A 55210-nucleotide genomic window follows, 5' to 3' on the forward strand; every position below is an offset into this window, starting at 1 on the left:
ATCAACGAGCGGAACGGAGACGCCCGAGCCGGAATAGCGGCCACACAGGGCCGGGAATCCAACGAGCGGTCCCCGTCAGCCCGCCACTATGCCAGTGACAGCCGAAAGATACAGGAATCCAGCCGAGAGCTCCGAGTTTTGCAGCTGGGTTCCAGGTTCGCGGCTTCGCCGCGCCCCGGAACGACGGCGAACTGATCACCCGAAGACAGTCTTACTCGTAAATCTCGATCACCCGGCGGGTGCGCGGATCGACGACGACGCGCTGCTCGTTGACGATCGCGTACGAGTAGGCGTCGTGGCCCCGCACAGTATGCAGCTTGACGCGCGGCGGCAGCGGCTGGCCGACCACGATCCGCTCCTCGACCGCGACCGACGGAACGCGCTCGCGCATCACATAGGTGCGCACCTCGGCCGGGGGCGGCCCCAGCAGCATGTTGGCGGTGCCGCTCACGGCACCCGCCGCGCCGCCCACGATGGCGCCGACCGGCCCACCCGTGGTGGCACCGTGCTCGATGCCGCGCGCCGTGCCGCTCACCGGATCGTTCTGGGCCAGGGCGACACCCGGGCCGAGAACCGCCGCCGCCATCGCGACGGCCAAAACCTGCTTACGCATCGTATGCCTCCTCTATCGGTACGATGCAGGGTGAACGTGAGCCCCCGCAGGTCGTTCCCACGACCCAAGACGGAGAGTCCGACCGTTCCACCGATTCGATGGCGACAGGAGCGCCGAGATGAACTATCCGAAAGGATGTCGCGCGCTCCACGCGGAGGGCCGGCGGAGGTGATCTAAAGCGGAATCCGATCCAACTGGATCGTGTTCCGCTCCAGAAGTCCTTGTATGATCGCATTTTCGACGGCGAACCGGCGTCCACTTCGCCGGAAAATGCTCTGAAACCACGATGACGATCGACACACCTTGCATCAAGGTCTGCACGGTGGACCGCGCCAGCGGACTTTGCGTCGGCTGCGGCCGCAGCCTCGACGAGATCGCCGAATGGGCCGACCTCTCGGCCGCCGCCCGCCGCCGCATCATGGCCGAGCTGCCGGCCCGCCTCGCCCGCCTGTCGGCCCTGCACGACTGACCCGCCGACCGCGGCCCACCTGCGAGACGGGCCGCGCCGGAACGGGCGGGGCCCGGAACGGTCTCCCGCCCGGGCCCCAAACGATCAGCCGGCCTGTAAGCCGGGTTCTGTAGGGCGACGGGCGAGCCCGCCGCGCGACGGCCATTCCTCTGGGACGCCGGTTGCCCGGCGCCTCGAGCGACCTACCCGGACGGCTGGACCCGGACACGATCCGGAGGCTCGCGCCTCCACGCCGTCCCTATTCGGTTTTGCTCCCGGTGGGGTTTGCCGTGCCGCCTCCGTTGCCGGACGCGCGGTGCGCTCTTACCGCACCGTTTCACCCTTGCCGGACGACGCGCGAGGCGCCGCCGGCGGTCTGTTCTCTGTGGCACTGTCCCTGGGGTCGCCCCCGCCGGACCTTATCCGGCACCGCTTGTCCATGGAGCCCGGACTTTCCTCCCCGGCCACCTTTCGGCGCCGGCCGGGGCGGCCGTCCGGCCGACTGACCGGCCAGGAATGGAGAGGCGGGACCGCGACGTCAAGGCCCGCCTCCCCATGCCGGCGAGCGACCGGCCTCAGAGAGACCGGCCGAGAATGCGGGGCGGCGCCAGCTTCTGGCGGACACGGATCGGCGACGGCATGACGTGGGAGGCCCGGAACGCCTCCCGGAAGAACTGGCCGGCCGCGCAGTACCCTGCCTTGGCCAGGGCGGCGAGGCCGAGCGGCCGCTCCGATCGTGGGTCGCGCACCAGGCCCTGGGCGGCGGCATGCGACAGAGGATACCGGGGGTGCATGGCAGATCTCCTCGGAATGAACGAGCCACGCCATGGTATTCCCGAGCGGACCGACGATAATCTGCCGGCTCGGACATCGATCTTGGATGCCCCGGATCGAATTTCGCCAGTTCATGACTGGTCGAAACGAACCGCCATCAAGGAGCTGCCCGGCGCAATGTTGCGTTGCTGGCTCGACGGTGGGCAGACGCCGGTCTCACGACATGCGGGTCGGCCACGAAAAAGGCCCGGCGGGACGTCGTCCCGGCCGGACCTCTCGGCGGAGCGGCGGCCAGCGGGGCAGCGCCGACCGCCCGCCTCCGGCAACACGCCGTCAGGCGTCGCTCAGCACCAACCGCCCGGCGTCCAGGTCTTGATCGGCCGGCGCTCGTTTCGCGCTGCGGGAGGAACATAGTGTGCATCGCCGAAGATGCCGCCCACCATCAGGGCCAGACGGTCGAGGAGGCGGCCCTGCGGCAGGGCCTCGTGGGTGCTCTCGCCGGAGCGGTCGGAACGGGACTTGATGTCGTGGATGGTCATGGCTTTCACATACGGAACAGAGCGAAATCGCTGTGACCCTGATCTATTCAACATTCTGGCAGACATAATCCGCTGGCCAAGAAAACCAGACGTGAATGCAGGGAAACAATGACCGACCAGATCTCCGACATGCGCGCCTTCGTCCAGGTTGTCCAGCGGGGCAGCTTCTCGGCCGCCGCGGACGATCTGGGCCTCACCCCCTCGGCGGTCTCCAAGCTGGTCTCCCGCCTGGAGGACCGGCTGGGGGTCCGCCTGCTGCATCGCACAACACGGCGTCTCGCCCTCACCCCGGAGGGGGAGACCTATCTGGTCCGCGCCCGCGACATCCTGGGCGCTATCGACGACGCCGAGACCGAGGTGGCCCGCGCCAGCACCACGCCGCGTGGCAAGCTGCGGTTGAATACCGGCAGCGCCTTCATGCTGCACGAGCTGGCCCGCGCCCTGCCCGACTTCCTGGCCCGCTACCCGGAGATCGAGATCGACATCACGGTGACCGACCGGGTCGACAACCTGGTGGAGAATGCCGACGTGGCGATCTGCCTCGGACCGATCGCCGACCGCTCGCTGGTCGCCCGCCGCTTCGCCCATACCGAGCGCGGCATCTTCGCGGCCCCCGCCTATCTGGAGCGGCGCGGCGTGCCGCGCACGCCCGAGGACCTCGCCGGCCACGACTGCCTCGTGCTCTCCTCGGTGCCGTCGATCAATTTCTGGCCGTTTCGCGACGGCAACGAGATCCGCACCTTCGAGGCCCAGGGCCGGCTGGTGGTGGACGACGCCGAGGCGGCGTTGCGGCTCGCCATCGGGGGGGCCGGCCTCGTCCATCTCAGCGATCTTCTGGTCGGCAACGCGGTGCGCCGCGGCGAGCTGGTGCCGCTGCTCGTCGATCACCATCTAGTCGAGCCGGTGCCGCTCTCGGCGGTCTACCCGCAGGGCCGCCACCGCATGCTCAAGGTGCGGGTGTTCATCGATTTTCTGGTGGAGCGGTTCGCCGATGCGCCGTGGCGCGCCAAGGCTGGGCACGCCCGGGTGCGCACCCCGGTCGACGACAGCCGGAGCCATGCGGGCTCGGCCTGAGGCCGGAGGTCAGCCGAGCACCGGATCGGCGGTGATCAGCCGGGCCCGTGCGGCGCGCAGCCGCGTCAGCGTGGCGCGGGTCGAGGCGTCGGCGATGCCGTCGATGCGGGCGGGACGGAAATGCCGCTGGAACGCGGCCACCACCGCCGCCATCTCGGCCTCGTACACGCCACCGCGCGGCACCGGGAAGCCGTAGTCGGCCAGCGCCGCCTGCAAGGCCGCGACCTCGTCGCCGCGGTCGCCGGGGGCGAGCACCGGGCCGGGCTCGGCGAGGCCGACGGGCTCCACCCATAGGCCGACACCGCCCGCCGCCAGCCGCCGCCACGGAAAGCCCTCGCCGGGATCGCGCTTGCGGGCCGGCGCGACATCCGAATGGCCGAGCACATGATCGGCCCTGACGCGGCGTCGAAGCACAATGTCGCGAGCCAGCGCGATCACCGCCTCGATCTGCGCGTCGGGATAGGGCGGCGCGCCGAAATCGTGGCCCGGATTGGCGATCTCGATGCCGATCGAGCGGGAGTTGACGTCGCCCTCGCCGCCCCAGCAGGAGGCGCCCGCGTGCCAGGCGCGGCGGGCCTCGGCGACCATCTGCACGACGGTGCCGTCCTCGCGGACGAGATAGTGGGACGAGACCTCGGCGGCCGGATCGCACAGCCGGGCGAGCGCCTCGGCGGTGCTGGGCATGCCCGTGTAATGCAGGACGAGAAGGTCGGGTTCGCGGCCGCCGGCCCGCGGGCCGTGGTTCGGTGACGGACGAAACTCGGAGACGAGGCAGGAATCGGCGGGCGACGCGGTCATGCCGGCATGCTGCCGCCCGCGACGTCCTCGACGCAAGAGCGTGGGCCGCCAGCCAGCCCGCGAAAACGGCCGGCCCGGAGCGGAACTCCGGACCGGCCGATCGACAGGGTCGAATGCCGCGGTCAGCGGTTCGGCGTCCCGGTGGCGGCGCCCGAGCCGGTGCCCATCGAGCCACGCGAGCCGGCATTGTCGCCGGTGGCCGCGCCCGTCGTGGTCGCGCTCGAGCCCATGGCCTTGAACTCGGCCATCTGCTGGAGCTGGTCCTTGGTCATCGACAGGCGGAGCTGGTCGGAGCTCGAATTGTTCTTGCCGCTGTTGGCGGCCACCACCTGGAACGACGAGATCGGCAGCGCCACGTCCTTCTGGCCGATGCCGAGGAAGCCGCCGACGCCGACGATCAGCGCATCCACCTTGCCGGACTTGTCGAACAGCACGTCGCTGACGTCGCCGATCTTGGCGTCGTCGGCACCGATCACGTCGGTGCCCATGAACTTCGAGGCGAGCCACTGGTTCGGGCTCTGCTGGGTGATCGCGGCGCCGGCGCTGGTGCTCGAACCCATGCTGCCGGAGCCGGTGCTCGGGCTGGTGGCGCTCGGGCTGCTGCTACCGGGGCTGGTCGAGGGGTTGGGCGCGGTCGACTGGGCGAGCGCGGTGGTCATCATCAGACCGCTCACGGCCGCGACGGCCACGAGGTTGCGGATCATGTGGAAGCCTCCATCGTCGATGAACGAGTCAGGGCCGTGCAGGCGCCCTGTGCCGGAACAACCCCCGCCTCCGACACCAGTTCCGCCGCGATGGTGCGTAAAACCCTACCCCTCCGGACCCGCCTCGTCGGTGGCACGGGGCCTGCGTACCACCGTCACGGTGCAGGGGGCCTGCGCGACCACCTGGGCCGAGACGCTGCCGAGGTAACGGCGCAGCGGCGACGAGCCGCGGGCCCCCATCACGATATGGTCGACGTGATTGTTGCGGGCGTAGTCGACGATGGCGGCGGCCGGATCGGGCGACTCGAAGACGTGATAGGTGATCCGTTCCGGATCGACCGGCAGCGGCCGCGCCCAGTGCTTCAGCTCGACGAGCCGCTGGAGATGGGGATTGCGGCCCTTGGCGTCTTCCATGGGATCGAGCGCGAGGCGCGAGACCTTGAGCACATTGACGCAGGCGAGCCGGGCATCCGGCACCGTCGCCAGCACGCGCCGCAGCGCCGCCGCGAGCGCGTCGCCGAGATCGTCGGCGGCCGACAGGTCGATCGCCGCCATCACGATGGGCGAGCGGTCGAGCACGCCGGCGACGCTGCGCATGCGCAGCGGCGGCGCGTTGCGCACCTTCAGCCAGCGCGACAGGACGGTCAGCGGGCCGTCACGATCGCGCCGCGCCGCCCGCTCGGTGAGCGCGACGCCGTCCGGATGCTGGAGATCGAAGCGGAGCTGTGCGGCCGACGAGTAGCGCGCATCGGGCTCGATCTCCAGGCAGCGCAAGATGATCTCCTGGAGCCACGGCGGCACCAGCGGGTTCCAGCGGCTCGGCGGATAGGGATCGCGCCACAGCCGCCGCCGCCATTCCGCCTCGCGCTCGGGCTCGCCGAACGGGCGCTCGCCGGTCGCCAGGAAGTACATGGTGACGCCGAGCGAGAAGATGTCGCTGCGCGGATCGCCGCGGAAGCGCCGCACCTGCTCGGGCGCCACATAGGCGCCGGTGCCGACCGGCTCGTCGAACTCCTCGGCGATCAGATCCGGAAGCTGGTCGTGACGCGACAGGCCGAAGTCGATCAGCACGGCGCTCCCATCGTCGCGCAGGATGACGTTGGACGGCTTCACGTCGAGATGGGTGACGTGCTGCCGGTGAATGCTGTGCAGCGCCTCGGCGATCTCGGCACCGATGTGGGCCACCTCGGCGGCCGGCAGCGGCGCCCTGTCGAGCAGCGTCTTCAGCGAGCGGCCCGGCACCAGCTCCATCACGATGTAGGGGCGCTCGAAATCACCGGCGGCGACGAAGCGCGGCACATGCGGACCCGACAGCCGCGACAGGATCATCTGCTCCTGCTCGAAGCCCACGATGGTGAGCGGGTCCTCGCCCCGCCGCAGCAGCGGGATCTTCATGATCAGCGGCAGGGCCTCGCCGTCGTGGGACACCCGCCAGAAGTCCGCCATGCCGCCCGGATCGAGCTGCTGCTCCAACCGGAAGCCGTCGATCACCTGGCCGGCAGCCAGACTCCGCACGTTGATCACCACACCCGCCCCCGCCCGATCGTCCGCTCCGCCGTCTCAGGGCGTCCGCCGGCCTGCCCCGCCGGACCGACGCGAGCGTCCCGGCCGCGTGAACTTCGATCAGTATCCCTCGTAGAGCCGGTAGGCGAGCCCGACCGGCAGCCCCGCCTCCCTGATCTTCCGGGCCGCGGTATCGATGTCGTAAGGCACCCGCACATAGGTCAGCACGTCGGTGGCGTCGTCGAGCACGGCGTAGCAGGCGGCCGGGTTGCGATCGCGCGGCTGGCCGACCGCGCCGATGACGGCGAGCCAGCGCCGCCGCGAGGTGAGCGGAATCTCCACCCGGTCGACCGGATCGAAGCTCGCGAACTTCCCCGTCACCGACATGTGGAACAGGCTCGGCACATGGGTGTGGCCGCAGAACACGATGTGGGCGCGGGTCGCCACCAGGGCGCGGGAGGCCGAATAGAGGTCGGTGATGTACTCCCAGTCGCCGGGGTCGACCGGGCTGGCGTGGACATAGAGGATGCCGCCCTTCTCCACCACCAGCGGCAGCCGGGCCAGGAAGTCGCGATGACGCTGCTCGATGATGCCGCGCGTCCAGGCGATCGCCGCCGCCGCGTCGTCGTTCATGTCGGCCCGCTCGCCCACGGCGGCGGCGTCGTGGTTGCCCAGCACCGCGACGGCGCCGCGCCCCACATATTCCGACACCGTGTCGACGACCCAGCCGGGATCGGCGCCGTAGCCGACGAAGTCGCCGAGGAACACGTAGGCGTCCACCCCGGAGCGCTCGGCGTGCTCCAGGCAGGCTTCGAGCGCCTCGCGATTGGCGTGAATGTCAGTGAACAGGGCTGTGCGCATGGTGGAGTGCCGCCCCCCGGCTGCCGGCAACGCTTCCTTAAGTTTAACCGTTGCTAATCGACGTGTCGCGCACGCTGCGAATGGCCCGTGGACAATGCCGGATTCCATTGACGCCCATATGGTCCCATGGTATCCCAACGTTACCCAAAGTTAATGTGTTCGTCCGTGTGGGCCGCCCGTCCGGGGACCCTCCGGACCGCGTTCGAGGCCAGCGTCAGGCCGGCGTGGAGCCCGCAACCGGATGGACCGCTTCGTCGGACAGGTCACGGCGCGGCTCGACTCCAAGGGACGGGTGTCGGTTCCGGCGACGTTCCGGGCGGTGCTGGCGCGCGACGGCTTCGAGGGGCTGTACTGCTACCCGAGCCTGGACCGGCCGGCGGTCGATGCCGGCGGGCATGCGCTGCTCGCCGAGATCGATGCGCTGATCGCCCGCTTCCCGCCCTACTCGGACGAGCGCGAGGAGTTCCTGGTGGCGCTCTATGGGAGGAGCGAGACCCTGCGGCTGGACGGCGAAGGCCGGGTGGTGCTGACCGAGATGATCAAGGTTCACGCCGGGATCGGCGACATGGTGGCGTTCGTCGGGCTCGGTCACAAGTTTCAGATGTGGGAACCGGAAGCGTTCCGCGCGCATCTTGCCAAGGCCACGGCGACGGTGCGTGCGGCGACGAGGCGGCTGGGTTCCGACCGCGGAACCCCGGGTTCCGGAGCACGGGAATGACGACGGGCCGCGACGCCCGGGGCCACGAGGCCCACGCGGGTGTCGCTGGCGGACCGGCCCGCCACATTCCCGTGCTCGCCCCCGCCGCCCTCGACCTTCTCGACGTCCATGACGGCGGCCTCTACATCGACGGCACCTTCGGGGCCGGCGGCTATACGCGGGCGATCCTGGCGGCGGCGCCGGACGCGCGGGTGATCGCGCTCGATCGCGACCCGACCGCCATCACGGCCGGCTGGGATCTGGTCGATGCCGCCGGCGGCCGCCTCACGCTGATCGAGCAGCAGTTCTCGGCGCTCGATGCGGTCGCCGAGCCCGGCTCGGTCGCCGGCGTCGTGCTCGACATCGGGGTGTCGTCGATGCAGATCGATGACCCCGCGCGCGGCTTCTCGTTCCGGCTCGACGGCCCGCTCGACATGCGGATGGGCAGCGACGGCCCGTCGGCCGCCGATCTCGTCGCCCACGCCTCCGAGCGCGACCTCGCCGACGTCATCTTCCGGCTCGGCGAGGAGCGCCACGCGCGCGCCGTCGCCCGTGCCATCGTCAAGGCCCGCACCGAGGCGCCGATCACCACGACGGCGCGGCTCGCCGCGATCGTCGCCCGCGTGGTGCGCGGCAAGCCGGGGGAGATCCATCCGGCGACTCGCACCTTCCAGGCGCTGCGCATGGCGGTGAACGACGAGCTCGGCGAGCTCGCCGCCGCGCTCGCGGCGGCCGAGCGTGTGCTGGCGCCGGGCGGCCGCCTCGTCGTCGTCTCGTTCCATTCCCTGGAGGACCGGCTGGTGAAGACCTTCCTGGCGACGCGCAGCGGCGCCGGCGGGGTCTCGCGCCATCTCCCGGAGACGGCGCGGCCCGCCCCGAGCTTCACGGTGTTGACCCGACGGCCGGTCGTCGCCGACGACGGCGAGGTGGCGGCCAATCCGCGCGCCCGCTCGGCCAAGCTGCGCGCCGCTGTGCGCACCGCGGCGCCCGCCTGGGGCGACACGCCGCCGGCCACGCCGGAGCTGCCGCCGCTCACCGCCATGCTGCGGGGGGGCTGAGATGCGGCTCCTCAACGTCATCGTCGCGGTGCTGCTCGTCGTGGCGGCCGCCTATGTCTACAAGATCAAGTTCGAGGCGACCGTGGAGGCCGAGCGGGTCGCCAAGCTGCGCACCGAGATCCACCGCGAGCGCGACAAGGCCGCGGCGCTGCGCGCCGAGGCGGCCAAGCTCGAGAACCCCGGCCGCATCCAGGCGCTGGCGCAGCGCCATCTGCCACTGCGGCTGATGGACCCGGCCCAGGTGGATACGTTCGACACCCTGCCGGCCCGGCCGGTGGAGCCGGAGACGCCCGCCGACCCGATCGGCGCGATGCTGGAGATGGCGCTGCCGGCCCCCACTGCCGCCCCGGCCGCCGACGGCGAGCCGGATGCCGGCGTGCTGCCGGCCATCGACGGCGACCCGCCGACCGGCACCGTTCCGGCCACGACGGTTCCGGCCCCGACGGTGTCGCCGCGGAGGCAGCCATGACCGGCGCCCCGCCCCCCGCCGACCCGATCGCCGTGCCGCCGGTGGCCGAGGACGCGACGCCGCGCGAGCCGTGGCATCGGCGGGTGATCCAGAGCCTGCTCTACAGCCGCAACGCCGACCGCAGCCGTAAGACGCGCGCCCGCATCGGCCTGGCGGTGGCCGTCTTCGCCGGCATCTACGCCATCATCGGCGGCCGCCTGGTGCTCTACGCGGTCGCCCCCGACAGCCATGCGGGACGCCGCGGCGGCGGCTCCGACGCGGTCGCCACCGCCCGCCCCGACATTCTCGATCGCAACGGCGAGATCCTGGCCACCGACGTGCGGATGCCGTCGCTGTTCGCCGAGCCGCGCCGGCTGATCGACGCCGACGAGGCGGTGGAGCTGCTGACCGCCGTGATGCCCGACCTCGACACCGGCGAGCTGCGCGACCGGCTCGGCTCGAAGCGCGGCTTCGCCTGGCTGAAGCGCGAGATCTCGCCGCAGCAGCAGCGCGAGGTCCACCGGCTGGGCATTCCGGGCGTCGGCTTCCTCAACGAGAACAAGCGCATCTATCCCAACGGCCGCGAGGTCTCGCACCTCATCGGCCACGTCAACATCGACAACCAGGGCATCGCCGGCCTGGAGAAGTGGCTGGACACGAACGGCCTCGCCGATCTGCACCGCGCCGGCTTCGCGTCTGACCGCCAGCAGGAGCCGCTGCGGCTCGCCGTCGATCTGCGCGTCCAGCATGCCATGCACGACGAGCTCGGCCAGGCGCGCGAGAAGTTCAAGGCCAAGGCGGCGGCCGGCGTGGTGCTCGACGTGCGCACCGGCGAGATCGTCGCCCTCGTGTCGCATCCCGACTACGATCCGAACAATCCCAAGGAGGCGCTCGATCCCAACCGCATGAACCGGCTCACCACCGGCGTGTTCGAGATGGGCTCGACCTTCAAGGCGCTCACCGTGGCGATGACCCTCGACGCCGGCAAGATGTCGCTCGGCTCGTCGGTGGACGCCCGCGGCGCGCTGCACTGGGGCAAGTTCAGGATCAGCGACTACCACGCCCAGAACCGCGTGCTGTCGGTGCCCGAGGTGTTCACCTACTCGTCCAATGTCGGCGCCGCCAAGATGGCGCTGGCGGTCGGTGTCGAGCACCACAAGCAGTGGCTGCGCAAGATGGGGCAGCTCGACCGGCTGCGGACCGAGCTGCCCGAGAGCGCCGAGCCGATCGTGCCGAAGCGCTGGGGCGAGCTGAACACCATCACGATCTCGTTCGGCCACGGCCTGTCGGTGGCGCCGCTCCAGGCCCTGATGGGGCTCGCCGCCACCGTCAACGGCGGCCTGCTGATCCCGCCGACCTTCCTCAAGCGCAGCGAGGAGGAGGCCCGCAGCCTCGCCCGCCGGGTGCTCAAGCCCGAGACCTCGACGGCGATGCGCTACCTGATGCGCCTCAATGCCGAGAAGGGCAGCGCCAGCAAGGCCAACGTCCCCGGCTACTATGTGGGCGGCAAGACCGGCACGGCCGAGAAGGTGGTGGGCGGCCGCTACAGCAAGACCAAGCTGCTGACCGACTTCGTCGCCGTGCTGCCGTCCGACCAGCCGCGCTACATCATCCTGATAATGCTGGACGAGCCGCAGGGCCTGCCGGAGACCCACGGCTACGCCACCGCGGGCTGGAACGCCGCGCCGGTCGCCGCCAAGGTGATCACCCGGGTGGCGCCGCTGCTCGGCCTGGAGCCACGCTTCGACCTGCCGGTCGCCGAGCAGCTCATCCTCGGTCGCGGCAGCCGGCCGGCCGCTGACGTCACCTCCTCGACGACGCGCCGCGAGGCGCGCGCGACGGGTGGGGCGCCCTCGACCGCCGCGCCGCCGAAGCCGCCGGCCGACATCCGGCCGGCCGGAACGACGCCGGCGCGGTGAGCCTGTAGCGTGAGCCTGTAAGCCCGGCTTCAGTGAGGCTCCGTCATGGCCGGGCCGGCACGCAGTGCCGCGACCCGGCCCTCAATCTCACGACGGCTGTCGCATACGAGATCCGGCCGATCCATTCGGCGGTCATTCCGGAAGCCGCGAAGCGGCCGTCCGGAATCCAGCCGAGAGTCAAAAGTCTGCCGCAGGACGACGTGTTTGGCTGGGTTCCGGGTTCGCGGCGCCTGGACGGCGCGAAGCACCGTTCCGGGGGCCGCGCCCCGGAACGACAGAAAACCGATCACCCGGAAACAGTCTCACCGCACGCGGCTGCCGGCCGGTTGCGTCGGGGCGCCGCCGAAGAGAAGCCGGCTCGGATTCTGGTCGATGTTGCGGACCGCCTGCTCCAGGGTGGAGATGGCGCGGCGCCCATCGATGGCGAGACGCTCCCACTCGCGCAGGCCGGTCTGGCTGAAGCGGGCGAGGCCGCTCGACACCGCCGAGACGTTCTTGTCGAGATTGTCGGCGACGCTGCGCACCGCGCGCGCCGCCTGCGCCACCTCGTCGAGCTTGCCTTCGGCACCGTTCACCATCTTCTCCACCCCGGCGAGGATCGAGTCGATGCGCGCCGTGTTGTCGGCGAGCGTCTGGGTGAACGCCTCCATGTTGCGGAGCGTGGTGCGGAACGAGGTCTCGTTGTCGGCGACCAGCGAGTCGAGCCGGCGCAGCACGCTGCGGGCCGCCGAGGTGACATCCTGGGTGGCGGTGAGATCGGCGCGCAGCACCGGCGGATCGAGCACCGCGGCGCTCGCCGAGCCGCCGCGCAGCGCGATCGCCGCGATGCCGGTGAGGCCCTGGAACTCCAGCCCGACCCAAGTGTCGGTGCGCAGAACGACGTCGCGATCGACCGCCATGGCGGCGATCACCTGGCGCGGCGCGTCGGGATCGATGCGCAGGCTGGTCACCTCGCCGACCCGCAGGCCGTTGAAGAACACCGAGGAGCCCGGCCGCAGGCCCGACACCGTGCCCTCGAACACCACCTCGTAACGGGTCCGCGCCGCGGTGCCGCCCGGCGTCGTGAACCAGTAGACGAACGCGAAGGCGCCGACGATCACGGCCAGCGTGAACAGCCCCACCAGGATGTAGTTCGCTCGCGTTTCCATGTTCAGCCGGCCCGCACCTTTCGACATCCCGCCCGGTCGCACCGCGTCCGGGCTCGCACCCCCTGTGGATCGTCTCACAGCGAGGAACCTTCTCACAGCGCAGATCGTCTCACGGCGCCGATCTGATCACACCGCGCCTTCACGACACCGCGCGTACCGCCCGGACGGCCCCGGTGGCAGCTCCGACCCGTGACCGCGTCCCGCGGAAATAGGACCGAATCCACGGATGGTCGGAGGCCAGCATCGTGGCCATCGGTCCCACCGTGATCACCTTGCGGTCGGCCAGCACGGCGACCCGGTCGCACACCGCGTGCAGACTGTCGAGATCGTGGGTTACCATGAAAACCGTCAGCCCCAAAGTCTGCTGTAGGGTCTTGATGAGAAGGTCGAATTCGGCCGCCCCGATGGGGTCGAGACCGGAGGTCGGCTCGTCCAGGAAGACGATTTCGGGATCGAGCGCCAGCGCGCGGGCGAGCGCCACGCGCTTGATCATGCCGCCCGACAGCTCGGCCGGCCGCTTGTGGCAGACGCTGGCGTCGAGCCCCACCATCTCCAGCTTGGCGACCGCCACCTCGTCCATGAGGCGGCGCGACAGGCGCAGGTATTCCCGCATGGGAAACTGCACGTTCTGGATCGCCGAGAGCGACGAGAACAGGGCCCCGTGCTGGAACAGCACGCCCCACCGCCGTTCGAGCGCCCGGCGCGCCCCCATCCCGAGCCGCGCCATGTCCTGGCCGAGCACCCGGATGCTGCCGCCGCGGCGCGGCAGCAGCCCCACGATGGTGCGCATGAGCACCGACTTGCCGGCCCCCGAGGCGCCGACGCAGCCGAGGATCTCGCCGCGTGCCACGTCGAGCGAGGCGCCGTCCAGCACCCGCGTGTCGCCGAACCCGGTGACGAGGTCGCGCACGCTGATGACGGGATCGTCGGGATCGGGGGTCATCGCAGCACGCCTCACATTCCGATCGAGGCGAAGAAGATGGCGAACAGGCCGTCGAGCACGATCACCAGGAAGATCGCCTTGACCACCGAGGCGGTCGTCTTGCGCCCGAGCGACTCGGTCGAGCCCTTGACCTGAAGCCCCTCGACGCTCGCCACGATGCCGATGACCAGCGCCATGAACGGCGCCTTCAGCAGGCCGACCGCGAAATGGTCGAGCGAGATGGCGTCGCGCAGCCGCGCGAGATAGATGTCCGGGCTCATGCCGCCGTAGAGCCAGGCGACCAGGCCGGCGCCGTAGAGCGCCGCCATCGAGCCCACGAAGGTGAGCGCCGGCAGCGCCAGAACGAGCGCCACGAGGCGCGGCAGCACCAGCACCTCGAGCGGATCGAAGCCCATGGTGCGCAAGGCGTCGATCTCCTCGCGCATCTTCATCGAGCCGAGCTCGGCCGTGTAGGCGCTGCCCGATCGCCCCGCCACCATGATGGCGACCATCAGCACCCCGATCTCGCGCAGCACCAGGATGCCGACCATGTCGACGACATAGACCTCGACACCGAAGCGGCGGAAATGGAACAGCCCCTGCTGGGCGATGATGCAGCCGAGCAGGAAGGTGATCAGCACGATGATCGGCACCGCGCGCCAGCCGACCCGATCGAGATGATGCACCATCGAGGTGAGGCGGAAGGTCCACGGCCGCAGCGCGGCACGCGCCGCCACGATCGCCATGGCGCCGAACATCTGGACGATCAGCAGCAGGTCGTGGGCGATCTCGACCACGATGCGGCCGAGCCCGGCGAGCGCGTCGCCGAGCGGCCGGCGGCGGGCCGGGGGCAGCGGTGTCCGGTTGACCTGGCGGGCCTCCTCGACCAGATCGTGCCAGCGCTCCGGCAGGTCGAGCACCGCCGGCTCACGGCCGGCCGCGGTGAGCGTGCGCACCAGCCGCTCCAGCAGCCACGCCCCGAAGGTGTCGAGCCGCTCGACGGCGCCCATGCGAATCTCGACCGCGGCGACGCCGCGGGCGCGCCGCACCGCCTTATCGATCAAGGTCTCCAGCTCGCCGGCGTGGTCGGCCGTCCACGATCCCGCGGCGGCGAGCGCCAGGCGCCCGTCGGTGACGCTGAGATCGAGCAGGCGGTCGGTCATCGGGGGCTCCGGCCGGCGGATCATCCAGGCTGCGCAGATGAGTCGCGGTCGGCCGATACTTGACACCGCATCGCCGCCCTGTCGAGGTCCCACCACCGCCACCCGGTGCCCGCCGTCGCGTTCCGCGGCGCCCGCCCGTCCTGTTCCGCCTGCCGAGCCGCGGCGTCAGCCGCCGACCGAGCCAGCCATGTCCCTGCACGTCTCCGTCGCCACCGAAGCCTGGCCGATCGCCGGCTCCTTCACGATCGCCCGCGGCGCCAAGACCGAGGCGCGCGTGGTGGTGGCGACCGTCTCCGACGGCACCCGCACGGGGCGCGGCGAATGCGTGCCCTATGGCCGCTACGGCGAGACCGTGGAGAGCGTCGCGGCGGCGATCGCGGCGGTCGCGCTCGCCCTCGCCCGGGAGGCCGGCTCGGCCGAGGACGCCGGCCGTGCCGCACTGCAATACCTGATGCCCGCCGGCGCCGCCCGCAACGCGCTCGACTGCGCCCTGATCGATCTCGCCGCCAAGCGCGCCGGCACCCCGGCCCATGCGCTGCTCGGCCTGCCGGCCCCGCAGCCGCTCACCACCGCCTACACGATCTCGCTCGGCCCGCCCGACGCGATGGCGCGGGCGGCCGCCGCGGCGGCGCACCGCCCGCTCCTCAAGGTCAAGCTCGGTGCGCCCGAGGACCGTGCCCGCCTCGCCGCGGTGCGTCGGGCGGCCCCGGCCGCGACCCTGATCGTCGACGCCAACGAGGGGTGGAGCGAGGCCGATCTCGCCGACAATCTCGCGGCCTGCGCCGAGGCCGGGGTGGCGCTGGTCGAGCAGCCGTTGCCGGCCGGCGCCGACGCGGCCCTCGCCCGCCTTCCGCATCCGGTCCCGGTATGCGCCGACGAGAGCGTCCACGATCGTGCGACGCTTTCGGCGCTGCGCGACCGCTACGAGGCGGTGAACATCAAGCTCGACAAGACCGGCGGCCTCACCGAGGCGCTCGCCGTGGCGGCGGAGGCGCGGGCGCTCGGCTTCGAGCTGATGGTCGGCTGCATGGTCTGCACGTCGCTCGCCATCGCGCCCGCGGTGCTGGTCGCCCAGGGGGCCCGCTTCGTCGATCTCGACGGGCCGCTGCTGCTCGTGGCCGACCGGCCACACGGGGTGCGCTTCGCGGGAAGCGTTCTGCACCCCGCTACCACGGTGCTTTGGGGCTGATGTTTTCTCGTTGAGTGTTCAAACCTTGCATTCATACTCTCGGTCACGCCGGCTCGGGGACGGCGCAGCGGGAGGTGGACCATGCGGGGAGCAGCATTGGCATTCGGCGTGGCGGTGTCACTCGGCGTCGCGATGTCGGCGGGGGCCGTCACGCCGGCGGCGGCCGACGTCGTCATCGGCTCGGACCGGGGCGGCATGATCGGCGATTACGTGGCGCGCTACCAGCGCGTCCGGCAGAGCGGCGAGCGGGTGGTGATCGACGGCACCTGCCTGTCGGCCTGCACCCTGGTGCTCGGCATGGTGCCGCGTGATCGCGTCTGCGCGACGCGCAACGCGGCGCTCGGCTTCCACGCCGCCTGGAATCCGGATGCGGCCGGCAACCAGGTGACGAGCCCGGTGGCGACCCGCCTGCTGTGGAGCCTCTATCCGGCCCATGTGCGCCAGTGGATCGCCCGCAACGGCGGCCTGACACACCGGATGCTGATGATGCGCGGCCGCGCCCTCGCCGCCGTGGTGCCGCCCTGCGACGGAGCTCCGCAGCGCGCCATCGTCACCGCCCGCCGGGCGGTCGCAGCACCGGGCCAGGCCCGCGCCTACCGGCGGGCCGCCACCGCGATCACGGTGCCGATCATCGCGGACGCCGCCATGGCCAGGTAGGCGAGGCTGCCGAACGCCTCCACCAGCAGGCCGGCCGCCCCCATGGCGGCCGTGAACACCACCGCCACGACACTGGCATAGTCGCCCTGGGCGGTGGCACCGCGTCGCTCGGCGGCGAGAAACTGCATGGCACCCAGATGGGTGGCGCCGAACGACAGCGCGTGCAGGCATTGCAGCGCCGGCAGCAGTGCGGTCGGCGGATCGAACGCCATCACGCCCCAGCGCAGCAGGGCGCCGCCCGCCCCGAGCGCCAGCATGTCGATCGGCCGCAGCCGGCCGGCGAGCCGGCCCGACACCGCGAACAGGCCGATCTCGGCCACCACGCCGATCCCCCACAGAGCGCCGATTTGAAGCCCGTCGAGACCTCTGGCGGCCCATTGCAGGCTGGCGAAGCCGTACAGCACCGCGTGGCTCGACTGCACCACGCTGCCGATCGCCACCACGGCCACGAAGCTGCGCGATCCCCACAGGCTCCCGCCGGCCGTCGCCGGCGCGGCCACCGCCGACGTCGCCCCGAGCGGGCGCAACAGGCTCGCGGCCAGCGCGGTCGCCAGCATGGCGGCGGTCAGCGCCCAGACGATGTTGCCGGCCCCCAGCCGCTCCAGCAGCAGGCCGCCGCCCACATTGGCGACGATGAAGGTGACCGAGCCCCACAGCCGCACCGGCCCATAGGCGCGGCCGCGCGCCGTGAGGCCACGCAGCGCGAACGCATCGGCGAACGGCAGGATCAGCGCGAAGGCGAGCGAGGCGAGCGCATTGGCGGCGAGGATCGGGACGAACCCATGGCTCGCCTGGAGCAGCAGCATCGAGGCGGCCGTCGCCCAGGTGGCCGCCACCAGCGGCCCCTTCAGCCAGCCGCGCCGGTCCGCCAGCCGGGTGGCGACCGGCACCACCAGGGGGCGGGCCGCCATGCCGGCGGCGAGCACCACGCCGATCTCCGCCGCGTCGAGGCCGCGCGCCTCCAGCCAGACCGGCAGGAACGGCAGATGCAGCCCGGCGAAGACGAAATAGGCGGCATAGAACAGCGCAGTCCTGCGGGCGAAGCCGTCGTCGGTCGCAGCATCGGGGCGATAGGACATCGGGTGGATTGCGCTCCGGGGACGAGTCGGGCAGATGCTTTAGTTCGCGGCCGCCGAAAGGGGAATCGGTTTCGCCTGCGGCTCCGCTCTCGGGCTGGACCGGATGCCCGATCGCCCGGTCGGCGGGTGAGCTTCTCGAGTGGGTCAGCTCCTTGAGCGGGTCAGCTCCTTGAACGGGTCAGCTCCTTGAACGGGTGAGCATGTCCGACGCGCCGTCCGCCACGTCCCCGAGCGCCCCGCCGCCCGCCGGCTCCGGCGCACAGACGTCGATCGACGCCGCCTACGCGGCGATCTGCGACGCCATGATGGAAACCCAGCGGGGCCGCTGGTTCCTGGACGAGCACACCCGCCGCGCCCGCCTCACCGAAGCCGAGGCCCTGGCGGCGGCCCTCGGCCGCGTCGAGGACCGGCTCGCCGCGCTGCCCGAGACCCTGCCGGCCGCCCCGGCCCCGGCCGATCGCACCGACGAGCTTCTGGACGCCCTCGCCCGCATCGAGGCGACGGTCGCCGACCGGCCGGAGCCGCCGGCGGTCGATCTCGCCCCGATCGCCGACACGCTCGCCCGCATCGAGGCGGCGGTGAGCGAGCGGCCTGCCCCGCCGCCGGCGATCGATTCGGACGCCATCGCGACGGCCCTCGCCCGCATCGAGGCGGCCATCGCCGAGCAACCCGAGCCGCCCGCCGTCGATCTCGCCCCGGTCACCGACACGCTCGGGCGAATCGAGGCGGCGGTCACGGCCCGGCCGCAGCCCCCCGCCGTCGATCCCGAGGCGGTCGCCGCCGCCCTCGCCCGCATCGAGGCCGCCATCGCCGAGCAGCCCGCCCCGGCGGTGGGGCCGGAGGACCTCGCACCGCTCGCCCGCATCGAGGAGACTCTCGGGGCGCTGCGCGCCGTGTCGCCGCCGACCGGCTGGACCGACGATCTCGTCGCCGCGCTCGGCCGCATCGAGGCCAATCTCGCCGAGGAGCGGGCGCCGCCCGCCTTGACCGGCCTGCTGGAGGACCTGGTCGCCGCCCTCGCCCGCATCGAGGCGGTGCTGATGCGCGAGCCCGACAGCCAGGAGGCTGCCGCGACCGCCCGCGACGCCCTGATGGCGGCGGTGACGCGCCTGGATGCGCGGCTCGCCGCCGAGATGGCGGCGCTGCGGGAGGCGTCCGACATCGCGGCGCTGCGGACCGACCTGGCCTCGCTCTCCGGCGCGGTCGAGCGGGTCGGCGGCACCGTGACGGCGCTGACGGCGGCCCCGCCGGTGGACGGCCGGGACGAGACGGCAGTGCAGCGGCTACACGCGCGGATGGACGAGCAGGCGCAGCGGCTCGATCTGCTGATCGATGTGTGGGCGCGGACCCAGCCGGCTACGACGCCGGCGCCGGCCGAAGAGCCGGCCCCCGAGGCTACGCCCGCCGCGCCCGCCGCCGAGGCGGCCACCGAGATCATCGAGCCGGAGATCATCGCGCAGACGGCCGCGCCGGAGATCGATCGCGACACCGCCGAGGGCGAGCAGGACGAGCCGCACCAGGACGAGACGCCCCGGGACGAGGCGCACCAGGACGAGCCGCACCGCGACGAGGCGCCCCGGGACGAGGCGCGGTCGCCGTCGCTGGACCAGCTCCTCGACTCGGTCCGCGCGGTGCTCGCCGACGATCCCGCTCCCGCCGCCTCCGCGCCGGTCACGCGAGCAGACGGGAGCACCGCCGACCCGAGCGAGACCGTCACGGATCTCGACTCCCTGCTCGACGCCGTGCGTGCCGTGCTGGCCGACGATCCCGACCCTGCCGGCACCGCCCTCGCGGCGGCGCCGGCGGCGCCCCCGGCCGACGACCCCGCCGCGGCGGCGAGCGACGATCTCGCCGGTCCGGCAGCGGCCGATACCACGGACGCCGTGGCCACGGCCGAGCGGGCGATCCTGGACACCACCGAGGCCGCCGCCGCGGCCCTCGCGGCGATCGGCGTGGCCATGGCGGCGGTGGAGCCGGCCGATGCCGATGCCGTCGTCGACGACGGCGTCGTCGCTGTCGTCGACGACCACGACGAGGCCGATGACGATCTGTTCGCCGCGCCGAGCGAGACGTCGATGGACGCCCCGGCCGAGATGATGGCCGACGCAGCGAGCCCGGCCGCCATGCCGGCGATGCCGCTGGTCCCGATCGGCGAGGTCTTCGCCCTGCCGGAGAGCGAGCCGGAGGCCGAGACCGCACAGGCATCGGACGAGGCGCCCGACGAGATGCCGAACGAGGCACCGGCGAGCGCGGCGCCCCCCGCAGAGGACGCCGGCGAGCCGCCGGCCTCGGCCGAGCCGCCCGTCCCCGCCATGGCGGAGGCCGAGACCTCGACCGACGGCGGCGTTCCGGACGACGAGGAGGCGGTCGCGATCGAGGTGGCGCCGGACACCGGCGATCCTGCGCCCGCCATTCCGGTGGTCGAGTTCGACTTCACCGCCCCGCCGGTTCCGGCCTGGCTGGTGGGCGACGATGCCGAGGCCCGGGAGGCCGCCGCCGAAATCGCCCAGGCCACCGCGCAAGCGACCGAACAAGAGGCGGTCGCCCGCGGGTACGCGCCCGACACGCACGAGCCCGACGCACACGATACGACCGAGCCAGACAGCGATCGTCCGGACGCTTCGGCCCTCGCGGACGGCCCAACCAGCACGGTGTCATCGCTGGACGAGATCGAGCAGCGCATCGCGGCACGGCTGCACCCCGACCCGGTCAGCGCCTATCGATTCTCGATCGGCGACGTGCCGCCGGCGGCGCCGGGCTTCGATGCCGGGTCTCTCGCCGCTGCCCTGTCGGGCTCCGGCTGGGCCATGCTGAGCCGGATCGCGGCCGCCGAGGTGGCGAAGGCCGACGAAGCGCCGGAGCCGCCCCCGGTCCACACAGTGCCGATCGACCCGCTCGCCCCGCTGAAGGGGCTGACCGAGGAAGAGAAGATCGCGCTGTTCAGCTGAGCGCGACCCGCTGCGGGCCGTGCGCCGCGTCCTCATACCGATGGCCGCTGATTCTGACTCGTCATGCCCGGCACTCGGGTCCGGCCTTCGGCCGGCCCGAGCACATGCCTTGTGCCGGCCACGACGGGGTCGCGTGTCCCGGGCGGAGGCGCGATGCGCCGGAGACCCGGGACCCAGAGGCGGCGATTGCGGAGCTTGCGGCTCTGGCTGGGCCCCCGGCTCGCGGCACTGCGCGCCGCGTCCGGGGCACGAGGCCGAGAGTGCTGCCGCTAGTATCCGCCCTCAGCCGATCAGCCGATCAGCCGGGCGAACAGGTCGGCATCGACATTGCCGCCCGACAGCACCACCGCCACCACTTTGCCGGCGACCTCGACGCGGCCGGCCAGCAGCGCCGCGAGCCCGACGGCGCCGCCCGGCTCCACCACCAGCTTCAGCTCGTGGAACGCGAAGGCGACGGCGCGGCCGACCTCCTCGTCGCTCGCGGTGACACCGGCGACGCCGAGACGATGGTTCACCGCGAAGGTGATCTCGCCCGGGGTCGGCGCCAGCAGGGCGTCGCACATCGACCCCGCCGCCTGCGCGTTGCGCTCGCGCCGGCCGCTGGCCAACGAGCGGGCGTGGTCGTCGAAGCCGTCCGGCTCGGCGGTGACGATACGGGCCGCCGGCACCCGCGCCGTGACGGCGAGCGCGATGCCGGCGGTGAGGCCGCCGCCCGAGGCGTTGACCAGCACGATGTCGGGGGCGAGCCCCTGGGCGGCCAGATCCTCGACGATCTCGCGGCCCACGGTGCCCTGCCCGGCGATGATCATCGGGTCGTCGTAGGGCGGCACCAGGGTGGCGCCGCGCGCCGCCGCGATCCCGCCGGCGATCTCCTCGCGGCTCTCGCGCACGCGATCGTACAGCACCACCTCGGCGCCGAGCGCCGCCGTGCGGGCGCGCTTGCTGGCCGGCGCGTCGGCCGGCATCACGATGGTGGCCGGCATGCCGAGCAGCCTGGCGGCAGCGGCGACGCCCTGGGCGTGATTGCCGGACGAGAAGGCGACCACGCCGGCGGCGCGCCGCTCCGGCGGGATCGATGCGAGCTTGTTGTAGGCGCCGCGGAACTTGAACGAGCCGGTGCGCTGGAGCGTCTCGGCCTTGAGGAACACGCGGGCGCCGACGCGATCGTCGAGCACCGGCGAGGTGACCAGCGGCGTGCGCAGCGCGACGCCCGCGAGCCTGGCGGCGGCGGCGTCGACATCGGCGGCGGTGGGCGGGATGACGGTTGCGGCCGCAGCCGCGGGATCGGACGGGGCGCTCATGGAGCGACCCTAGAGCATTTTCTGGCGAAGTGGGACCCGGTTCGCCGGAAAATGCTCTACGCGGCCGCGCGGGCAGCCTCGTCGGCGAGGCGGCGGAAGCGCACCAGCGTGTAGACGCCGAGTGGCTTGATCGGCCGGCGCTCGATGAGCGCGACGGCGCCGTGCCGCTCCGCCCAGGCGGCGAGCCGGGCGAACGGGAACTCCGGCCGCAGGCCGAGCGCCCGCGACGGCCGCGCCAGCAGCCGCTCGATCGCCGCCGTCAGCCCCGTCTCGGAGTAGAGATGATTGACCAGGATGATCTCGCCGCCCGGCCGCACCACACGGGCGCATTCGTCGAGCACGCGCTCGGGATCGGCCACCAGCGTGATGACGAACTGGGCGACCACGCAGTCGAACGCGGCGTCCGCGAAGGCGAGATCGCTCGCGTCCATCACCATCACGGACTCGACGTGCGGAAAGCGGCCGGTGGCGAGCCGCGCCCGCGCCTTGGCCACCATCGGGGCCGACATGTCGATGCCGACCACCGCGGTCGTGTGGTCGTAGTCAGCGAACGACAAGCCGGTGCCGACCCCGACCTCCAGGATGCGGCCGCCGACCCGGCGCGCCGCCGCGGCGGCGGCCCGCCGGCCGCTCTCGAAGATAGGACCGCAGACCACGTCGTAGAGCGGCGCCCAGCGGGCATACGCCTTCTCCATCACGCGGCGGTCGGGGTCCGCATAGGCATCGAGACGCGGCGAACCTGATGGCGACTCAGACATGAAGGACTCCGGACCACCGCTTCGGCGGGACTTCGCATGAAAGGAGGAGTGCCGATCGAGACACGGCACGACGAGACGCGCCGCGACGCAGACGCGCCACGCAGACGCCGGCCGCGGCGAGCGCGACCGGCGCGTGCCGATTAGGCGGCCTGCGCGGCGATCGGCGCCGGCTCGGGCTCGCGGCTGAGCTCGCGGCCCGTCCAGGTGATGATCTCGAACCGCCCGTCGAAATGCTCGGCGACCGCCGTGCAGCTCTCCACCCAGTCGCCGCAGTTGACGTAGTGGACGCCGAAGCGCTCGTGCATCACGGCGTGATGGATGTGGCCGCAGATGACGCCGTCGACCGCGTGGTGCCGCGCCTCGGCGGCCAGCGTCTTCTCGAAGTCGCCGATGTAGTTGACGGCGTTCTTGACCTTCAGCTTGGCCCATTTGGAGAACGACCAGTAGCCGAAGCCGAGCCGCCGCATCATCCCGTTGACCAGACGGTTGATCGTGATGGCGGCGTCGTACGCCTTGTCGCCGAGCAGGGCGAGCCAGCGTGCCTGCGAGATGACGAAATCGAACAGGTCGCCGTGGATCACGAGGAAGCGGCGCCCCGTCGGCGAGATGTGGATGGCGTGCTCCACCACCTCGATGCCGCCGAAATGAGTGCCGTAATAGTCGCGCAGGAACTCGTCGTGATTGCCCGGCACATAGACGATGCGGGCGCCCTTGCGGCCCTTGCGCAGCAGCTTCTGGATCACGTCGTTGTGCGACTGCGGCCAGTACCAGCTCGACTTCAGATGCCAGCCGTCGACGATGTCGCCGACCAGATAGACCGTGTCGGCCTCGTGGCAGCGGAGGAAATCGAGAAGCTTGTCCGCCTGGCAGCCACGGGTACCGAGATGAACGTCTGAAATGAAAAGCGTACGGAATCGCCTCGAATCGCTCTCCGTCACGCGCTGCTCCCGTCAATGATCATCCAACATGGCCGGCGTTCTGACAGACTCCTGTTGCGGTTCGATGACGCACGAGGGGACGCGGCGGCGCCTGTCACGGCACCGTCACGCCGTCGATGTAGTCGCGGGCTATGACACCCGTGGACATCGCCATCACCGTGTGCGGCCTCACCGCCGCCGTTCATGTCGCCAGCGTCGCGATCGCGGCGGTTCGCTGCCGCGCACGGCGTGATCACGTCGCCCCGCCCGCCGACGCGCCGCCGATCACCATCGTGCGGCCGGTCTGCGACATCGAGAACTTCGTCGCGGAGACGCTCGGCTCGACCTTCCGGCTCGACTATCCGGACTACGAGATCGTGCTCTGCGTCGCCTCGCCGGCCGACCCGGTGATCCCGGTGGTGGACGAGCTGATGGCGCGTCACCCGCAGGTGCGGGCGCGGCTGCTCGTCGGCAACGATCCGGTGAGCCGCAACCCCAAGCTCAACAACTGCGTCAAGGGCTGGCAGGCGGCCGCCCACGACTGGATCGCCATCGCGGATTCCAACGTGCTGATGCCGCCCGACTATCTCCAGCGCCTGCTGGCCGCCTGGCAGCCCGCCAGCGGGCGGCAGCCCGCCAGCGGGCGGCAGCCCGCCAGCGGACGCGGGCGCGGCACCGGGCTCGTCTGCGCGCCACCGATCGGCAGCCGGCCCGACGGCTTCTGGGCCGAGGTCGAATGCGCCTTCCTCAACACCTATCAGGCACGCGCCCAGTACGTCGCCGACAGCATCGGGTTCGGCTTCGCCCAGGGCAAGACGCTGTTCTGGCGACGCGACGTGCTGGAGGCCGGCGGCGGCATCAAGGCGCTCGGCGCCGACGTGGCCGAGGACGCCGCCTCGACCAAGCTGGTGCGGGCCGCCGGCCTGCGGGTGCGGCTGGTCGACGGGCCGTTCGAGCAGCCGCTCGGGCGCCGTGGCGCCCGGGAGGTGTGGCGACGCCAGTCGCGGTGGGCGCGGCTGCGGCGCGCCTGCTTCCCGCACTGGTTCCTGCCGGAGATCCTCACCGGCGCACTGGTGCCGACGGTCTCGTTCGCGGTCGCGGTCCACGCGCTCGGCGGTCCGATACTGCCGCTGGTGCTGCTGTTCCTGCTCGCCTGGTACGGCGCCGAGGCGGTGCTCGCCCGCATCGCCGGATGGACGCTGTCGCCGTGGTACCCGGTGCATGCCTTGGTGCGCGACCTGATGCTGCCGGCCCTGTGGCTCGACGGCCTGCTCGGCTCGTCGTTCGAATGGCGCGGCAACGCCATGCGGGTCGAGGCCGACAACCCGGCCGCCTGAGCGACCACTAGCCACCTCCGTCGGGCGATCACCGCCCCGATGGCGGAACCTCCCGCGGACGCGCCGACTTGGCCCCGATGACCAGACCACACGATCATCGGGAGTCGAGCATGCACGACCAACGAATCAAGCGCACCACCCGCACCCTGCTGGCGGCTGTGCTGCTGTCGGGGGCCGCGACGCTCGCCATGGCGCAGAGCGGCGGCGGGGCGGGGGGCGGCGGCGCCGCCGGAGGAGCGGCGGGAGGAGCCGCCGCGGGCGGCGGCTCGGCCGCGACCGGCACCGGCTCGGGCAGCTCGGGGGTGGCGCCGACCGGCACCCCGAATGCCGGCGTCGGCTCGACCGGCTCGGTCTCCACCGGCGGCACGCCGATCGCGCCCGGCCCCGCCCATCCGGGCCAGGGCCTCAACAGCCAGGGCACCGCGACGACGCCGAGCGGCAGAGAAACCACCGGCTCCTCGGTGCCGGGGCCGAACCTGCCGGGCGGGTCCACAGCCCGCGGGGCCGGCACCTCGACACCGTCTCCGAACGGCATGGCCACGCCCGACATCATGAACGGCATGCCCAACAGCGGCGGCACGAGCGGCGGCGGCAGCGGCTCGACACGCTGACACCGACAACGACGGCCGACGAACGGACGGCTGCGGCTGGGCAGACGGGCGCCCGGCTGGTATCGAGGCGAACCCTCGCCTGGATACACGGGAGTTCCGCATGGACCTCGGCATCGCCGGCCGCTCGGCCATCGTCTGCGCGTCGAGCCGCGGGCTCGGGCGCGCCTGCGCCCAGAAGCTCGCCGAGGCGGGCTGCACCGTGGTGATCAACGGGCGCGATCGCGAGCGGCTGACCGCGACCGCGGTCGCCATCGCGGAGAGCACGCGGGCCGCGGTGATTCCGGTTGTGGGCGACGTCGCCACCCCGGAGGGCCAGGCGGCGCTGCTGGAGGCATGCCCGGCCCCGGACATCCTGGTCAACAACAATGCCGGGCCACCCTTCCGGGATTTCCGCTCGCTCGGCCGCGACGACATCCTGGCCGGCGTGGTCGCCAACATGGTGGCGGCGATCGAGCTGACCCAGAAGGTGATCGACGGCATGCGGGCGCGCCGCTTCGGCCGCATCGTCAACATCACGTCGGGCTCGGTGAAGATGCCGCTGCCGGGGCTCGATCTCTCCTCCGGGGCGCGCGCCGGGCTCACCGCCTTCATGGCGGGCGTGGCGCGCAGCGTCGCCGCCGACGGCGTGACCATCAACGGGCTGCTGCCGGGCGTGTTCGCCACCGACCGGCTGGCAGCCATGCTGGCGACGACCGCGCAGACGCGCGGCGTCGACATCGAGGCGGTGGCGGCGGAGCGTCTCGCCGCCGTGCCGGCACGCCGCCTCGGCGATCCCGACGAGTTCGGCGCCGCCTGCGCGTTCCTCTGCTCGGTGCATGCCGGCTACATCACCGGCCAGAACATCCTGATCGACGGCGGCGCCTTCCCGGGCGCGCTTTGAAAGGACCTCCGAGCGAGCGTGATCGCGACGTCATGCCGGCGGAAAGGGCCGCGAGGGTGGGGTGGCCAGCGTGAGCAGGTTGCCGTCGGGATCACGCACCTGCGCCAGCGTCGAGTAGTCGCCCGCGATATCGTCCCCGAGCACGATCCCGAGGCCCTCCAGCCTGCGGCGCTCGGCCGCGACATCGGCGACGTAAAGGAACATCACCCCCCTGCCGGCGATCTCGTCGTCGGTCGACAGCGCCAGGCCACCCTGATCGAAGAGCTCCCACTGGACCAGCGTGTCCATCGGCCGGTTGTCCGGCCTTCGGCCGAGAAGCTTGGTATACCAGTCCTCGGCCGCCGCAAGGTCAGCGGTGAGCAAGGCCGTGTAGACCTTCTGCAGGTGCATGGTTCTTCTCCGGCCGGTCTCGCTGTGAACGTCTGCTCGACCTGGGGGTTCCCGTGACGACGACGGCGGCGCCTTCCCGGCGCGCTTTGATCGCGGCGGCTCCACCCTCTGCCGGAGCGGGCAAAAGAAAACGGGCGCCCGCAGGCGCCCGCTCTTTCTGGAAGGTCGCGACCGGCGGCGCGCCCGCCGGCCGTCTTCGTTATGCGGTCTTTACGCCGCCTTGCCGAGCACGCTCTTGGCGAGATCGCGGAACTCGCCCTTGCTGAGCAGCTTCTTGTTCTTCAGCGAGTACGCCTTGACGGCCTGCAACACCTTCATGGCGTCGTCGTCCGACACCTGCATGCCGAGGTCCTGGAGCCACAGGTTGACCGAGTCGATGCCCGAGCCCTTGCCCATGACGATCTCGGCGGGCGGCTGACCGACCGCGTCCCAGCGGATCGGGAACAGCTCGGTGGCGAGCTGCTCGCCGCAGTTCTTGAACCAGCTCGTGATGATGCCGGACTCGATCTGGTAGAGGCCCGAGCCGACGATCGCCTTGTTGCTCGGCACCTGGACGCCGGCGAGCCGCTGCACCAGGTTGGCGAGGGAGGTGAGCTTGGTGGTGTCGATGCCGACGTCGACGCCGTACATGGTCTTGAGCGCCATGACGACCTCTTCCATCGGGGCGTTGCCGGAGCGCTCGCCGATGCCGAGCACCGTCGTGTGCATCACCTCGACGCCTTCGGCCAGCGCCATGATGGTGTTGGCGACGCCCATGCCGAAGTCCTGGTGGAAATGCGTCTCCAGACGCACGTTCAGGCGCTTCCTGACCTCTCGGGCGAAGTAGCGGGCGGCGTGCGGCGACAGCACCCCGAAGGTGTCGACCAGCGCCACCGCGTCCATGTGGCCTTCCTTGCCGACGCGCTCGATCAGGTCGATGGCCCACTTCAGCTCGGCGCGCGAGAAATCGATCGGGAAGAACACCACCTCGAGCCCGTTCTCGTGCGCGTAACGAGTCGACTCGATGGAAGCCTCGATCGCCTTCTCCATCGGCCACCGATAGGCGAGGTCGACGAGGTGCATGCTCGACGGGATCTCCATCACGACGCCCTTGACGCCGGTGTCGATGGCCCGCTTCACGTCCTCCTTCATGCAGCGCGCGAAGGCGAAGATCTCGGGGCCGAGATTGCGCTTCACGATCTCCTTGATGGCGTCGTTGTCGGAGGGCGAGACGATCGGCATGCCCGCCTCGATGCGGTGCACGCCGGCCTCGGCCAGCGCCTCGGCGATCCGGATCTTCTCGTCCTTGGAGAAGATGACGCCGGTCTGCTGCTCACCGTCGCGAAGCGTGACGTCGTGGATCTTGATCGACTTGGGAAACTTGAGGTCCTTCACAACCTCGTCCGCGTAGTTCCACGGGCTCACGAACCAGTCCTTGGCTTTCCACGGTTCAGTCGCCATCTGGCTGCTCCTTTCGGGCTGAAGGATCGAACGACAATAGTCGGAACTCGGGCCGTCGCCGGACGACGAAGCGAGCCGTGCCGCTCCTGACAGGGTCGGCATTGTACAGGCTCCGAGCCCGAAGACAGGCCCGTGGGCCTTGCTGAAACCTCCGATCTGTCATGCGGTTGACGCCGAACATGGAGCCCCCGCTGGAAACGCATTTCATACCGTCGCGTCGCCGCCGAACGGGCGTTCCCCGGCGGACGGGGCCGGGACGCACATCGCCCGGGGGGCCGGGGCGGACGGCCGACATCGGAGCAGGCAGCACGAGGGGCAGCGGTCGGACCGGCCGCAACGGCCGGTCGCGCCGCATGGTATGTCAAGTCGACCGGCGACGGGAAGGCGCCGCACGCTCGCAACGGCGCGGCCGTCTGCCGCGTCGCAGCATGACGCGGTGGGTCAGGCGCCGCGGGCTTCCAGCACGGCGCGGATCGACACCCGGGACCACGGGGCCACGCGATCGCGGAATCCCGTGTAGGAGTCGTGGACCTTGCGGGCGAGCGTGTTCTGACTTGCGATACCGGCCAGCACGTCGACGGCCTGCACCCGCGCCGCCTCGACGATCTCGGCCGGGAAGCTCTCCAGCTTCACCTTGTGGCGCTCGATCAGCGCGGCGAGCGCCTCGGCGTTCAGCCGCTCCATCTCGGAGAGCGCATAGCCCGCCTCGGTGGCGCAGGCGTGCGCCACGATTGCCTTGAGGTCGGCGTCGAGGCCCTTCCAGGCGGACAGCGAGACCAGGCACTCGCCGGTGCCGTTCGGCTTGTTGAAGCCGGGACCGTAGTAGTGTGGCGCCACCCGGTAGAGGCCGAGCGCGATATCGGTGCCGGGGCCGACGAACTCGGCGCCGTCGAGCACGCCCGATTGCAGGCTGACCAGAATGTCGGCCGGTGCGGTCGTCTGCGGCGTCGCCCCGAGCCGGCGATAGACCTCGCCGCCGAGCCCGAGCGCCCGCACCTTCAGGCCGCGCAGCGCCGACAGGCCGCCGAGCGGCGCCCGGAACCAGCCGCCCATGCACACGCCGGTGTTGCCGCCCATGAACGGCTTGACACCGAACGGCGCATACACCTCGTCCCACAGGGCCTGGCCCCCGCCCGCCTCGACCCAGGCGACGTGCTCGGCCGGCGTCAGCCCGAACGGCACCGTGGTGTAGAACGCCGCCGCCGGCTGCTTGCCCTGCCAGTAGAACGCCGCCGTGTGGCCCATCTCGGCGACGCCGCCGCCGACCGCATCGAGCACCTCGAAGGCGGGCACCAGCTCACCGGCCGCATGCACGGTGATCTGGAGACGGCCGCCCGACAGCGCCGCGATCCGCTCGGCGATGCGCTCGGCCGACATGCCGGGGCCCGGCAGCCGCTTGGGCCACGAGGTCACCATGCGCCAACGCCGTGTCTCGCCGCGCGCCACGTGGGGCGCCGCCAGGGCCGCGAGGCCCACCGCCCCGCCCGCCAGATGCCGTCGGGTGAAGCTCGTCATGTCACGCTCCTGTCTGTTCGGCACGCCGTGCGGCGTCCGCGGTCGACGGCGCCTCACCACCATCGCGAAAAATGATGCAGCGGCCCGTGGCCATGCCCGATGGCGAGCCGATCGGCCGCCGCGATGGCGTCGGCCACATAGGTCTTGGCGGCGCCGACCGCGTCGGCGAGGCCGAGCCCCCGGGCGAGCCCGGCCGCGATCGCCGAGGACAGCGTGCAGCCGGAGCCATGGGTGTTGCGAGTGGCGACGCGCGGCGCCGCGAAGCGGCGCACGCCGTCGGCCGTCACCAGCAGGTCGGTGCTCTCCGGTCCCTCGCCGTGGCCCCCCTTCATCAGCACGGCGCGGGCGCCCCGGGCGATCAGCGCCTCGCCCTGCGCCCGCATGGCGGCCTCGTCGGTGGCCACCGCACAGTCGAGCAACGCCGCCGCCTCGGGCAGGTTCGGGGTGACGAGATCGGCGCGCGGCAGAAGATCGCGCACCAGTGTCGCCACCGCCTCGGGCGCCAGCAGCCGCGCCCCCGAGGTGGCGATCATCACCGGATCGAGCACCACGTTGCGGGCGGTGTGGCGGGCGAGCCCGTCCGCCACCGCCTCGATGGTGGCCGGCACCGACAGCATGCCGATCTTGACGGCGCCGACCGCGAGATCGGAGAACACCGCGTCGATCTGGGCGGTGACGAAGGCGGGCGGCACGTCGTGAATGCCGGTGACGCCGCGGGTGTTCTGCGCGGTCAGCGCGGCGATCACCGACGCGCCGAACACGCCGAGCGCCGAGAAGGTCTTGAGATCGGCCTGGATGCCGGCACCGCCGCTCGAATCGGAACCCGCGATGGTGACCGCGATGGCGGTGCGGCTCGCCTCCGTCATGCCGGCACCCGGCCGGCGAGCGCCTGATCCACCACGCCACGCAGCCGCCGCGCCGCCTGCTCGGGATCGGCGGCGAGCGACAGCGCGGCGATCACCGCGACGCCGTCGCCGCCGGCCCGGATCACCGCGGCCGCATTGGTCTCGTCGATGCCGGCGATCCCCTCGACCGGCAGGCTCGGCGCCCGCCGCCGCAGCACGGCGCGGATCGCCGCGAAGCCCTCCGGCCCCATGGGCGGCGCCGGATTGTGCTTCGACAGGGTGGTGTAGACGCCGCCGACCCCCGCATAGTCGATCAGCCCGACGGGAACGCTCTCGGCCTGCTCGACGGTCTTGATCGAGTGACCCACTATGGCGCCCGGTCCGAGCAGCGCGCGCGCATCCTCGATCGCCATGTCGTCCGGCCCGACATGGACGCCGGCGGCGCCGGCCGCCAGTGCCACGTCGACCCGGTCGTTGATCACCAGCGGCACGCCGAGCGGCGTCAGCACGGCGAGGAGCGCCCGCGCGGTCTCCACCATCGGGCGGGTGTCGCCGCGCTTGTCGCGGAGCTGCACCAGGGTGGCGCCGCCGGCCACCACGGCGCGGGCGAGATCGACGAGGCTGCGGCCGCCGGCCCGCTCCGGGTCCAGGATGGCGTTGAGACGCAGATCGACCGGCATCATTCCACCTTCGCCCGCTCGTGCAGGTCCTTGCTGTCGAGATCCGAGAGCGCGTCGAGGATCGCCACCGCCAGGCTGCCGGGGCCGCTCGACACCACCGCGGCCCGCTCGGCCGCGACGCCCAGCACGACGTGGCCGGCGACGGCCGCCAGCCACGCATCGTCCTCCACCGCCAGGCAGGCGGCGACCAGCGCGGCGCCCGCACAACCCATGGCGGTGATCCGTGCCATCCAGCGGTGGCCGTTGGCGACGCCGGCGAGCCGCCGGCCATCGGTCATGCGGTCGGTGGCGCCGGTGAGCGCCACCACGCTGCCGGCCTCGGCCGCGAAGGCGGCGAGCGCGGCGGTCTCCGGCGGGCCGGCGGGCGCCGCGGCCAGCGACGCGAACTCCGTCTCGTTGAGCCGCACCACCGCCGGGCGGCGGACGAGCAGCCCGGCCGCCACGTCGCGACGCAGCGGCGAGCGGTCGACAAAGACGGGGTCGAGCACCCAGGGCCGAGCGTTCGCCATGGCGGCATCGACCGCGAGATCGATGGCGGCCCGCCGCTCGCCGTCGAGGGTGCCGAGATTGACCAGCAGCGCGTCGGCCGAGCCGACGAAGGCCGCGACCTCCTCGGCCGAATGGGTCATCGAGGGAACCGCACCGGCGGCGAGCAGAACATTGGCAGTGAACGCCTGGGCGACCGTGTTGGTGATGCAGTGGACCCGCGGCCGCCGCTCGCGCAGCCGGGCGAGCACATCGGCGACGCCGTCGAGGACGGCTGCGCCGTCGAGGACGGCTGCGCCGTCGAGGACGGTGCTCCGATCGAGCGAAACGGCATGGTCGACGGGATCGCCGGGTCGCGATCGCATCTCGAGCTCCCTCCGCCGGCATGATCCGGATCAGGTTCGACGGGTTGGCCTGGCGTCGGTTCCGGTGCGGCGGACCTCCGGGTCTGCCTCCGGCCGGCGTTCGCGCCTCTCAGCCCGGCGGCGAGTCCGCCGGACACCCCGCTGAGATTGCGGGACGGACCTTAGAGCATTTTCTCTCCAAGGGAAATCAGCGCGGAATCGGCTCACCACGGCGGCGACCCGGCCGCCCCTGCGCGGGTGCCGTCCGGATCGGCTCCGACGCTTGTCAAAGCGGTGCGGTTTTGCTCGATTGCGGCGACCGTCGCCGGGCGGGCCGGACCACCCAGCCGCGCCGGCACCGGAGAGGCGCCAGGGGAAGGCCATGATTCCGTTCTTCGTGCAGATCAAGTGCAACCTGGGCAAGTCCTACCAGGTCGCCAACGAGCTCGCCGACGCCGAGATCGCGTCCGAGATCTACTCGACCGCCGGCGACTTCGATCTGCTGGTGAAGTTCTACGTCGAGCAGGGCACCGATATCGGCCACTTCGTCAACGAGAAGGTGCAGACCATCCCGGGCATCGTCGACACCCGCACCATCATCACCTTCAAGGCGTTCTGATCCGCCGGCTTGTGCGCGCCGCCGTCAGGCTCCCGCGTCGGGCGGCGGCAGCTTCGGGCGCTCCCGCGCGCGGCGGGCGGCGATCCGCCGCTCGCGCCAGATCACGAACAGGCCGGACAGCACCACCACCACGGCCCCCACATAGGCGTAGACGGTCGGGATCTCGCCGAACGCCGCATAGCCGATCACGAAGGCGAACAGGAGCGCCAGGTAGTCGAACGGCGCCATGATGGAGGCCGGCGCGTAGCGGTAGCTCTCGGTCAGCAAGAGGTGCGAGAGGCCGCCCAGCACGCCGATCGCCACCAGCGCGACGACCTGCGGCAGCGTCGGGGTCTGCCACACGAACGGCAGGATCGCGGACGAGACCACCGTGCAGATCAGCGAGAAGTAGAAGACGATCGACGAGGTCGTCTCGCTGTCGGTGAGGCGGCGGGTCTGGATCACCGCGAGCGCGTTGGTGAAGGCGGCACCGAGCGCGCACATCGCCCCAATGGTGCTCTCGGCCGAGCCGGCCGTGACCAGCCGGCCGAGGTTGAGATACGGCCACAGCATCACCAGCACGCCGGCGAAGCCGACCGTCACGGCCGACCAGCGATAGGCGCGCACCCGCTCGCTCAGCACCAGGGCGGCGAGCGCCACGGTGATCATCGGGCCGGCGAAGCTGATGGCGGTCGCGTCGACCAGCGGCAGCCGCGCCAGCGCCGCAAAGTTGAGGAACATGCCGGCCACGCTGATCGAGCCGCGAGCGAGATGCCCGAGCGGCCGGCGCGTGCGCACCGCCGAGGCGAGCTCGCGCCGCGCCGCGTAGATCAGCACCACCGGGATCAGCGCGAACACGCTGCGGAAGAACACCACCTCGCCGAGCGGCACCCCGGATTCGCCGACATACCGCACCAGCGCCGACATGAACGCGAACAGCAGGACCGACAGGACCTTGATGAGAATGGCGGCGTTCAGGCTCATGGCGGCGGGCAAGGACGAGCGGACGGACGGAGCGGACGACGAGTGACCTGGGGCCACCCTTTGTCGCACGCCCCGGCGAGCCGCGAAACCCGCCGGCGCCGCCGACCACGTGAGACTCGTCGTCGAGACGACGGACTGCCGTCAGCGGCGCTCCGGCCGCGGCGGTCCGTCGACCGGCGGCAGCGACTTGAGGTACTCGGCCATGGCGGCACGGTCCGCCGGAGACAGCTCGCGGGTGTTGCGCACCACCGCCGTCATGGTGCCGCCGACCGAGTCGCCGTCCGGCAGGTCGCCCGTCTCCAGCAGGTACTCGACATCCTTGGCGGACCAGCTCGCCAGGCCCTTGCCGGTGATGTTCGGAACCCACCCCTCGCCTTCCGGATTTGGCCCGCCGGCGAAGCGCTGCGCCGCCACGATGCCGCCGAAGCGATCGCGCGGCGAATGGCATTCGGCACAGTGGCCGGGGCCGTTGACCAGATAGGCGCCGCGGTTCCACGCCGCCGAGCGCGACGGATCGGGCGTGAACGGCTTCCCGTCGAGATTGGCGAGCTTCCACAGCCCGAGGCCGCGACGGAACGAGTACGGAAAGGCCAGCTCGTGGTCGGGCGCCCGGCCGGAGACCGCCGGCAGCGTCTTGATGTAGGCGAACAGGTCGCGCAGGTCGCCGACCGTCATCCGCTGGTAGGACGTGTACGGGAACGCCGGGTAGTAGTGGCGTCCGTCCGGCGACGTGCCGTCCAGCATGGCGGTGACGAACTCCGCCTCGCTCCACCGGCCGATGCCGTCGGCCGGATCCGGCGAGATGTTGGGCACGTGGAAGGTGCCGAACGGCGAGCGCAGCGCCAGGCCGCCGCCGAGGCGGTCACGCTCCTCCTTGGAGGAGGCGTGGCAGGAGGCGCAGCCACCGGCGAAGAACAGCGTGCGGCCATTGTCGAGATTCGGTGTGTGGGGACCGAGCGACGCCGCCGGCACGCGGGCCGGCTCGGTGACCACGAGGAACACCGCGACGCCGGTGCCCAGCACCAGCACCGCGGCGATCAGAACACGGAGGAGCACCGGCACGGCCGGATCAGCTCTTCTTCAGCCGGTAGGTCTCGTGGCAGCCGCCGCAGCTCTTCTGCACCTCCGAGAAGGTGGCCTTGAAGCTGGCCTCGTCCTTCACCTTGCCCTTGGCCTCGGCGGCGTCCTGGCCGAACTTGGCGAGCTTCGCCTGGAAGTCGCTCATGTTCTGCCAGATGCGCGGATCGGCCGCGGTGTCGCCGCCGGTCTGGGTGGTCTCCGGGAACAGCCCCTTCGTCTTGGTGGCGCTGTCCGCATAGGTCTGGAAGATCGTCTGCGCCTTGGCCAGATCGAACGGCATCTCACCGCGGGCCATCTGGGCGCCGATGCGGGCCTGGTCGCCATTGGCCTTCATGGCGGCCTTGCGCTCCGCGATCGGGTCCTGGGCGGCCGCGACCGTCACGCCCGCGAGGAGCACGGCGGCGGCGAGCATCGTACGACTCTGCATGGAGACTCCTTGTCGACTGTTGGGGAGAGGGACGATCCGAACCTCCGCGGGCGGCACGACGCGATGCGTGACGCGGGAGAATCCGGCAAGCTTGCCAGTCCTAGCGATCTTCCACGACATCGGCACCACGGCGTCGACGTGGGTCAGGTCACGATTGCGCGATGGTGCGGTGATGAGGACGGCGGATTTGCGGCACCGGATCACAGCGTGTGCATCCGCTCGCCTTCGCGCAGCGCCGCCCACACCCGCTCGGGCGTCGCCGGCATGTCGATGTGGCGGATGCGGTAGGCGCGCCACAGCGCATCGACGATGGCGTTGACGAGCGCCGGTGACGCCCCGATGGTGCCGGCCTCGCCGGCCCCCTTCACGCCCAGCGGATTGGTGGCGCAGGGCACGTTGCGGGTCTCGAACAGGAACGCCGGCAAGTCGCCGGCGCGCGGCAGCGCGTAGTCCTGGAGCGTGGCGGTGAGAAGCTGGCCGCTGTCGAGATCGAACACCGCGCCCTCCATCAGCGCCTGGCCGATGCCCTGGGCGGCGCCGCCGACGATCTGGCCCTCCAGCAGCAGCGGGTTCAGCGTCATGCCCATGTCGTCGACGATGACGAAGCGGATGATCGCCACCCGCCCGGTGTCCGGATCGATCTCCACCTCGACCACATGGGTGCCGTTCGGATAGGTGGCGACCTTGGGCCGGAACGTGTCGGCGACGGTGAGCCGCGCCGGATCGCGCGACGCCGCCGCGGTGGCGACGTCAGCCAGATCGATGGTCCGATCGGTGCCGGCGATCCGGACGGTGCCGCCGGACAATTCGAGATCGGCGGGCGCCGCCTCGAGCGCGTCGGCCGCCACCTCGCGGATCACCTCGGCGAGCCGGCGCGAGGCGCCGGCCACCGCGACGCCGCCGCACGGGATCGAGCTCGAGCCGCCGGTGCCGCTGCCGGTGGCGATCAGGTCGGTATCGCCCTGCACGACCCGCACGCGGTCGGCCGGCAGGTCGAGATGATCGGCGACGATCTGCGCATAGGCGGTGTGATGGCCCTGCCCGGTCGACTGCGAGCCGATCAGCAGCGTGACGGCGCCGTCGTCGTCGAGCCGCAGCGTCGCGGTCTCCGGCCCGTTGCCGCCGCACGCCTCGATGTAGGTCGAAAGCCCGATGCCGCGCAGCCGGCCGTCGCGCTTCGCGGCCGCGGCCCGCGCCGGAAAGCCGTCCCAGTCGGCGAGCGTCTGGGCGCGGGCGAGATGCGCCGCGAAGTCGCCGGAGTCGTAGGTGCGGCCGGTCGCGGTGCGATACGGCATGGCGGCGGGCGGGATGAAGTTCTTCCGCCGCAGCGCGTCGGGCGCCACGCCGAGATCGCGCGCCGCGGCGTCGACCAGCCGCTCGATGACATAGGATGCTTCCGGCCGCCCGGCGCCCCGATAGGCGTCGACCGGCACCGTGTGGGTGAAGGCGCCGCGCACCCGCGCCCGGATCGTCGGAATCGCATAGACGCCGGGCAGCATGCCGGCGCCGGCGATCGGGATATAGGGCGCGTAGGCCGAGAGATACGCTCCCATGTCGGCGATGGTGTCGACATCGAGGGCGAGGAAGCGGAGATCGGCGTCGAGGGCGAGCCGCGCCGTGGTGACGTTGGCACGGCCGTGGCTGTCACCGAGGAAATGATCGCTGCGATCGGCGACCCAGCTCACCGTGCGGCCGAGCCGCTCGGCCGCCACGGCGGCGAGCGCGTATTCGCGATAGGTGAACAGCTTGGTGCCGAAGCCGCCGCCGACATCGGGCGTCACCACCCGCAGCCGCTCGGGCGGAATGCGCAGCACATGCTCGGCCAGGACGTCGCGCACCGTGTGGGAGCCCTGGCTGCCGAGCGTGAGGGTGATGCGGCCGTCGGCCGGGTCGAATGCCGCCGTGACGGCGCGGGTGTCGAGATAGTTGGCGACGAGGCGCTGGTTGACGAGCCGCAGCGTGACCACATGGGCGGCGGCCGCGAAGGCCGCCTCGGTGGCGGCGGCGTCGCCGGTCGTCGTGTCGAACACGGCATTGCCGGAGGGCAAGTCCGCATGGACGACCGGCGGCGCTCCCTCGGCGAGCGCCGCGACGGCGTCGACCACATGGGGCAGCGCCGTGTAGTCGACCACGATCGCCTCGGCGGCATCGCGCGCCTGGTCGAGCGTGTCGGCCACCACGAAGGCGACGGCGTCGCCGACATGCCGGACCGTGTCGGTGGCGAGGATCGGATAGGCGGGCGCCGCGATCTCGACGCCGCGCGGCCGCGCCAGGCACGGCAGCGGCCCGAGGTCGGCGATGTCGGCGGCGGTGAGGATCAGCCGTACGCCGGGCATCGCGCGGACGGCATCGAGATCGTGCAGGCGGAAGCGGGCGTGCGGATGCGGCGCGCGCAGCACCACGGCCCGCAGCGCATCGGCCGGCACGAGGTCGGAGACATAGCGGCCGGCGCCGCGCAGAAAGGCGTCGTCCTCGGTGCGGACGACCGCCTGGGAGGTGCCGAACTTCATGGCGCTGTTCCGCGCGGCAGGCACGATGAGCGGCCGCCTCCGACACCGATCATGTCAGCAATCTCCGTCCACGCTTCGTCGCTGTCCGAAGCTATGATGGCGAACCGCCGCCGTCCATGGGGCACGAACCGCCGTCGACGGACGCGGCGCGCCAGAACGGCGCGCGCCGCACAGGGATTCGACAGGTTCTCGGCGATATGCGACGCCACGGCCGGCGGCTCGCACCGAGCCGCCGGCCGCGCATGCGTCATTCGGCGGGCTGGCCGTGCGACTCCGGCGGGGGCGCATCCCGGCGGGCGCGCCGCCGGCCCGGCAGGCTGGAGAGCCAGCTTCCGACCACGAAGAAGGCCGGGGTGAACACCAGGCCGAACACGGTGACGCCGATCATGCCGGCGAACACCGCGGTGCCCAGCGCCTGCCGCAGCTCGGCGCCCGCCCCGGTCGCCCACACCAGCGGCACCACGCCGAGGATGAAGGCCAGCGACGTCATCAGGATCGGACGCAGACGCAGCCGTGCCGCCTCCACCGCCGCCGACAGCCGGTCGCGGCCCTGATCCTCGAGCTGCTTGGCGAACTCGACGATCAGGATGGCGTTCTTGGCGGCCAGTCCGATCAGCACCACGAAGCCGACCTGGGTCAGGATGTTGTTGTCCATCCCGCGCAGGATGACGCCCGAGATCGCCGCCACCAGGCACATCGGCACGATCATGATGACGGCGAGCGGCAGCGTCAGGCTCTCGTACTGGGCGGCCAGCACCAGGAACACGAAGACGACGCCGAGCACGAAGGCGAACAGCGCCGTATCGCCGGCCCTGATCTGCTGATAGGCGAGGCTGGTCCATTCGTAGCCGACGCCGGGCGGCAGCGTCTCGGCGGCGAGCTTCTCCATGATGGCGATGGCCTGGCCCTGCGAGTAGCCGGGGGCCGAGTCGCCATCCAGCTCGGCGGCCGGATAGAGGTTGTAGCGCGGCACCCGGTAGGGACCCGAGATGTCGCGCACCGTCGTGAAGGCGCCGAGCGGCACCGTCTCGCCGCGGCCGTTGCGCACCCGCAGCGTCAGCACGTCCTTGGGCTCCAGCCGGTGGCCGGGCTCGGCCTGGGCCTGCACCCGGAAGGTGCGGCCGAACAGGTTGAAGTCGTTGACGTAGGACGACCCGATATAGACCTGGAGGGCGTTGAACACGTCGGCCAGGTTGATGCCGAGAAGCTGCGCCTTGGTGCGGTCGATGTCGAGGAAGAGCTGCGGCGTCGACGTCTCGAACAGCGAGTAGACCTGCTTCAGCCCGGGCGTCTGGGCGGCGCGCCCCATCATGGCGTAGACGGCGCCGAGCAGCGTCTGCGAGCCGACGCCGTCGCGGTCCTGGATCATCATGCGGTAGCCGCCGGCATTGCCGATGCCCTGCACGGGCGGCGGCAGCACCACCACGGTGAACGCATCCTGGATGACGGCGAGCTTGCCGAACAGCGCCCCCTGGATGGCGACCGCCGACTTCGTCGGATCGCCGGCCCGCTTCTCGAACGGCTCCAGGATCAGGAACATGGCGCCGCCGTTCGGGGCGTTGGTGAAGGTGGCGCCCGAGAAGCCGACGATGTTGACCACATGGCCGACGCCCGGCGTGGCGAGGGCGAGCTCGGCGGCGCGCTTCATCACCGCGTCGGTGCGCTGGAGCGAGGAGCCGGGCGGCAACTGCGCCGCGACGATGAGATAGCCGAGGTCCTGCTGCGGGATGAAGCCGCGCGGCGTCGAGCGGAACTCGTTGAGCCCGAAGGCGAGCACGCCGGCGTAGAGCACCAGCATCACCACGGTGAAGCGGACCACCTTGCCGGCGAGCCAGCCATAGCCGTTAGCGACCGCATCGAAGCCGCGGTTGAACAGGCGGAAGAAGCCGTGGATCGGCCGCTCGTACCAGCGGTCGCGGTGTCTCGGATCGTGCGCCTTGAGCAGCAGCGCGCACAACGCCGGCGACAGCGTCAGCGACACCATCAGCGAGATCAGGGTCGAGCCCGCGATGGTGAGCGCGAACTGCCGGTAGAACTGCCCCGAGATGCCGGTGATGAAGGCGGTCGGCACGAACACGGCGGACAGCACCAGGGCGATGGCGATCAGCGCGCCGCCGACCTCGTCCATGGTCTTGTGCGCCGCCTCGCGGGGACTGAGCCCGTCTGCAATGTTGCGCTCGACGTTCTCCACCACCACGATGGCGTCGTCGACCACGATGCCGATGGCGAGCACCAGACCGAACAGCGACAGGTTGTTCAACGAGAAGCCGAACAGGCTCATCACGAAGAAGGTGCCGATGAGCGAGATCGGAATCGCCAGAATGGGGATGACCGCCGCCCGCCAGGTCTGGAGGAACAGGATCACCACCAGCACCACCAGGATCACCGCCTCGAAGATGGTCTCGACGACGGCGCGCACCGATTCGGCGATGAACTGGGTCGGGTTGTAGATGATGGCGTACTCGACCCCCTGCGGGAAGCCGGACTTGAGGCGCTCCATCGTCGCCATCACGCCCTGGCCGGTGGTCAGCGCGTTCGAGCCCGGACGCTGGAACACGCCGAGCGCCACCGCCTGGCGGCGGTCGAGATACGAGGTCGACGAGTAGTCCTGCGCGGTCAGCTCGACCCGTCCGATGTCCTTGATGCGGACGACGGCGATGTCGGTCTGCTTGACGACGATGTTGGCGAACTCCTGCGGATCGCTGAGGCGCCCGAGGGTGCGCACCGCCACCTGGAAGGCGAGCTGGTCGGGCACCGGCGGCTGGTTGAGCACCCCGGAGGCGACCTGGATGTTCTGGCCGCGCAGCGCCTCGGTGACGTCGGCCGCCGTCAGGTTGAGCGACGACAGGCGGTCCGGATCGAGCCAGATCTGCATCGCATAATCGCGACCGCCCCACACCACGATGGAGCCGACGCCGTCGACGCGGGACAGCACGTCACGGATCTGGATGTTGGCGAAGTTGGAGATGAACAGCGCGTCGCGGGAATCGTCGGGCGAGTAGAGATTCACCACCATCAGGATGTCGGGCGACGACTTGGTGACCGTCACGCCGATCTGCTGCACCTGGATGGGCAGGCGCGGCTGCGCCACCGCCACGCGGTTCTGCACCTGCACCTGGGCGATGTCGAGATTGGTGCCGATGTTGAACGTCACCTGGATCGAGAAGCGGCCGTCGGCGGTCGAGTTCGACGAGATGTAGAGCATCCCCTCGACGCCGTTGATCTGCTGCTCGATCGGCGCCACCACGGTCTCGGCCACCGTCTCGGCGCTGGCGCCGGGAAACTGGCCGGACACGTTGATCACCGGCGGGGCGATCTCCGGATATTGGGCGACCGGCAGCCGCAGATAGGCCACCGCACCCAGGATCACGATGACGATCGAGACGACCGACGCGAAGATCGGTCGCTCGATGAAGAAGTGCGACAGCTTCATCGGTGGGGTCTCATTCGGCCTTGGCGGACGTGCCGGCGCCGACCGACGTCGCCTGAGGTCCAGTGGGCGGCGTCTCGTCCTTGGGCGTCACCTTCTGGTTCGGCCGGGTCCTCGCCATGCCGTTGACGATCACCCGGTCGTTCTCCGACAGGCCGCTCTTGATCACCCGCAGCTTGCCGTCGACGAGCTGGCCGAGGGTCACGAAGGTCTGCTTGGCGGTGTTCTCGCCGTCGACCACGAACACGTATTTGCGGACCTGCTCGGAGCCGATGGCGACGTCGGGGATCAGCAGCGCCGGCTGCGCCGGCGAGGCCGGAACCTGGACGCGGGCGAACATGCCAGGCGTGAACAGGTCTTTCGGGTTGGGCAGCACGGCGCGGCCGCGAATCGTGCCGGTGAGCCGATCGACGACGTTGTCGACGAAATCCATGCGCCCCTTGTGGCCGAAGCCCGGCTCGTCGATCAGCTTGAGCGACACCTCCAGGCCCCCGGCCCGGCTGGCGGGACCATCGCCGGCGGTGCGCTGGTAGCGCAGATAGGCCGCCTCGTCGAAGGTGAACTCGAAGCGGATCGGGTCGTAGGTCACGATATGGGCGAGCAGCGTGGTCGCGCCGCCGGTGCCGCCGGTGACGAGGTTGCCGGGCGACACACGGCGGTCGCCGATGCGGCCGGTGATCGGGGCACGCAGCTCGGTGAATTCGAGATCGAGCGTCGCCTGGCGCACCGCCGCCTCCTGGGCCGCCACCGCCGCCTCGGCGACTCGCTTGGCCTGGGTGCGCTGGTCGAACGCCTGCTCGGTGATGGTGCGGTCGCGCACGAGCTGCTGGGCGCGGGCCAGGTCGGTCTCGGTGAAGGCGAGATTGGCGCGGGCCTGCGCCAGGTTCGCCTTGGCCTGGTCGAGCGCCGTCTGGAACGGCCGCTTGTCGATGGTGAACAGCAGGTCACCCTGCTTCACCAGCTGCCCGTCCTTGAAATGCACCCCGTCGAGATAGCCGGAGACGCGCGCCCGCACCTCCACCGCGTCGATGGCGACGAAGCGACCGACATACTCGTCGTAGTCGACCACCGTCCGCATCACCGGCTTGGCGACGGTGACCTGCGGAGGCGGCGGCGCGCCGGCCGGCTGCTGCTTGGTCTCGCCACCGCAGTTCGCCACGAGGACAGCGAGGGCTATGGCGGAAAAGCGCGCGCGAATGGAACTCATGCTGGCTCCGTCGGAGTGGCGGCCCGGTCGGCGTCGCGTATCGCATGTCGAGGGCGCTGGCTGGCTGAACGCTGGCGATGGCTCGGCGCTCTACCGGCTCGGCGCTTGCGCGACGTCCCGATGGCAGTCCTGATCGTGCGGCCTCACATAATGCGCCGCGCCCCTCAAGTCCATCCCGAATAGCAGGCGCCTCAGAGTGATACCGCTGCGCACAGCGCTGCCGGGTCGGCACCGGCGCGGCGCTCTCGGCGGTGTCTCACCAGCACAATCGTTCATCTCGGCACCGCGCACCGCCCGGCTGCATCTTCCGCGATAAACAATTTATGCGTTTACTTTCGGCGCAAATCACTCAAAGGTTGTATTCGCAACCAGGGGACGAGACATGAACCGGGACGACGGCGTCCGGTCGGGCAGGTGTGCCGTCTCGCCCCGCCACCGGAGGGGTGCGATGCTGTTCTACGTGCAGATGAAGTGGAACTATCAGGGCCGCATCTCGCAGGATCAGCTGTGGGACATGGAAGCCCTCGAGGGCGATCACGGCGTCGCCGGCATCCGGGCCGGCTTCGTGCAGCTCTACAAGGTGGTGTCGCAGCATCGCATCATCGCCATCGTCAAGGCCGATTCGCTCGACGATCTCGACCGCAACTCCATGGGCTGGCTGCCCATGCGCGAGTATCTCGAGTTCGAGCAGGTGTGGGCGCTGCGCGACTACGAAGGCTTCCTGGCCGACGTGAAGGCGAAGTTCCCGCCGCCCGGCCAGCAGCAGGCGCCCCGGCCCGCGGCGCCCGTCGACCCGGCCGAGACGCGCGAGATCGCCAGCGCCTGGTTCCACAACATGAATGCGGGCAAGTACGACGACGCCATCGCGCTGCTCGATCCCAATGTTCTGTGGATCAACGTGCCGGTGGTGCCGGGGGTCAACGATCTCGTGCCATGGCTCGGCACCCTGCATGGCGTCGAGGCGGTGACCAAGAGCTTCGGCGTGCTCGCCGCCCACTCGAAGATCATCCGCTTCGAGCTGATCGACGATCTCCTCGTCTCCGGCGATCGGGCGGTCGGCATCATCCACGAGCACTCGCAGTGCCTGTCGAACGGCAACGAGTACGATCTCGAGGTCGCCACCTTCCTGACCGTGCGCAACCGCAAGATCACCCAGTGGCGAGTGGAATGGGACCCCTCGCCGTTCCTGCGCGCCTACCGCAACCTGTGAGGCCCGCGATGGCGGACGAGACTGCCGGCGGCGGCGATGCTCTGATCGTCGCGGTCCGTGCGGCGGCGGTCGGCACCGTGCGGGTGCTGCTCGCCGCTGGGCACGATCCGAACCGGCCCGATCCGGCGAGCGGCTTGACGCCCTTGATGTTCGCGGCCGGTCTCGGCGACGAGCCGACCGCGGCGGCGCTGATCGCCGCCGGCGCCCTCCTCGACGCGCTCGACCGCAAGGCCGGCGCGGCGGCGCTCCACAAGGCGTGCCAGGGCGCCCACACGGGCGTCGCCCGGCAGCTCGTCGCGGCCGGCGCCTCGGTCGACGTGCAGGCCACATCCACCGGCCACACGCCGCTGTTCGAGGCGATCTGGTTCAAGGCCGACGACATCGTGGCGCTGCTCCTGGAGCGGAGCTGCCGGCTGTCGCCGACCACCTATTACGGCTTCACGCTGGAGCAGCACATCGCCTACGCCAAGTCGGTCAGCCGAGGCCGCGACGATGCCGACAAGCTCGCCCGCATCGAGACGCTGATCGGCGCGCGCCGCGCCCGCGACCAGGCGGCCGCGGCCGCCGCCCGGCTGATCGCCGCCGTGCATGCCGGCGACATGGCGGCCCTGAAGGCGGCGCTCGCGGCCGGCGAGCCGATCGATCGCCGCTACCCGATCGTCGGCGGCTTCGACGACGGCCACACGGCACTCTTGGTCGCGGCCCGCGACGGCCACGCCGACATGGTCGGCGTGCTGATCGACGCCGGCGCCGACGTCAACGTCGTCGAGCCGGTGTTCGGTGCGGTGCCGCTGCACAAGGCGACCTACAACGGCCACCTCGACATCACCCGGCGGCTGGCCGCCGCCAAGGGCGTCAACCTGAACTATCAGGGTCCGTCCAACGGCTACACGCCGCTGCACGACGCGCTGTGGCACGGCTTCGCCGACTGCGCCGCGGCGCTGCTCGACGCCGGCGCCCGCACCGACCTCGTCGCCTGGGACGGTAAGCGCCCGGTCGATCTCGCGGCCGAGAAGCTCGGCGCCGACGACCCCCTCACGCGGCGGCTGCGCGATCTCGCGGCCGCCCGGACCTGATGCGTCACCCCGCGTCGCCGGGCGGCACAGCCGGCGGCGGCGGCCCGGCCGCCACCTTGCGGCGGCGGGCGAGCGCCCGCAGCCATTGCGGGCCGAACAGCACCCCGATGGCGGCGCCGTACACGACGGCGCCCAGCAGCGCGAGCGCCGCCAGCATGGTCTCGTGGCGCAGCGGCCGGCCGGGCGGCAGCACCGCGGCGAGCCCGTGATGGCCCGCGAACAGCGCAGCCGCCAGCAACACGGCGGCGACGGCGAGGCGGGCGACCGAGCGGACGAGCCCGGGATCGATCCCCATCAGCCCGGCCCGCACCGCGAACCACACGACGAGGCCGAAATTGACCCAGGCGCCGACCGCGGTGGCGAGCGCCAGCCCGACCTGCGCCAGCGGCCCCATCAGCACGATCTTCAGGGCGACGTTGACGACCACCGAGACGAGCAGCGCCTTCACGGGCGTCGCGGTGTCGCCGCGGGCCAGGAAGGTCGCGGTGACGCTGCGGATCAGCACGAAGGGCAAGAGCCCCACCGTGTAGGCCGCGAGCGTCGCGCCGGCCGCCGCCGCGTCGGCCGCCGTGAAGGCGCCGCGCGAGAACAGCGCCAGCATGATCAGGTCGGGCACCAGCAGGAAGGCGACGAGACACGGCATCGACAGGAGCAGCGTCAGCTCCATGGCGCGGGCCTGCGCGGCGCGCGCCCCGGCGTCGTCGCCGCCGGCCAGGCGGCTCGCCATCTCGGGCAGGATCACGGTGCCGACCGCGATGCCGATGACCCCGATCGGGAGCTGATTCAGCCGGTCGGCGTAGTAGAGCGCCGACAGCGACCCGGCCGGCAGGAAGCTGGCGATGATGGTGTCGGCGAACAGCGCGATCTGGAGCCCGGCGGACCCGACCGTCGCCGGCCCGAGGGCACGGAAGAACGCCCTGACGTCGGCATCGAGGCGCGGTCGGGCGAGCCGCGGCAGGCCGGTTCGTCGCGCCGTGTCGGCGCCGACCAGCAGCACCTCCAGCACGCCGGCGATCAGCACGCCCCAGGCGGCGGCGTGGCCGGCGGTGGGGAAAAACACGGCGAGCGCCAGCGTCGCCATCATGGACAGGTTGAGCAGCACCGGCGCCGCCGCCGGCGACGCGAACCGCTGCACAGCGTTGAGCATGCCGCCATACAGCGTCACCAGGCTGACCAGCACCAAATACGGGAAGGTGATGCGAGTGAGCTCGACGGCGAGCGCGAAGCGGCCGGGATCGTCGGCGAAGCCGGGCGCCAAGAGCCGGATCACGGTCGGGGTGAACACCAGCGCCAGCATGAGCAGCAGAAGCTCGGCGGCGAGCAGCATGGTGAAGACGCGGTCGGCGAACAGGCCGGCCGGATCGCCGCCACCCTGCTGGCGGATGCGCGCATAGGCGGGCACGAAGGCGGCGTTGAAGGCGCCTTCGGCGAAGATGGCGCGGAAGTGATTGGGCAGGCGCAAGGCGACGAAGAATGCATCGGCGATCGGCCCGGCCCCGAGCACCGCGGCCAGCAGGATGTCGCGCAGGAAGCCGGTGACCCGCGAGAGGAGCGTCAGTCCGCCGACCGTCGCGATGCGTCCGAGCATGGCGTTGTTCCGCCCACTCCCTCCGTCATGGCCGGGCTCGTCCCGGCCATCCACGTCTTCCTTGCGGCGGTCCCGTTTCGTGGATGCCCGGGCCAAGCCCGGGCATGACGGGGTTGTGGGTGCAGCACGTCCTACTTCTGCACCGCGCGGCGCACCGAGTCGATCACCCGGTCCTGCGTCGCCGCGTCCAGATAGGCGTGCATCGGCAGGCTGATCACCTCGCCGGCGAGGCGATCGGAGACCGGCAGCCCGCCGGCCGCCGTCGGGAAGTCGCGATAGGCGACCTGCCGGTGCAGCGGGATCGGATAATAGACGGCGGTCGGGATGCCGTCCTGCCTCAGCGCCGCCGCGAACCCGTCGCGCGTGCCGGCGGGAATCCGGATGGTGTACTGCGCCCACACCGAGGTGCAGCCCTCCGGCACCCGCGGCACCGTCACCACATCGGCGAGCCCCTCGGCGTAGCGGCGCGCCGCCGCGTCGCGCGCCCGGATCTCGTCCGGGAAGAGGCGCAGCTTCTCGCTCAGCACCGCGGCCTGGATGGTGTCGAGCCGCGAGGTCAGGCCGATGCGGATATTGTCGTACTTGTCGGAGCCGTGGCCGTGCACCCGCAGGCTCCTGAGCACGCCGGCCAGCTCCTCGTCATCGGTGAAGATGGCGCCGCCGTCGCCGTAGCAGCCGAGCGGCTTGGCCGGGAAGAAGCTGGTGGCGGTGGCGCCGGCGAGCCCGTCGCGCCCGAGCGTGCGGCCCTTGGTGGTGGCACCGAACGCCTGGGCGGCGTCGTCGAGCACGAACAGCCCTTCGGCCTTCGCCAGCGCCGCGATGCCGTCGTGGTCGGCCGGCAGGCCGAACAGATCGACCGGAATGATCATCCGCGGCCGCAGGCCGCGCCGCTTCGCCTCGTCGACCGCGGCGGCCGCACTCTCCACCGAGATGTTGAAGGTTGCCGCGTCGATGTCGGCGAACACCGGCGTCGCCCGATGCAGCGCCACCACCTCGGCGGTCGCACAGAACGTGAAGGACGGGCAGATCACCGCATCGCCGGGACCGATGCCCTTGGCCATCAGCACCAGCGACAGCGCGTCGGTGCCGCTCGCGCAGGTGACGACGCGGCTGGCGCCGCAGAAGGCGCCGAGCTCGGCTTCGAGGGTCTGCACCTCGGGGCCGAGAATGAACTGGCAGTGGCCGAGCACCCGCGCCACCGCCTCGTCGAGACGGGCACCGAGCGCACGGCGTTGCGCCGCGACGTCGATGAACGGGATCGGCGTCGGCTGCAAGCGGGCGTGCTGGGTCATGCGGAATCCTGTCGTGATGAGGCAAGCGGGGCCGGCGCGCCGTCAGCGCACCGCGACCCGCGGCTGGCGCACCGGCGACTGCAACGGCGTGTTGCCGGCCTCCAGGCAGCGGATGGCGATCTCCAGGCTGGCGACGCCCTCCTCGCCGCCGACCGGCGGCCGCGATCCGGTGCAGACGGCCTTGACGAAGGCGCCGAGCTCGGCGCGCAGCGGCTCGTCGTGACCGACCGAGAGATGGCGCATCGAGTAGCTGCCGTCTGGCTGGAAGCCGAAGCACTCGGTGACCTGGCGGGTCAGGAGATCGCCGGTGATGTATTTGCGCTTGGTGGCGATCTGCACGGTGCGCGCCTTGAACGGCGTCAGCCAGTTGGTGTTGATGTGGGCGAGCACGCCGGAGGCGGTGCGGAACTGGAGGAGCGCGATGTCCTCGCGCTCGGCCTTGGCGCTGGAGAGCTGCGGCTGCACCTCGACGATCTCGGAATCGGTGAACCACCGCACCAGATCGATGTCGTGCACGGCGAGATCGATGACGATGCCGACATTCGACATCCGCGGCGGGAACGGCCCCACCCGCGTGATGGCGATGGACAGGATGTCCTCGTTGCGGATCGCCTCTTTGAGGGCCTGGGTGGCCGGGTTGAAGCGCTCCACATGGCCGACCATGAGGGTGACGCCGGCGCGACGCGCCGCCTCGATGATCTCGTGGCCCTGCTCCACCGTCGAGGCGATCGGCTTCTCGACCATGACATGCACGCCGCGGCGGATGCAGGCGAGCGCGAGTTCGCGATGCAGATGAGTCGGCGCCGCGATGGTGACCGCATCGACGCCGAAGTCGAGCAGCTTGCCGATGTCCGGAAAGGTGCCGCAACCGAGCGTGCGACCGACGAACTCGGTCTGCCCGACATTCGGATCGGCGACCCCGACGAGCTGCACGCCCGGCAGCCCCGCAAAGACGCGAGCGTGATTGCAGCCCATGACGCCGACGCCGACGACGCCGACCCGCAACGGCTTCGACGCGCTGCCCCTGGCGCTCTCGACCATGACCTCCGTCCCCATCAATCAGTCCCGCGGCCGTCGTAGCATGCCGGCACGGCGCTGAGCGACGTGAAAAGACGTACTCTCAAACACGTTTTGATTCAGGATCTTACATCGAACGGTCTCAATCACTTACCAGCCTCGCACGGCCGCTCTCGGCCTCATGGTACCACTGATCGACCTGCCCTCTCGTCGCTCCGGGATGCGCCGACACTCGCGTCAGGCGTCCTCACACGGCGCGTCGCAACGACTCGCGGCGTGATTCGAGACGGGCCGACAGAACACCCGATCCGACGCGCGGCCGGCGATTTCAGGAGCGGGCGTTCCAAACCTTGGGGCGCTGACGGCAAATAAACCATTCCGGTTAGATCTAAGAGGTTAGGCGGGTTTCGCCTTACAGTCGCATACTCGAAATGTACTAGCGGTTTAGGCTTATTTTACCTCCATCACGCATTCTTTGCGCGCTGTGGTGGAGCTCACAGTCCGGCTGCCCATGAGGAGCCGAGCACAACCCTGGCGTGACGACCTGCCCGATTTGGGCATCGACACCACGTCGACACGCCGAAGGCGCGTTGCCAGGAGGAGTTCATGGCGGTCTCGGACATCAGAATTCTCTACAAGATCCTGGGCTGTTTCGCCCTGCTGAGCATCATCACCGGCGGCGGCGTCTGGTACGCCACATCGAGCATGACGGAGATCGATCGGAATTACTCCGACCTGATCGAACGCGACGTGCAGGGCATGAAGCGCATGATGCAAGCCGAGCAGCGCGTCTTCAATTTCGGCCGGCTGTCCTGGCGCATGATCGCCGAGACCGAGGTGGCCCAGATGGAAGGGACCAGCCGGGAGATCGCCGCCAACCAGACCGGCTTCGCGGCCGAGGTGGCGGACGCCCGCAAGCTCCTGCCTGCGATGACGGGCCAGCTGGACGAGGCGGCGGCGCTGTTCGACAACATCTATCGACGCGACTTCACCGCCATCGAGAAGGCGACCCTGGCCAACCGCAACGCGGAGGCCAGCCGGCTCGCCGAGGCCATGGCGGTCAGAACCGCCGAACTCCGCCGGCGGATGGCGGCCATCACGGCTGCGGTCGACAAAGTCGTGAAGGCGCGTTCCGACGCCCTCACCGAGACGACCCTGTCGACCGCACGGCTGAGCATGATCATGGTGGGCGGGGCATTCGTGCTGGTGCTTGCCCTCGCGGTGGGGATCATTCGGTTCGGCATCACCTCACCGCTCGCCCGCCTGGTCGGCGATCTGAAGCGGCTGGCACGGGGTGAGGAGGTCGAGGTGGCGGGCACCGGCCGGCGTGACGAGATCGGCGAGGTCGCCGAAGCGGTGCAAGGCGTCAAGCTGACCTTCGCCGAGAAGGCCCGCCGCGAGGCGGAGGAGAAGGCCGAGGCGGAGCGCCGCGCCGTGGCGGAGCGCCGGACCGGGATGGTCCGGCTCGCCGACGAGTTCGACCGCGCCGTCGGCCAGATCGTCGAGACGGTGTCGTCCGCCTCGAACGAGCTGGAGGCCGCCGCGAGCTCGCTGACCCGCACGGCGGAGACCACCCAGGGGCTGGCCACCACCGTGGCGGCCGCCTCGGACCAGGCATCGAGCAACGTGCAGTCGGTCGCCTCCGCCACCAACGAGATGGCGTCGTCGGTCGGCGAGATCGGCCGGCAGGTGCAGGAATCGACCCGCATCGCCGGCGAGGCGGTCCGCCAGGCCGAGAAGACCGATGTGCGCATCGGCGAGCTGTCGCAGGCGGCCGGCCGCATCGGCGACGTCGTCAAGCTGATCACCGCCATCGCCGAGCAGACCAATCTGCTCGCTCTCAACGCCACCATCGAGGCGGCCCGGGCCGGCGAGGCCGGCAAGGGCTTCGCGGTGGTGGCCCAGGAGGTGAAGGCGCTGGCCGCCCAGACCGGCAAGGCGACGGGCGAGATCTCGACCCAGATCGCCGGCATGCAGCAGGCGACCCAGGACTCCGTCGTCGCCATCAAGGAGATCGGCGGCACCATCGCACGCATCGCCGAGATCGCCACCGCCATCGCGGCCGCCGTCGAGCAGCAGGGGGCCGCCACCGGCGAGATCGCCCGCAACGTCCAGCAGGCGGCGCGTGGCACCACGGAGGTGGCCGACACCATCGCGGGCGTCAACCGCGGGGCCGCCGAGACCGGCTCGGCCTCCTCGCAGGTGCTGTCGTCGGCGCAGTCGCTGTCGCGCGAGAGCGCCCGCCTCAAGATCGAGGTGGCCCGCTTCCTCGCCGGCGTGCGGGCGGCGTGATCCCATGACGGCACCACGGGGCCGGCGGCCGCACGGCGCGCCGGCCCCGGTCAGCGATCGAGGCCGAAGCCGTCGAGATCGATCTCCGGCGTCCGCCCCGCCACCACGTCGGCGACGATGCGGCCGCAGCCGCAGGCTTGCGTCCAGCCGTTGGACCCGTGGCCGCCATTGAGATAGAGCCCGGCGATCCGCGTCGCGCCGAGATAAGGCGGTCCGTCCGGCGTCATCGGCCGCAGGCCCGCCCACGGCGCCACGTCGCCGTCGACCGCAGCGCCCGGGAACAGCGCCCGCACGGTGCGGCGCACCGCCTCGATGCCATCCGGCCGCACGTCGAGCCCGTAGCCTCCGACCTCCGCCATGCCGGCGGCGCGCAGGCGGCGCCCGAGCCGGGCGATCATCACCTTGGTGTGCTCGTCCATGACGGCGGAGCGCGGGCCGTCCGCCGCATCGTCGAGATCGATCGTGATGGAGTAGCCCTTGACCGGATAGATCGGCAGCGCGAGGCCGAGCGGCCGCAGCAGGCGCGGCGCCTCGACCCCGAGTGCCACCACCACGGCGTCCGCCTCGTAGGCGCCCTGCCGGGTCTCGACGGCGCGCAGCCGCCCGCCCTCCACCCGCAATCCGGTGATCGCGGTGTCGAACGCGAAGGTCACGCCCGCGGCGCGCAAGCGCTCGGCGAGCGCCGCGGTGAACAGATGGCAGTCGCCGGTCTCGTCGCCAGGCAGGTTCAGGCCGCCGACGAAGCGAACCGTCGCGCGCGCCAGCGCCGGCTCGGCGGCCAGCACGCCGTCCGCATCGAGCACCTCATGGGCGACACCGAACCGCTCCAGCACCGCGGCGGCGCGGCGTCCGCCGGCCAGCTCCTCGTCGGTGCGGAAGAGTTGCAGCACGCCGCCCTCGCCGTGGTCGTAGGCGAGGCCGGTCTCCCGGCGCAGCGCCACCAGGCACGCCTTGCTGTAATGCGCGATGCGCTGCATGCGCGCCTTGTTGCGGGCGAAGCGCTCGGCCGTGCAGTTCTTGGCGAAGGCGGCGAGCCACGCCCACTGGTACGGATCGACGGTCGGCCGCAGCGCCAGCGGGGCGTAGCGATCGGTGAGCCAGCGCATCGCCTTGAGCGGCATGCCGGGCGCCGCCCACGGGCCGGCGAAGCCGGGGCACACGCCGCCGGCATTGCCGAAGCTGGTCTCCAGGGCCGGGCCGGAGCGGCGCTCCAGCACGGTGACGCGATGGCCGTCGCGGTGGAGATAGTGGGCGCAGGCGGTGCCGACCACACCGGCGCCGAGCACGAGAACATTCATGGGATGCTGTCCGACGACACGCGACGACCGATCATGTCAGGCGGCCGGGATCGCGGGCCGGCGGCGTCGCGATCCCTGACCCTGATCACGTCCGATACGAGATCCGGCTGATCAATTCGGCGGTCATTCCGGAAGCCGCGAAGCGGCTGTCCGGAATTCAGCCGCGAGTTCGACGTTTGCCTCTGGATTCCGGGTTCGCGGCTTTGCCGCGCCCCGGAATGACAGCCAACTGATCACCAGGAAGACGATGCGACCGCCCTACTCGGTCTTGATCTTGGCGTCCTTGATGATCTGCTCGGCGCGCGCCATCTCGTCGGCGATGAACTTGGCGAACTCCGGGGCGGTGGACGGCTTGGGCTCGAAGCCCAGCGTCCCGAAGCGTGCCTTGGTCTCGTCCTGGCCGAGCACCTTGGCGGTCTCGCTCTGGAGCTTGGCGACGATCTCTGGCGGCAGGCCCTTCGGGCCCCACAGGCCGTACCACGAGACGAAGTCGAGCGGCTTCATGCCGGACTGCTCGACGGTCGGGATCTCGGGCGCGATCTTCACCCGCTCGGGGCTGGTGATGGCGAGCGCCTTGATCTTGCCGGACTGCGCGAGCGGCAGCGACGACACCATCGGATCGGCGATCAGGTGGATCTGGCCGCTCATCAGGTCGGTCAGCATCGGGCCGCCGCCCTTGTAGGCGATGGTGAGGGTGTCGACGCCCGCCTCGCGCTTGAGGATCTCGACCGCGAGATGGCCGGCGGAGCCGAAGCTCGAGGTCGCGAAGGTGTACTTGTCGGGCGCCTTGCGGACGAGGTCGAAGAACTCCTTGAGGTTGGTGGCCGGCACGCCCGGCGTGGTCGACACCACCAGCGGCCCCGCGGCCACCAGCGTGATCGGGGTGAAGTCCTTCACCACGTCGTAGGGCGCGTTCTTGAACAGGAACGGCGAGACGACGTGGATCGACGCCTGGAGCAGCAGCGTGTAGCCGTCGGCCGGCGACTTCGCCACCGAGTTGGCACCGACGAGGCCGCCGGCACCGCCGGCGCGGTTCTCGACGATGACGGTCTGCCCAAGCGACTCCTGGAGCTTCTGCGCCAGGATGCGGGCGACGCCGTCGACCGAGCCGCCGGCCGGATACGGCACCACCATGGTGATGGTGCGCGACGGATAGGGCTGCGCCTGCGCGGGCGTGGGCACCGCGCCCATCGCGGTCGCAGCGCCGAGAAGCAACGCGGCCGTGACGCCGCGTCGCGTCCAGTGCGTCGGTGTGGTCCAGCTCGATGTCGTCCAGCTCGATTCTGTCATCGTGTCCTCGCGTGGCACGCGCGGCGTCCGCCGGGCAGGCCGTCAATACGTTCCAGGATAGCTTCCACCGTCGATCAGGAGATTCTGGCCGGTGACGAAGCCGGCCTTGTCGGAGCACAGGAAGGCGAAATAGGCGCCGAGCTCGGCGGGGTCGCCATAGCGCCGCGCCGGATTGGCGGCGGCCCGCGCCCGCCACACCGCGTCGAAGCGGCCATCGGCCTCGTCGATCATGCCGCGGATGTGGCGGCGCTGGGCATCGGTGTCGAAGATGCCGGGCAGCAGGTTGTTGATGGTGACGTTGTCGGCGACCGTCTGGCGCGCCAGCCCGGCCACGAAGCCGACCAGGCCCGAGCGCGCCCCGTTCGACAGGCCGAGCTCCGGCTGAGCGATCTTCACGCTGCGCGACACGATGTTGACGATGCGGCCGAAGCGGCGCGCCACCATGCCGTCGACGACGCGGCGGATCATGTCGATCGGCCCCAACATCATGGCATCGAGCGCGGCGATCCAGTCGTCGCGCGTCCAGTCGCGGAAGTCGCCGGGCAGCGGACCATCGGCATTGTTGAGCAGGATGTCGGGCGCGGGGCACGCAGCGAGAAGCGCGTCGCGCCCCGCCGGCGTGGTGATGTCGGCGACCACCGTCGTCACCGGCGCGCCGGTGGCGGCCCGGATCTCGGCGGCGGCCGCGTCGAGCGTCGTCGCGGTGCGGCCCGCGATGGTGACGGCGACACCCTCGCGGGCGAGCGCCAGCGCGCACGCCTTGCCGAGCCCGCGGCTCGCCCCGCACAGCAGCGCCTTGCGGCCGGCGATCCCGAGATCCATGGCGCCCCTGCCCCCTGCTCCCTGCCCCGCGGGACCGTGCGCTCAGGCCGCCACGGCGGCGGCGGGCGACGGCAGCTTGTAGCCGTAGGTCTTGTCGAGACCCAGCTCGGCCAGGATGCGCACCCCGCGGGCGAGATGCTCGGCGGCGAGCCCGGTGAGCGGCTTGCGCAGATCGCCGGCCGGCAGGCCGACCGCCTTCATCAGCGACTTCACCGCGACCGGATTGATCGCCGAATAGGTGAAGTGGAGGAGCGGCAGCATCCGCAGATAGGTCTCGCGGAAGCGCTCGGCATCGGCCCAGCCACTCCACGGCGTCGAGATGGCGGCGATCTCGCGCGGCGCCAGGTTGCCGGTCATGTTGGCGGTGCCGTGGCCGCCGAGGCTCATGGTCGGCACCACGAGGCCGAGATTGGGGCTGTCGCAGCACATCACCGAGACGTCGGGGCGCCCGGCCAGCACCTGGGCGACCTGCCCGACCCGGCCGGTCGATTCCTTGTGCACCACGTAGTTCGGGTGCTTGAAGATGCGCAGCAGGTGATCCCAGTGCAGATCACTCTTCACCCGCGGCGGGTTGTTGTAGATGCCGAGCGGCAGGTCGGTGGCGTCGGCGACCTCCAGGAAGAACCGCTCGATGTCGTCCTCGGGGGCGCAGATATAGGCGGGCGCCGCCAGGATGGCGCCGTCGGCGCCGTTGTCCTTGGCGAACTTCACCATCGCGATGGTCGCCTCGGTGTTGGCGCCGGTGCAGCCGAAGAAGATCGGCATCCTGGCCGACTTCATCTTGGCGGTCTCGACGATGATGGCCTTCTTCTCCTCCGGCGACAGCATCGAGGTCTCGCCGGTCGAGCCCATGATCAGCACCGCGGCGGTGCCGTTGTCCTCGTGGAATGTCAGGAGCGTGCGGAACGCCGCGAAGTCGACCGAGCCGTCGCGGTTGAACGGGGTGATCAGCGCGACGAACGAGCCGGTGAGCTTTTGTCTGGACATGGCGGTCTCCGAAGTCTCCTGAACGGTGGTATCACATCGGCGCATCGGTGCGCACG

50 protein-coding genes, 1 other RNA gene and 1 riboswitch (1 of these 52 cut by a window edge) are annotated in these 55210 nt (G+C 71.2%); of the genes, 16 read left to right on the forward strand and 35 right to left on the reverse strand.

Going from position 1 to position 55210, the window contains the following annotated elements; genetic code table 11:
- Positions 1-211: 211 nt before the first annotated feature.
- Positions 212-613 (reverse strand): DUF1236 domain-containing protein, encoded by a 402-nt coding sequence (locus tag ACFQUV_RS21655; protein ID WP_111388592.1) that lies wholly within the window; start codon positions 611-613, stop codon positions 212-214.
- A 286-nt stretch (positions 614-899) separates the two neighbouring features.
- Between ACFQUV_RS21655 and ACFQUV_RS21660 the strand changes: the two genes are divergently transcribed.
- A complete protein-coding gene (locus tag ACFQUV_RS21660) occupies positions 900-1082 on the forward strand; it encodes a DUF1289 domain-containing protein (protein ID WP_207211320.1) in 183 nt (60 codons plus the stop codon).
- An 80-nt stretch (positions 1083-1162) separates the two neighbouring features.
- Here the strand turns inward: ACFQUV_RS21660 and rnpB are convergent.
- The 3 genes from rnpB to ACFQUV_RS21675 all read right to left on the reverse strand — a co-directional run bounded on the left by rnpB (position 1163) and on the right by ACFQUV_RS21675 (position 2374).
- Positions 1163-1567, reverse strand: an RNA gene (gene rnpB, locus ACFQUV_RS21665) — RNase P RNA component class A.
- 69 nt (positions 1568-1636) lie between these two features.
- Positions 1637-1855 (reverse strand): hypothetical protein, encoded by a 219-nt coding sequence (locus ACFQUV_RS21670; protein ID WP_129607138.1) that lies wholly within the window; start codon positions 1853-1855, stop codon positions 1637-1639.
- Positions 1856-2179: 324 nt separating this feature from the next.
- Complete coding sequence (locus tag ACFQUV_RS21675) at positions 2180-2374, reverse strand: hypothetical protein (RefSeq protein ID WP_129607137.1); 195 nt, start codon at positions 2372-2374, stop codon at positions 2180-2182.
- A gap of 108 nt (positions 2375-2482) precedes the next feature.
- Here ACFQUV_RS21675 and ACFQUV_RS21680 point away from each other — a divergent pair, with 108 nt between their 5' ends.
- A complete protein-coding gene (locus tag ACFQUV_RS21680) occupies positions 2483-3448 on the forward strand; it encodes a LysR family transcriptional regulator (RefSeq protein WP_129607136.1) in 966 nt (321 codons plus the stop codon).
- Positions 3449-3457: 9 nt separating this feature from the next.
- Here the strand turns inward: ACFQUV_RS21680 and ACFQUV_RS21685 are convergent, their stop codons facing one another.
- The 4 genes from ACFQUV_RS21685 to ACFQUV_RS21700 all read right to left on the reverse strand — a co-directional run bounded on the left by ACFQUV_RS21685 (position 3458) and on the right by ACFQUV_RS21700 (position 7314).
- Entirely contained in the window at positions 3458-4246 is a 789-nt protein-coding gene (locus tag ACFQUV_RS21685; protein ID WP_129607135.1) for an N-acetylmuramoyl-L-alanine amidase, read from the reverse strand.
- A 122-nt stretch (positions 4247-4368) separates the two neighbouring features.
- On the reverse strand, positions 4369-4950 hold the full coding sequence (locus tag ACFQUV_RS21690; RefSeq protein ID WP_129607134.1) for a PRC-barrel domain-containing protein: 582 nt from the start codon (positions 4948-4950) through the stop codon (positions 4369-4371).
- 105 nt (positions 4951-5055) lie between these two features.
- Positions 5056-6465, reverse strand: coding sequence for a bifunctional serine/threonine-protein kinase/universal stress protein (locus tag ACFQUV_RS21695; RefSeq protein ID WP_307719424.1), 1410 nt, complete (start codon positions 6463-6465; stop codon positions 5056-5058).
- Between the two features lie 108 nt (positions 6466-6573).
- A complete protein-coding gene (locus ACFQUV_RS21700; RefSeq protein ID WP_129607133.1) occupies positions 6574-7314 on the reverse strand; it encodes a metallophosphoesterase in 741 nt (246 codons plus the stop codon).
- Positions 7315-7555: 241 nt separating this feature from the next.
- Here ACFQUV_RS21700 and ACFQUV_RS21705 point away from each other — a divergent pair, with 241 nt between their 5' ends.
- The 4 genes from ACFQUV_RS21705 to ACFQUV_RS21720 are packed head-to-tail and all read left to right on the forward strand — an operon-like array spanning position 7556 to position 11436.
- The gene (locus tag ACFQUV_RS21705; protein WP_111387211.1) at positions 7556-8032 is read left to right on the forward strand and encodes a division/cell wall cluster transcriptional repressor MraZ; all 477 of its coding nucleotides are present in this window, start codon (positions 7556-7558) and stop codon (positions 8030-8032) included.
- The gene (gene rsmH / locus ACFQUV_RS21710) at positions 8029-9069 is read left to right on the forward strand and encodes a 16S rRNA (cytosine(1402)-N(4))-methyltransferase RsmH (RefSeq protein WP_129607132.1); all 1041 of its coding nucleotides are present in this window, start codon (positions 8029-8031) and stop codon (positions 9067-9069) included. Before ACFQUV_RS21705 ends, rsmH begins: the two co-directional genes overlap by 4 nt.
- 1 nt (position 9070) lies before the next feature.
- Positions 9071-9538 (forward strand): hypothetical protein, encoded by a 468-nt coding sequence (locus ACFQUV_RS21715; protein ID WP_129607131.1) that lies wholly within the window; start codon positions 9071-9073, stop codon positions 9536-9538.
- A complete protein-coding gene (locus ACFQUV_RS21720; RefSeq protein WP_129607130.1) occupies positions 9535-11436 on the forward strand; it encodes a penicillin-binding protein 2 in 1902 nt (633 codons plus the stop codon). The genes ACFQUV_RS21715 and ACFQUV_RS21720 overlap by 4 nt, the downstream gene beginning before the upstream one ends.
- Before the next feature lie 302 nt (positions 11437-11738).
- Here ACFQUV_RS21720 and ACFQUV_RS21725 read toward each other — a convergent pair whose 3' ends face one another.
- The 3 genes from ACFQUV_RS21725 to ACFQUV_RS21735 form a co-directional block, all read right to left on the reverse strand.
- The gene (locus ACFQUV_RS21725; RefSeq protein ID WP_129607129.1) at positions 11739-12584 is read right to left on the reverse strand and encodes an MlaD family protein; all 846 of its coding nucleotides are present in this window, start codon (positions 12582-12584) and stop codon (positions 11739-11741) included.
- 139 nt (positions 12585-12723) lie between these two features.
- Complete coding sequence (locus ACFQUV_RS21730) at positions 12724-13527, reverse strand: ABC transporter ATP-binding protein (RefSeq protein ID WP_129607128.1); 804 nt, start codon at positions 13525-13527, stop codon at positions 12724-12726.
- Positions 13528-13538: 11 nt separating this feature from the next.
- Positions 13539-14669, reverse strand: a complete 1131-nt coding sequence (locus ACFQUV_RS21735; RefSeq protein ID WP_129607127.1) for an ABC transporter permease — start codon at positions 14667-14669, stop codon at positions 13539-13541.
- A gap of 187 nt (positions 14670-14856) precedes the next feature.
- Here ACFQUV_RS21735 and dgcA point away from each other — a divergent pair, with 187 nt between their 5' ends.
- Both dgcA and ACFQUV_RS21745 read left to right on the forward strand, forming a co-directional pair.
- A complete protein-coding gene (dgcA, locus tag ACFQUV_RS21740) occupies positions 14857-15858 on the forward strand; it encodes an N-acetyl-D-Glu racemase DgcA (RefSeq protein WP_129607126.1) in 1002 nt (333 codons plus the stop codon).
- A gap of 81 nt (positions 15859-15939) precedes the next feature.
- Positions 15940-16515 (forward strand): hypothetical protein, encoded by a 576-nt coding sequence (locus ACFQUV_RS21745; RefSeq protein WP_244601400.1) that lies wholly within the window; start codon positions 15940-15942, stop codon positions 16513-16515.
- Here the strand turns inward: ACFQUV_RS21745 and ACFQUV_RS21750 are convergent.
- The gene (locus ACFQUV_RS21750; protein ID WP_129607125.1) at positions 16452-17594 is read right to left on the reverse strand and encodes an MFS transporter; all 1143 of its coding nucleotides are present in this window, start codon (positions 17592-17594) and stop codon (positions 16452-16454) included. The two genes, ACFQUV_RS21745 and ACFQUV_RS21750, sit on opposite strands and share 64 nt — an antisense overlap.
- 200 nt (positions 17595-17794) lie before the next feature.
- On the opposite strand from ACFQUV_RS21750, the gene ACFQUV_RS21755 reads away from it, so the two are divergent.
- Positions 17795-20542 (forward strand): hypothetical protein, encoded by a 2748-nt coding sequence (locus ACFQUV_RS21755; RefSeq protein ID WP_378395709.1) that lies wholly within the window; start codon positions 17795-17797, stop codon positions 20540-20542.
- A 290-nt stretch (positions 20543-20832) separates the two neighbouring features.
- Here ACFQUV_RS21755 and ACFQUV_RS21760 read toward each other — a convergent pair whose 3' ends face one another.
- The 3 genes from ACFQUV_RS21760 to ACFQUV_RS21770 form a co-directional block, all read right to left on the reverse strand.
- A complete protein-coding gene (locus ACFQUV_RS21760; RefSeq protein WP_129607837.1) occupies positions 20833-21843 on the reverse strand; it encodes a threonine/serine dehydratase in 1011 nt (336 codons plus the stop codon).
- Between the two features lie 56 nt (positions 21844-21899).
- Complete coding sequence (locus tag ACFQUV_RS21765) at positions 21900-22601, reverse strand: class I SAM-dependent methyltransferase (protein WP_129607836.1); 702 nt, start codon at positions 22599-22601, stop codon at positions 21900-21902.
- Positions 22602-22741: 140 nt separating this feature from the next.
- A complete protein-coding gene (locus tag ACFQUV_RS21770; RefSeq protein WP_129607835.1) occupies positions 22742-23539 on the reverse strand; it encodes a UDP-2,3-diacylglucosamine diphosphatase in 798 nt (265 codons plus the stop codon).
- Between the two features lie 131 nt (positions 23540-23670).
- Here ACFQUV_RS21770 and ACFQUV_RS21775 point away from each other — a divergent pair, with 131 nt between their 5' ends.
- From ACFQUV_RS21775 to ACFQUV_RS21785, 3 genes are all read left to right on the forward strand, one after another.
- Entirely contained in the window at positions 23671-24855 is a 1185-nt protein-coding gene (locus ACFQUV_RS21775; protein WP_129607834.1) for a ceramide glucosyltransferase, read from the forward strand.
- 110 nt (positions 24856-24965) lie between these two features.
- Complete coding sequence (locus ACFQUV_RS21780) at positions 24966-25466, forward strand: hypothetical protein (protein WP_378395713.1); 501 nt, start codon at positions 24966-24968, stop codon at positions 25464-25466.
- Between the two features lie 100 nt (positions 25467-25566).
- Positions 25567-26346: an SDR family oxidoreductase gene (locus ACFQUV_RS21785; RefSeq protein WP_129609108.1), complete on the forward strand. Its 780-nt coding sequence runs from the start codon at positions 25567-25569 to the stop codon at positions 26344-26346.
- A 30-nt stretch (positions 26347-26376) separates the two neighbouring features.
- Here the strand turns inward: ACFQUV_RS21785 and ACFQUV_RS21790 are convergent, their stop codons facing one another.
- From ACFQUV_RS21790 to thiM, 6 genes are all read right to left on the reverse strand, one after another.
- A complete protein-coding gene (locus ACFQUV_RS21790) occupies positions 26377-26736 on the reverse strand; it encodes a VOC family protein (RefSeq protein WP_129609107.1) in 360 nt (119 codons plus the stop codon).
- Positions 26737-26946: 210 nt separating this feature from the next.
- Entirely contained in the window at positions 26947-28176 is a 1230-nt protein-coding gene (locus ACFQUV_RS21795; protein WP_165363882.1) for a LeuA family protein, read from the reverse strand.
- Positions 28177-28617: 441 nt separating this feature from the next.
- On the reverse strand, positions 28618-29691 hold the full coding sequence (locus ACFQUV_RS21800) for a TRAP transporter substrate-binding protein (RefSeq protein ID WP_129609105.1): 1074 nt from the start codon (positions 29689-29691) through the stop codon (positions 28618-28620).
- A 53-nt stretch (positions 29692-29744) separates the two neighbouring features.
- On the reverse strand, positions 29745-30557 hold the full coding sequence (thiD, locus tag ACFQUV_RS21805) for a bifunctional hydroxymethylpyrimidine kinase/phosphomethylpyrimidine kinase (protein ID WP_129609104.1): 813 nt from the start codon (positions 30555-30557) through the stop codon (positions 29745-29747).
- Positions 30554-31219, reverse strand: coding sequence for a thiamine phosphate synthase (thiE, locus tag ACFQUV_RS21810; protein ID WP_244601580.1), 666 nt, complete (start codon positions 31217-31219; stop codon positions 30554-30556). Before thiE ends, thiD begins: the two co-directional genes overlap by 4 nt.
- Positions 31216-32067, reverse strand: a complete 852-nt coding sequence (gene thiM / locus ACFQUV_RS21815; protein WP_129609103.1) for a hydroxyethylthiazole kinase — start codon at positions 32065-32067, stop codon at positions 31216-31218. Before thiM ends, thiE begins: the two co-directional genes overlap by 4 nt.
- A riboswitch (TPP riboswitch) is annotated at positions 32056-32218 on the reverse strand. (Overlaps the previous gene by 12 nt.)
- Before the next feature lie 210 nt (positions 32219-32428).
- Here thiM and ACFQUV_RS21820 point away from each other — a divergent pair.
- Positions 32429-32665: an Lrp/AsnC ligand binding domain-containing protein gene (locus ACFQUV_RS21820; protein WP_111385858.1), complete on the forward strand. Its 237-nt coding sequence runs from the start codon at positions 32429-32431 to the stop codon at positions 32663-32665.
- Between the two features lie 24 nt (positions 32666-32689).
- Here ACFQUV_RS21820 and ACFQUV_RS21825 read toward each other — a convergent pair whose 3' ends face one another.
- From ACFQUV_RS21825 to ACFQUV_RS21850, 6 genes are all read right to left on the reverse strand, one after another.
- Positions 32690-33628, reverse strand: coding sequence for a DMT family transporter (locus ACFQUV_RS21825; RefSeq protein WP_111385857.1), 939 nt, complete (start codon positions 33626-33628; stop codon positions 32690-32692).
- 141 nt (positions 33629-33769) lie between these two features.
- Positions 33770-34684, reverse strand: coding sequence for a cytochrome c (locus ACFQUV_RS21830; protein ID WP_129609113.1), 915 nt, complete (start codon positions 34682-34684; stop codon positions 33770-33772).
- A 13-nt stretch (positions 34685-34697) separates the two neighbouring features.
- Complete coding sequence (locus ACFQUV_RS21835; protein ID WP_111385856.1) at positions 34698-35135, reverse strand: cytochrome c; 438 nt, start codon at positions 35133-35135, stop codon at positions 34698-34700.
- A 200-nt stretch (positions 35136-35335) separates the two neighbouring features.
- Entirely contained in the window at positions 35336-37645 is a 2310-nt protein-coding gene (locus ACFQUV_RS21840; protein ID WP_129609101.1) for a xanthine dehydrogenase family protein molybdopterin-binding subunit, read from the reverse strand.
- Positions 37646-37892: 247 nt separating this feature from the next.
- Positions 37893-41078, reverse strand: a complete 3186-nt coding sequence (locus ACFQUV_RS21845) for an efflux RND transporter permease subunit (protein ID WP_129609100.1) — start codon at positions 41076-41078, stop codon at positions 37893-37895.
- 10 nt (positions 41079-41088) lie between these two features.
- A complete protein-coding gene (locus ACFQUV_RS21850) occupies positions 41089-42282 on the reverse strand; it encodes an efflux RND transporter periplasmic adaptor subunit (protein ID WP_129609099.1) in 1194 nt (397 codons plus the stop codon).
- Positions 42283-42730: 448 nt separating this feature from the next.
- Between ACFQUV_RS21850 and ACFQUV_RS21855 the strand changes: the two genes are divergently transcribed.
- Positions 42731-43492 carry a nuclear transport factor 2 family protein gene (locus ACFQUV_RS21855; protein WP_129609098.1) on the forward strand — a complete coding sequence of 254 codons (762 nt, stop codon included), beginning with the start codon at positions 42731-42733 and terminating at the stop codon, positions 43490-43492.
- A gap of 8 nt (positions 43493-43500) precedes the next feature.
- Complete coding sequence (locus ACFQUV_RS21860) at positions 43501-44568, forward strand: ankyrin repeat domain-containing protein (RefSeq protein ID WP_165363880.1); 1068 nt, start codon at positions 43501-43503, stop codon at positions 44566-44568.
- 4 nt (positions 44569-44572) lie between these two features.
- Here ACFQUV_RS21860 and murJ read toward each other — a convergent pair whose 3' ends face one another.
- The 3 genes from murJ to ACFQUV_RS21875 form a co-directional block, all read right to left on the reverse strand.
- Entirely contained in the window at positions 44573-46156 is a 1584-nt protein-coding gene (gene murJ / locus ACFQUV_RS21865) for a murein biosynthesis integral membrane protein MurJ (protein ID WP_129609096.1), read from the reverse strand.
- Positions 46157-46287: 131 nt separating this feature from the next.
- Entirely contained in the window at positions 46288-47448 is a 1161-nt protein-coding gene (locus ACFQUV_RS21870) for a DegT/DnrJ/EryC1/StrS aminotransferase family protein (RefSeq protein WP_129609095.1), read from the reverse strand.
- A 42-nt stretch (positions 47449-47490) separates the two neighbouring features.
- Positions 47491-48489, reverse strand: a complete 999-nt coding sequence (locus ACFQUV_RS21875) for a Gfo/Idh/MocA family oxidoreductase (protein WP_371851706.1) — start codon at positions 48487-48489, stop codon at positions 47491-47493.
- A 582-nt stretch (positions 48490-49071) separates the two neighbouring features.
- On the opposite strand from ACFQUV_RS21875, the gene ACFQUV_RS21880 reads away from it, so the two are divergent.
- Positions 49072-50757, forward strand: coding sequence for a methyl-accepting chemotaxis protein (locus ACFQUV_RS21880; protein ID WP_129609094.1), 1686 nt, complete (start codon positions 49072-49074; stop codon positions 50755-50757).
- A 50-nt stretch (positions 50758-50807) separates the two neighbouring features.
- On the opposite strand, the gene ACFQUV_RS21885 is transcribed toward ACFQUV_RS21880, so the two are convergent.
- The 5 genes from ACFQUV_RS21885 to ACFQUV_RS21905 all read right to left on the reverse strand — a co-directional run.
- Positions 50808-52055, reverse strand: coding sequence for a D-amino acid dehydrogenase (locus ACFQUV_RS21885; protein WP_129609093.1), 1248 nt, complete (start codon positions 52053-52055; stop codon positions 50808-50810).
- A gap of 258 nt (positions 52056-52313) precedes the next feature.
- On the reverse strand, positions 52314-53345 hold the full coding sequence (locus ACFQUV_RS21890) for a tripartite tricarboxylate transporter substrate binding protein (RefSeq protein ID WP_129609092.1): 1032 nt from the start codon (positions 53343-53345) through the stop codon (positions 52314-52316).
- A 42-nt stretch (positions 53346-53387) separates the two neighbouring features.
- On the reverse strand, positions 53388-54167 hold the full coding sequence (locus ACFQUV_RS21895; protein WP_129609091.1) for an SDR family oxidoreductase: 780 nt from the start codon (positions 54165-54167) through the stop codon (positions 53388-53390).
- Between the two features lie 42 nt (positions 54168-54209).
- Entirely contained in the window at positions 54210-55154 is a 945-nt protein-coding gene (locus ACFQUV_RS21900) for a 4-hydroxy-tetrahydrodipicolinate synthase (RefSeq protein WP_129609090.1), read from the reverse strand.
- Positions 55155-55185: 31 nt separating this feature from the next.
- A protein-coding gene (locus ACFQUV_RS21905) for a molybdopterin-dependent oxidoreductase (RefSeq protein WP_244601579.1) crosses the window boundary here: on the reverse strand, positions 55186-55210 show its end. It continues 2336 nt past the right edge of the window; 25 of the gene's 2361 nt are visible here — the last part of the coding sequence; its start codon lies beyond the right edge, outside the window; it ends in the stop codon at positions 55186-55188.

This window comes from Rhodoplanes sp. P11, assembly GCF_964266735.1.
Taxonomy (GTDB): domain Bacteria; phylum Pseudomonadota; class Alphaproteobacteria; order Rhizobiales; family Xanthobacteraceae; genus Rhodoplanes; species Rhodoplanes serenus.

What these genes read in the sequence shown, in the direction of transcription:
- ACFQUV_RS21655 (WP_111388592.1), bottom strand. Translation starts at nt 613, where the DNA reads ATGCGTAAGCAGGTTTTGGCCGTCGCGATGGCGGCGGCGGTTCTCGGC.
- ACFQUV_RS21660 (WP_207211320.1), top strand. Translation starts at nt 900, where the DNA reads ATGACGATCGACACACCTTGCATCAAGGTCTGCACGGTGGACCGCGCC.
- ACFQUV_RS21670 (WP_129607138.1), bottom strand. Translation starts at nt 1,855, where the DNA reads ATGCACCCCCGGTATCCTCTGTCGCATGCCGCCGCCCAGGGCCTGGTG.
- ACFQUV_RS21675 (WP_129607137.1), bottom strand. Translation starts at nt 2,374, where the DNA reads ATGACCATCCACGACATCAAGTCCCGTTCCGACCGCTCCGGCGAGAGC.
- ACFQUV_RS21680 (WP_129607136.1), top strand. Translation starts at nt 2,483, where the DNA reads ATGACCGACCAGATCTCCGACATGCGCGCCTTCGTCCAGGTTGTCCAG.
- ACFQUV_RS21685 (WP_129607135.1), bottom strand. Translation starts at nt 4,246, where the DNA reads ATGACCGCGTCGCCCGCCGATTCCTGCCTCGTCTCCGAGTTTCGTCCG.
- ACFQUV_RS21690 (WP_129607134.1), bottom strand. Translation starts at nt 4,950, where the DNA reads ATGATCCGCAACCTCGTGGCCGTCGCGGCCGTGAGCGGTCTGATGATG.
- ACFQUV_RS21700 (WP_129607133.1), bottom strand. Translation starts at nt 7,314, where the DNA reads ATGCGCACAGCCCTGTTCACTGACATTCACGCCAATCGCGAGGCGCTC.
- ACFQUV_RS21705 (WP_111387211.1), top strand. Translation starts at nt 7,556, where the DNA reads ATGGACCGCTTCGTCGGACAGGTCACGGCGCGGCTCGACTCCAAGGGA.
- rsmH (WP_129607132.1), top strand. Translation starts at nt 8,029, where the DNA reads ATGACGACGGGCCGCGACGCCCGGGGCCACGAGGCCCACGCGGGTGTC.
- ACFQUV_RS21715 (WP_129607131.1), top strand. Translation starts at nt 9,071, where the DNA reads ATGCGGCTCCTCAACGTCATCGTCGCGGTGCTGCTCGTCGTGGCGGCC.
- ACFQUV_RS21720 (WP_129607130.1), top strand. Translation starts at nt 9,535, where the DNA reads ATGACCGGCGCCCCGCCCCCCGCCGACCCGATCGCCGTGCCGCCGGTG.
- ACFQUV_RS21725 (WP_129607129.1), bottom strand. Translation starts at nt 12,584, where the DNA reads ATGGAAACGCGAGCGAACTACATCCTGGTGGGGCTGTTCACGCTGGCC.
- ACFQUV_RS21730 (WP_129607128.1), bottom strand. Translation starts at nt 13,527, where the DNA reads ATGACCCCCGATCCCGACGATCCCGTCATCAGCGTGCGCGACCTCGTC.
- ACFQUV_RS21735 (WP_129607127.1), bottom strand. Translation starts at nt 14,669, where the DNA reads ATGACCGACCGCCTGCTCGATCTCAGCGTCACCGACGGGCGCCTGGCG.
- dgcA (WP_129607126.1), top strand. Translation starts at nt 14,857, where the DNA reads ATGTCCCTGCACGTCTCCGTCGCCACCGAAGCCTGGCCGATCGCCGGC.
- ACFQUV_RS21745 (WP_244601400.1), top strand. Translation starts at nt 15,940, where the DNA reads ATGCGGGGAGCAGCATTGGCATTCGGCGTGGCGGTGTCACTCGGCGTC.
- ACFQUV_RS21750 (WP_129607125.1), bottom strand. Translation starts at nt 17,594, where the DNA reads ATGTCCTATCGCCCCGATGCTGCGACCGACGACGGCTTCGCCCGCAGG.
- ACFQUV_RS21755 (WP_378395709.1), top strand. Translation starts at nt 17,795, where the DNA reads ATGTCCGACGCGCCGTCCGCCACGTCCCCGAGCGCCCCGCCGCCCGCC.
- ACFQUV_RS21760 (WP_129607837.1), bottom strand. Translation starts at nt 21,843, where the DNA reads ATGAGCGCCCCGTCCGATCCCGCGGCTGCGGCCGCAACCGTCATCCCG.
- ACFQUV_RS21765 (WP_129607836.1), bottom strand. Translation starts at nt 22,601, where the DNA reads ATGTCTGAGTCGCCATCAGGTTCGCCGCGTCTCGATGCCTATGCGGAC.
- ACFQUV_RS21775 (WP_129607834.1), top strand. Translation starts at nt 23,671, where the DNA reads ATGACACCCGTGGACATCGCCATCACCGTGTGCGGCCTCACCGCCGCC.
- ACFQUV_RS21780 (WP_378395713.1), top strand. Translation starts at nt 24,966, where the DNA reads ATGCACGACCAACGAATCAAGCGCACCACCCGCACCCTGCTGGCGGCT.
- ACFQUV_RS21785 (WP_129609108.1), top strand. Translation starts at nt 25,567, where the DNA reads ATGGACCTCGGCATCGCCGGCCGCTCGGCCATCGTCTGCGCGTCGAGC.
- ACFQUV_RS21790 (WP_129609107.1), bottom strand. Translation starts at nt 26,736, where the DNA reads ATGCACCTGCAGAAGGTCTACACGGCCTTGCTCACCGCTGACCTTGCG.
- ACFQUV_RS21795 (WP_165363882.1), bottom strand. Translation starts at nt 28,176, where the DNA reads ATGGCGACTGAACCGTGGAAAGCCAAGGACTGGTTCGTGAGCCCGTGG.
- ACFQUV_RS21800 (WP_129609105.1), bottom strand. Translation starts at nt 29,691, where the DNA reads ATGACGAGCTTCACCCGACGGCATCTGGCGGGCGGGGCGGTGGGCCTC.
- thiD (WP_129609104.1), bottom strand. Translation starts at nt 30,557, where the DNA reads ATGACGGAGGCGAGCCGCACCGCCATCGCGGTCACCATCGCGGGTTCC.
- thiE (WP_244601580.1), bottom strand. Translation starts at nt 31,219, where the DNA reads ATGATGCCGGTCGATCTGCGTCTCAACGCCATCCTGGACCCGGAGCGG.
- thiM (WP_129609103.1), bottom strand. Translation starts at nt 32,067, where the DNA reads ATGCGATCGCGACCCGGCGATCCCGTCGACCATGCCGTTTCGCTCGAT.
- ACFQUV_RS21820 (WP_111385858.1), top strand. Translation starts at nt 32,429, where the DNA reads ATGATTCCGTTCTTCGTGCAGATCAAGTGCAACCTGGGCAAGTCCTAC.
- ACFQUV_RS21825 (WP_111385857.1), bottom strand. Translation starts at nt 33,628, where the DNA reads ATGAGCCTGAACGCCGCCATTCTCATCAAGGTCCTGTCGGTCCTGCTG.
- ACFQUV_RS21835 (WP_111385856.1), bottom strand. Translation starts at nt 35,135, where the DNA reads ATGCAGAGTCGTACGATGCTCGCCGCCGCCGTGCTCCTCGCGGGCGTG.
- ACFQUV_RS21840 (WP_129609101.1), bottom strand. Translation starts at nt 37,645, where the DNA reads ATGAAGTTCGGCACCTCCCAGGCGGTCGTCCGCACCGAGGACGACGCC.
- ACFQUV_RS21845 (WP_129609100.1), bottom strand. Translation starts at nt 41,078, where the DNA reads ATGAAGCTGTCGCACTTCTTCATCGAGCGACCGATCTTCGCGTCGGTC.
- ACFQUV_RS21850 (WP_129609099.1), bottom strand. Translation starts at nt 42,282, where the DNA reads ATGAGTTCCATTCGCGCGCGCTTTTCCGCCATAGCCCTCGCTGTCCTC.
- ACFQUV_RS21855 (WP_129609098.1), top strand. Translation starts at nt 42,731, where the DNA reads ATGCTGTTCTACGTGCAGATGAAGTGGAACTATCAGGGCCGCATCTCG.
- ACFQUV_RS21860 (WP_165363880.1), top strand. Translation starts at nt 43,501, where the DNA reads ATGGCGGACGAGACTGCCGGCGGCGGCGATGCTCTGATCGTCGCGGTC.
- murJ (WP_129609096.1), bottom strand. Translation starts at nt 46,156, where the DNA reads ATGCTCGGACGCATCGCGACGGTCGGCGGACTGACGCTCCTCTCGCGG.
- ACFQUV_RS21870 (WP_129609095.1), bottom strand. Translation starts at nt 47,448, where the DNA reads ATGACCCAGCACGCCCGCTTGCAGCCGACGCCGATCCCGTTCATCGAC.
- ACFQUV_RS21875 (WP_371851706.1), bottom strand. Translation starts at nt 48,489, where the DNA reads ATGGTCGAGAGCGCCAGGGGCAGCGCGTCGAAGCCGTTGCGGGTCGGC.
- ACFQUV_RS21880 (WP_129609094.1), top strand. Translation starts at nt 49,072, where the DNA reads ATGGCGGTCTCGGACATCAGAATTCTCTACAAGATCCTGGGCTGTTTC.
- ACFQUV_RS21885 (WP_129609093.1), bottom strand. Translation starts at nt 52,055, where the DNA reads ATGAATGTTCTCGTGCTCGGCGCCGGTGTGGTCGGCACCGCCTGCGCC.
- ACFQUV_RS21890 (WP_129609092.1), bottom strand. Translation starts at nt 53,345, where the DNA reads ATGACAGAATCGAGCTGGACGACATCGAGCTGGACCACACCGACGCAC.
- ACFQUV_RS21895 (WP_129609091.1), bottom strand. Translation starts at nt 54,167, where the DNA reads ATGGATCTCGGGATCGCCGGCCGCAAGGCGCTGCTGTGCGGGGCGAGC.
- ACFQUV_RS21900 (WP_129609090.1), bottom strand. Translation starts at nt 55,154, where the DNA reads ATGTCCAGACAAAAGCTCACCGGCTCGTTCGTCGCGCTGATCACCCCG.